49 protein-coding genes, 1 pseudogene and 1 riboswitch (1 of these 51 cut by a window edge) are annotated in these 56,563 nt (G+C 70.5%); of the genes and pseudogenes, 18 read left to right on the forward strand and 32 right to left on the reverse strand.

Annotated features, from left to right (window positions below; translation table 11 throughout):
- The first annotated feature begins 189 nt into the window (after positions 1 to 189).
- The 3 genes and pseudogenes from ABZV38_RS15630 to ABZV38_RS15640 form a co-directional block, all read left to right on the forward strand.
- Positions 190 to 651, forward strand: a complete 462-nt coding sequence (locus ABZV38_RS15630) for a pyridoxamine 5'-phosphate oxidase family protein (protein WP_356327342.1) — start codon at positions 190 to 192, stop codon at positions 649 to 651.
- A 1,277-nt stretch (positions 652 to 1,928) separates the two neighbouring features.
- Positions 1,929 to 2,987 carry a zinc-dependent alcohol dehydrogenase family protein gene (locus ABZV38_RS15635; protein ID WP_356327343.1) on the forward strand — a complete coding sequence of 353 codons (1,059 nt, stop codon included), beginning with the start codon at positions 1,929 to 1,931 and terminating at the stop codon, positions 2,985 to 2,987.
- Positions 2,988 to 3,655: 668 nt separating this feature from the next.
- A pseudogene (locus ABZV38_RS15640) lies at positions 3,656 to 3,847 on the forward strand (chaplin); the annotation flags it as partial.
- Positions 3,848 to 4,696: 849 nt separating this feature from the next.
- On the opposite strand, the gene ABZV38_RS15645 reads toward ABZV38_RS15640, so the two are convergent.
- Both ABZV38_RS15645 and ABZV38_RS15650 read right to left on the reverse strand, forming a co-directional pair.
- Positions 4,697 to 5,851: a PP2C family protein-serine/threonine phosphatase gene (locus ABZV38_RS15645; RefSeq protein ID WP_356327344.1), complete on the reverse strand. Its 1,155-nt coding sequence runs from the start codon at positions 5,849 to 5,851 to the stop codon at positions 4,697 to 4,699.
- 75 nt (positions 5,852 to 5,926) lie between these two features.
- Positions 5,927 to 6,340 (reverse strand): SDR family NAD(P)-dependent oxidoreductase, encoded by a 414-nt coding sequence (locus ABZV38_RS15650; protein WP_356327454.1) that lies wholly within the window; start codon positions 6,338 to 6,340, stop codon positions 5,927 to 5,929.
- Between ABZV38_RS15650 and ABZV38_RS15655 the strand changes: the two genes are divergently transcribed.
- The gene (locus tag ABZV38_RS15655; protein WP_356327345.1) at positions 6,308 to 6,475 is read left to right on the forward strand and encodes a hypothetical protein; all 168 of its coding nucleotides are present in this window, start codon (positions 6,308 to 6,310) and stop codon (positions 6,473 to 6,475) included. The genes ABZV38_RS15650 and ABZV38_RS15655 overlap by 33 nt on opposite strands.
- A gap of 74 nt (positions 6,476 to 6,549) precedes the next feature.
- Here ABZV38_RS15655 and ABZV38_RS15660 read toward each other — a convergent pair whose 3' ends face one another.
- Complete coding sequence (locus ABZV38_RS15660; protein ID WP_356327346.1) at positions 6,550 to 7,308, reverse strand: glucose 1-dehydrogenase; 759 nt, start codon at positions 7,306 to 7,308, stop codon at positions 6,550 to 6,552.
- Between the two features lie 115 nt (positions 7,309 to 7,423).
- A complete protein-coding gene (locus tag ABZV38_RS15665; RefSeq protein WP_356327455.1) occupies positions 7,424 to 7,972 on the reverse strand; it encodes an aldo/keto reductase in 549 nt (182 codons plus the stop codon).
- Between ABZV38_RS15665 and ABZV38_RS15670 the strand changes: the two genes are divergently transcribed.
- From ABZV38_RS15670 to ABZV38_RS15690, 5 genes are all read left to right on the forward strand, one after another.
- Complete coding sequence (locus tag ABZV38_RS15670; protein WP_356327347.1) at positions 7,959 to 8,702, forward strand: helix-turn-helix transcriptional regulator; 744 nt, start codon at positions 7,959 to 7,961, stop codon at positions 8,700 to 8,702. The genes ABZV38_RS15665 and ABZV38_RS15670 overlap by 14 nt on opposite strands.
- 334 nt (positions 8,703 to 9,036) lie before the next feature.
- Positions 9,037 to 10,293 carry a hypothetical protein gene (locus ABZV38_RS15675; protein WP_356327348.1) on the forward strand — a complete coding sequence of 419 codons (1,257 nt, stop codon included), beginning with the start codon at positions 9,037 to 9,039 and terminating at the stop codon, positions 10,291 to 10,293.
- A gap of 643 nt (positions 10,294 to 10,936) precedes the next feature.
- Positions 10,937 to 11,374 (forward strand): hypothetical protein, encoded by a 438-nt coding sequence (locus ABZV38_RS15680; RefSeq protein ID WP_356327349.1) that lies wholly within the window; start codon positions 10,937 to 10,939, stop codon positions 11,372 to 11,374.
- An 81-nt stretch (positions 11,375 to 11,455) separates the two neighbouring features.
- The gene (locus ABZV38_RS15685; protein ID WP_356327350.1) at positions 11,456 to 12,811 is read left to right on the forward strand and encodes a DUF1254 domain-containing protein; all 1,356 of its coding nucleotides are present in this window, start codon (positions 11,456 to 11,458) and stop codon (positions 12,809 to 12,811) included.
- Positions 12,812 to 12,872: 61 nt separating this feature from the next.
- Positions 12,873 to 13,100, forward strand: coding sequence for a DUF2277 domain-containing protein (locus ABZV38_RS15690; RefSeq protein WP_356327351.1), 228 nt, complete (start codon positions 12,873 to 12,875; stop codon positions 13,098 to 13,100).
- On the opposite strand, the gene ABZV38_RS15695 is transcribed toward ABZV38_RS15690, so the two are convergent.
- The 4 genes from ABZV38_RS15695 to ABZV38_RS15710 form a co-directional block, all read right to left on the reverse strand.
- Complete coding sequence (locus tag ABZV38_RS15695; protein ID WP_356327352.1) at positions 13,087 to 13,755, reverse strand: VTT domain-containing protein; 669 nt, start codon at positions 13,753 to 13,755, stop codon at positions 13,087 to 13,089. The genes ABZV38_RS15690 and ABZV38_RS15695 overlap by 14 nt on opposite strands.
- Positions 13,756 to 13,967: 212 nt before the next feature.
- Positions 13,968 to 14,414 (reverse strand): DoxX family protein, encoded by a 447-nt coding sequence (locus ABZV38_RS15700; RefSeq protein ID WP_356327456.1) that lies wholly within the window; start codon positions 14,412 to 14,414, stop codon positions 13,968 to 13,970.
- Positions 14,415 to 14,473: 59 nt separating this feature from the next.
- Positions 14,474 to 16,171 carry an alkaline phosphatase D family protein gene (locus ABZV38_RS15705; RefSeq protein ID WP_356327353.1) on the reverse strand — a complete coding sequence of 566 codons (1,698 nt, stop codon included), beginning with the start codon at positions 16,169 to 16,171 and terminating at the stop codon, positions 14,474 to 14,476.
- A 121-nt stretch (positions 16,172 to 16,292) separates the two neighbouring features.
- Entirely contained in the window at positions 16,293 to 16,937 is a 645-nt protein-coding gene (locus ABZV38_RS15710) for an HNH endonuclease family protein (RefSeq protein ID WP_356327354.1), read from the reverse strand.
- A gap of 221 nt (positions 16,938 to 17,158) precedes the next feature.
- Between ABZV38_RS15710 and ABZV38_RS15715 the strand changes: the two genes are divergently transcribed.
- The gene (locus ABZV38_RS15715) at positions 17,159 to 17,893 is read left to right on the forward strand and encodes an ABC transporter permease (RefSeq protein WP_356327355.1); all 735 of its coding nucleotides are present in this window, start codon (positions 17,159 to 17,161) and stop codon (positions 17,891 to 17,893) included.
- 52 nt (positions 17,894 to 17,945) lie between these two features.
- Here the strand turns inward: ABZV38_RS15715 and ABZV38_RS15720 are convergent, their stop codons facing one another.
- Both ABZV38_RS15720 and ABZV38_RS15725 read right to left on the reverse strand, forming a co-directional pair.
- On the reverse strand, positions 17,946 to 18,608 hold the full coding sequence (locus tag ABZV38_RS15720; protein ID WP_356327356.1) for an HAD-IA family hydrolase: 663 nt from the start codon (positions 18,606 to 18,608) through the stop codon (positions 17,946 to 17,948).
- A 172-nt stretch (positions 18,609 to 18,780) separates the two neighbouring features.
- Complete coding sequence (locus ABZV38_RS15725; protein ID WP_356327357.1) at positions 18,781 to 19,803, reverse strand: peptidoglycan-binding domain-containing protein; 1,023 nt, start codon at positions 19,801 to 19,803, stop codon at positions 18,781 to 18,783.
- Positions 19,804 to 19,922: 119 nt separating this feature from the next.
- Here ABZV38_RS15725 and ABZV38_RS15730 point away from each other — a divergent pair, with 119 nt between their 5' ends.
- Positions 19,923 to 21,965, forward strand: coding sequence for an MDR family MFS transporter (locus ABZV38_RS15730; protein WP_356327358.1), 2,043 nt, complete (start codon positions 19,923 to 19,925; stop codon positions 21,963 to 21,965).
- A 62-nt stretch (positions 21,966 to 22,027) separates the two neighbouring features.
- Here ABZV38_RS15730 and ABZV38_RS15735 read toward each other — a convergent pair whose 3' ends face one another.
- Positions 22,028 to 22,507 (reverse strand): GNAT family N-acetyltransferase, encoded by a 480-nt coding sequence (locus ABZV38_RS15735; protein WP_356327359.1) that lies wholly within the window; start codon positions 22,505 to 22,507, stop codon positions 22,028 to 22,030.
- A 644-nt stretch (positions 22,508 to 23,151) separates the two neighbouring features.
- On the opposite strand from ABZV38_RS15735, the gene ABZV38_RS15740 reads away from it, so the two are divergent.
- A complete protein-coding gene (locus ABZV38_RS15740; RefSeq protein ID WP_356327458.1) occupies positions 23,152 to 25,131 on the forward strand; it encodes a bifunctional glycosyltransferase 87/phosphatase PAP2 family protein in 1,980 nt (659 codons plus the stop codon).
- 156 nt (positions 25,132 to 25,287) lie between these two features.
- On the opposite strand, the gene ABZV38_RS15745 is transcribed toward ABZV38_RS15740, so the two are convergent.
- Positions 25,288 to 26,250: an AEC family transporter gene (locus ABZV38_RS15745; RefSeq protein ID WP_356327360.1), complete on the reverse strand. Its 963-nt coding sequence runs from the start codon at positions 26,248 to 26,250 to the stop codon at positions 25,288 to 25,290.
- Positions 26,251 to 26,378: 128 nt separating this feature from the next.
- Entirely contained in the window at positions 26,379 to 27,656 is a 1,278-nt protein-coding gene (locus ABZV38_RS15750) for a cytochrome P450 (protein ID WP_356327361.1), read from the reverse strand.
- 282 nt (positions 27,657 to 27,938) lie between these two features.
- Here ABZV38_RS15750 and ABZV38_RS15755 point away from each other — a divergent pair, with 282 nt between their 5' ends.
- Positions 27,939 to 29,108 (forward strand): steroid 3-ketoacyl-CoA thiolase, encoded by a 1,170-nt coding sequence (locus ABZV38_RS15755; protein WP_356327362.1) that lies wholly within the window; start codon positions 27,939 to 27,941, stop codon positions 29,106 to 29,108.
- 122 nt (positions 29,109 to 29,230) lie between these two features.
- Here ABZV38_RS15755 and ABZV38_RS15760 read toward each other — a convergent pair whose 3' ends face one another.
- From ABZV38_RS15760 to ABZV38_RS15830, 15 genes are all read right to left on the reverse strand, one after another.
- On the reverse strand, positions 29,231 to 29,659 hold the full coding sequence (locus tag ABZV38_RS15760) for a transglycosylase SLT domain-containing protein (RefSeq protein ID WP_356327363.1): 429 nt from the start codon (positions 29,657 to 29,659) through the stop codon (positions 29,231 to 29,233).
- A gap of 283 nt (positions 29,660 to 29,942) precedes the next feature.
- The gene (locus ABZV38_RS15765) at positions 29,943 to 30,782 is read right to left on the reverse strand and encodes an ECF transporter S component (RefSeq protein WP_356327364.1); all 840 of its coding nucleotides are present in this window, start codon (positions 30,780 to 30,782) and stop codon (positions 29,943 to 29,945) included.
- Positions 30,779 to 32,485 (reverse strand): ATP-binding cassette domain-containing protein, encoded by a 1,707-nt coding sequence (locus ABZV38_RS15770; RefSeq protein ID WP_356327365.1) that lies wholly within the window; start codon positions 32,483 to 32,485, stop codon positions 30,779 to 30,781. Before ABZV38_RS15770 ends, ABZV38_RS15765 begins: the two co-directional genes overlap by 4 nt.
- Positions 32,482 to 33,633: an energy-coupling factor transporter transmembrane protein EcfT gene (locus tag ABZV38_RS15775; protein ID WP_356327366.1), complete on the reverse strand. Its 1,152-nt coding sequence runs from the start codon at positions 33,631 to 33,633 to the stop codon at positions 32,482 to 32,484. The genes ABZV38_RS15770 and ABZV38_RS15775 overlap by 4 nt, the downstream gene beginning before the upstream one ends.
- Positions 33,630 to 34,277 carry an SCO2322 family protein gene (locus ABZV38_RS15780; RefSeq protein ID WP_356327460.1) on the reverse strand — a complete coding sequence of 216 codons (648 nt, stop codon included), beginning with the start codon at positions 34,275 to 34,277 and terminating at the stop codon, positions 33,630 to 33,632. The genes ABZV38_RS15775 and ABZV38_RS15780 overlap by 4 nt, the downstream gene beginning before the upstream one ends.
- Positions 34,278 to 34,318: 41 nt before the next feature.
- Entirely contained in the window at positions 34,319 to 35,584 is a 1,266-nt protein-coding gene (locus tag ABZV38_RS15785; protein WP_356327367.1) for a prenyltransferase/squalene oxidase repeat-containing protein, read from the reverse strand.
- A gap of 109 nt (positions 35,585 to 35,693) precedes the next feature.
- Positions 35,694 to 35,828: riboswitch (cobalamin riboswitch) on the reverse strand.
- Positions 35,829 to 35,920: 92 nt separating this feature from the next.
- On the reverse strand, positions 35,921 to 37,282 hold the full coding sequence (locus tag ABZV38_RS15790) for a phosphomannomutase/phosphoglucomutase (protein WP_356327368.1): 1,362 nt from the start codon (positions 37,280 to 37,282) through the stop codon (positions 35,921 to 35,923).
- Complete coding sequence (locus ABZV38_RS15795) at positions 37,275 to 38,879, reverse strand: glycoside hydrolase family 13 protein (RefSeq protein ID WP_356327369.1); 1,605 nt, start codon at positions 38,877 to 38,879, stop codon at positions 37,275 to 37,277. The genes ABZV38_RS15790 and ABZV38_RS15795 overlap by 8 nt, the downstream gene beginning before the upstream one ends.
- On the reverse strand, positions 38,876 to 40,123 hold the full coding sequence (locus ABZV38_RS15800; protein WP_356327370.1) for a Gfo/Idh/MocA family oxidoreductase: 1,248 nt from the start codon (positions 40,121 to 40,123) through the stop codon (positions 38,876 to 38,878). Before ABZV38_RS15800 ends, ABZV38_RS15795 begins: the two co-directional genes overlap by 4 nt.
- Positions 40,120 to 41,199 (reverse strand): glycosidase, encoded by a 1,080-nt coding sequence (locus tag ABZV38_RS15805; protein ID WP_356327371.1) that lies wholly within the window; start codon positions 41,197 to 41,199, stop codon positions 40,120 to 40,122. Before ABZV38_RS15805 ends, ABZV38_RS15800 begins: the two co-directional genes overlap by 4 nt.
- Before the next feature lie 7 nt (positions 41,200 to 41,206).
- A complete protein-coding gene (locus ABZV38_RS15810) occupies positions 41,207 to 42,070 on the reverse strand; it encodes a carbohydrate ABC transporter permease (protein WP_356327372.1) in 864 nt (287 codons plus the stop codon).
- 4 nt (positions 42,071 to 42,074) lie between these two features.
- A complete protein-coding gene (locus ABZV38_RS15815) occupies positions 42,075 to 42,974 on the reverse strand; it encodes a sugar ABC transporter permease (protein WP_356327373.1) in 900 nt (299 codons plus the stop codon).
- Positions 42,975 to 42,982: 8 nt separating this feature from the next.
- Entirely contained in the window at positions 42,983 to 44,269 is a 1,287-nt protein-coding gene (locus ABZV38_RS15820) for an extracellular solute-binding protein (RefSeq protein WP_356327374.1), read from the reverse strand.
- Between the two features lie 78 nt (positions 44,270 to 44,347).
- Positions 44,348 to 45,367: a LacI family DNA-binding transcriptional regulator gene (locus ABZV38_RS15825; protein WP_356327375.1), complete on the reverse strand. Its 1,020-nt coding sequence runs from the start codon at positions 45,365 to 45,367 to the stop codon at positions 44,348 to 44,350.
- A gap of 225 nt (positions 45,368 to 45,592) precedes the next feature.
- On the reverse strand, positions 45,593 to 46,630 hold the full coding sequence (locus ABZV38_RS15830) for an MBL fold metallo-hydrolase (RefSeq protein WP_356327376.1): 1,038 nt from the start codon (positions 46,628 to 46,630) through the stop codon (positions 45,593 to 45,595).
- Between the two features lie 218 nt (positions 46,631 to 46,848).
- On the opposite strand from ABZV38_RS15830, the gene ABZV38_RS15835 reads away from it, so the two are divergent.
- Positions 46,849 to 48,330 (forward strand): aldehyde dehydrogenase, encoded by a 1,482-nt coding sequence (locus ABZV38_RS15835; protein ID WP_356327377.1) that lies wholly within the window; start codon positions 46,849 to 46,851, stop codon positions 48,328 to 48,330.
- Positions 48,330 to 48,563 (forward strand): ferredoxin, encoded by a 234-nt coding sequence (locus ABZV38_RS15840; RefSeq protein WP_356327378.1) that lies wholly within the window; start codon positions 48,330 to 48,332, stop codon positions 48,561 to 48,563. The genes ABZV38_RS15835 and ABZV38_RS15840 overlap by 1 nt, the downstream gene beginning before the upstream one ends.
- 82 nt (positions 48,564 to 48,645) lie before the next feature.
- On the opposite strand, the gene ABZV38_RS15845 is transcribed toward ABZV38_RS15840, so the two are convergent.
- Positions 48,646 to 50,121 (reverse strand): PHB depolymerase family esterase, encoded by a 1,476-nt coding sequence (locus ABZV38_RS15845; protein WP_356327379.1) that lies wholly within the window; start codon positions 50,119 to 50,121, stop codon positions 48,646 to 48,648.
- A 259-nt stretch (positions 50,122 to 50,380) separates the two neighbouring features.
- On the opposite strand from ABZV38_RS15845, the gene ABZV38_RS15850 reads away from it, so the two are divergent.
- The 3 genes from ABZV38_RS15850 (at position 50,381) to ABZV38_RS15860 (ending at position 53,926) form a co-directional block, all read left to right on the forward strand.
- Positions 50,381 to 50,911, forward strand: coding sequence for an aldo/keto reductase (locus tag ABZV38_RS15850; RefSeq protein ID WP_356327462.1), 531 nt, complete (start codon positions 50,381 to 50,383; stop codon positions 50,909 to 50,911).
- Between the two features lie 158 nt (positions 50,912 to 51,069).
- Positions 51,070 to 51,903 carry a 3-hydroxybutyrate dehydrogenase gene (locus ABZV38_RS15855; protein WP_030926035.1) on the forward strand — a complete coding sequence of 278 codons (834 nt, stop codon included), beginning with the start codon at positions 51,070 to 51,072 and terminating at the stop codon, positions 51,901 to 51,903.
- A 46-nt stretch (positions 51,904 to 51,949) separates the two neighbouring features.
- Positions 51,950 to 53,926: a GAF domain-containing protein gene (locus tag ABZV38_RS15860; RefSeq protein ID WP_356327380.1), complete on the forward strand. Its 1,977-nt coding sequence runs from the start codon at positions 51,950 to 51,952 to the stop codon at positions 53,924 to 53,926.
- Between the two features lie 31 nt (positions 53,927 to 53,957).
- On the opposite strand, the gene ABZV38_RS15865 is transcribed toward ABZV38_RS15860, so the two are convergent.
- The 3 genes in view from ABZV38_RS15865 to ABZV38_RS15875 are tightly spaced (each overlapping or abutting the next) and all read right to left on the reverse strand, a layout consistent with a single transcriptional unit that may run on beyond the window.
- Positions 53,958 to 54,863 carry an alpha/beta hydrolase gene (locus ABZV38_RS15865; protein WP_356327381.1) on the reverse strand — a complete coding sequence of 302 codons (906 nt, stop codon included), beginning with the start codon at positions 54,861 to 54,863 and terminating at the stop codon, positions 53,958 to 53,960.
- On the reverse strand, positions 54,860 to 56,017 hold the full coding sequence (locus tag ABZV38_RS15870; RefSeq protein WP_356327382.1) for a branched-chain amino acid ABC transporter permease: 1,158 nt from the start codon (positions 56,015 to 56,017) through the stop codon (positions 54,860 to 54,862). Before ABZV38_RS15870 ends, ABZV38_RS15865 begins: the two co-directional genes overlap by 4 nt.
- Positions 56,014 to 56,563, reverse strand: the 3' portion of a protein-coding gene (locus ABZV38_RS15875; protein ID WP_356327383.1) for a branched-chain amino acid ABC transporter permease. It continues 338 nt past the right edge of the window; only the last 550 of its 888 coding nucleotides appear in the window; the start codon falls outside the window, past its right edge — the gene reads right to left on this strand; its stop codon occupies positions 56,014 to 56,016. Before ABZV38_RS15875 ends, ABZV38_RS15870 begins: the two co-directional genes overlap by 4 nt.

Below are 56,563 nucleotides of genomic sequence, written 5' to 3' on the forward strand. Positions count from 1 at the left end.
CCGCTCCTACTTCGCGGGCTCCTGCGGCGGGGCACCGCTGACCGTGATACGGCAGTACATCGAGGGCCAGAAGCGCCCTATCTGACCGTCCCCCCCCGAGACGAAGAGAACTCCGGCGCTCCGCGCCTCCGCTCCAAGGATGCGTTTCCCTCCCCGGCTGAAGCCGGGGATACCCACACAAGATCAAGGATGGAGACCACGGGAATCGTTCGCCGCCAGACGGCGGAGCGTATGCGCGACGCTCTGGAGCGGCTCATTACCGAGCGGGATGTATGGGTGTCGACGGCTCACCCTGATCACGGGCCGCACCAGGTGCCGCTGTGGTTCTTGTGGGATGGGCGAGCAGTGTGGATGTGCACCAGCGCCACTTCCGTGACTGCGCGGAACATCCGCAAAGAGCCGCGCGTGCGCCTGGCGCTACCGGACACCTTCGACGTGGTGCTCCTCCAGGGTGAGGCGGAGTGCTTCCCGGACCAAGAGGTGCCCGGAGGCGCAGCGGAGGCGTTCGCCGACAAGTTCGGGTGGGATCCACGCGTGGAAGAGGGTTCCTTTCTGTATGTACGAGTGGTCCCGAGGGCTGTGCACGCTTGGCGCGGCGAGCCGGAACTACGCGGGAGAGTCATCATGCGCGACGGGATGTGGCTGGAATAACGGCCGTCCCTCGCCGACGCGCCTCTCTCGGATCACGATCTACAGCTGGAATACTAGGCAAGTCCTGTTGCCATAGTCGCCTGCCGCCGATTGGTGCCCTGGACGTGAGCAGTCCCGCAATCAATTGAAGCCTCTCGCATCGAACTTTGATGGACGCGTGCCAGATCCGTGCCAGATCGAGCAGTCAGCCACGGTCAATTGGGGTGCGAGGCGGTGCAGGCACGCGCTGACAGGCTTGGCCCTGCTGTACGGCTGCTGACCAGCCAAGACCGTCCTGTGCTCGGCGCCAGGCTTACAAAGCAGGTGTCGGCGGTTCGAAACCGTCCGCGCCCACCAGCCAGAACGCCCCCGCAGCGAGTCGCTGCGGGGGCGTTGGCGGTAGTAGTTGACGGCAGTTCCTCAGGCGCATCGCGTAGCGGTGGGCTGCGTGAGTAGAAACCTTCTCTACGGGTTCAAGGCCCGCGCACGGCGCGGGCGCGCCGCCTCTGCGGCGCGGCCTGCCTTCTGTCTCCGCCCCGGCTGGCCGCGCCCGGCGGGCAGGAAGTGGGGGACACCCTCTGTGGCTGGGGCGGTCGGCTTCACGACTTTAGCCAGCCACTTTGGCGCGAGCCTCGAAGATCACGGCCCCAACGCCGTGCTTTACCGGGCAGCTCAACAGACTGCCCGACGCGCCGGAAGCTTACGGGGCCGTGATCACTCGCGCCAAAGCAGCTCCCGGCCAAAGTCCCTACGCCGACCTCGCTCCTTCGCCTGCGGCAATACGGACTGGCGACCGGGTGGAGCCGTCGGAGGCTGGATTGCAGAGCCTGTCAGTGGCGCTTAGCGTGATGTCGGGGACTCCAGGGGCTCTCGGGTGCGGTGCGTGCGGCGGACTCAGCAGGGCATGCGCCGGGGGCTCAGTCCATCGAGGTGATCAATGATGACTGACAGCACACAGACGCTCATGAAGAATCTCGCCGACACCTTCAGGTATCCGATCCGTTCGCCGATCCTCCACTCTGACCTCAGATCAGTTCGCTGCGGCGAGCGGTCCTGATCACGGACCTCAGTAGGCCGCACGAACCCAGCTCGCTCACATGATCATGCTGAGCGAGTCGGTAAAGGCCTAGAGGGGACCCGCCGCCGATGACACTCTGCGCACGGGCCTGCTCCATCGAGAAAGAAAGGTCCGGAGTCTGGTCGCCGACGAGGATGCCACCACCGGCATTGTTCCTGTCCAGAACGCCCGCCGAGTTCGTCGGGCGCTGAGAGACGAAAGGCCACTCATGCCACAATCCATGCGCGCGCTCGTAGCCGGAAAGGTCGGCGAGCCGGCCGATGTCCTGCGGCTGGAATCCCGGCCTATTCCCACGCCAGAAGCCGGTCAGGCGTTGATCCGTGTGAAGGCGACTCCGATTCACGCCAGTGATCTGCACGTGCTGCGTGGCCGCTACGGTTTCTCCCCCGAGTTTCCCACTGTCGGGGGTCACATGGAATGCGTGGGCCGTATTGAGGCCCTGGGCCCGGATACCGAGGGACTGAAGATCGGCGAGCGCGTGGTGGCCGTTGCTGTCCCGGCGGTACCCGGGCCGCATGTGGCCGGTACTTGGCAGGAATACCTTGTTGCCGATACACGAAGGCTCCTGCCGGTCCCCGATCATCTGAGCGACTCCAGCGCCTGTCAACTCGCCGTCAACCCGTTGACCGCGCTGCTCCTCGTGTCTCGCGAACTCGACGTACAGCCGGGTGAATGGTTGTTGCAGACGGCCGCGGGCTCCACTGTCGGCCGGCTCGTCATTCAGCTGGCCAGGCATCTGGGTATTCGCACGATCAATGTCGTGCGGCGGCGCGATGCCGTTGAGGAGATCAAGGCGCTTGGTGGTGAGGAGGTCATTTGCACTGAGGACGAGGACCTGTTGCAGCGTGTGGCCGAGATTGCAGGATCGGCTGGCGTGCGCAAGGCCATCGACTGTGTCTCGGGCCATGTGGGTGCCCAGGTATCCCAGGCATTGGCTCCGGGAGGAGAGGTCGTGGTCTACGGCGCTCTCTCCACCCATCGGCAGACTGACCCGGCAGCGCTGACGATCCCGCTGCTGGCACGCTCGGTTATCTACGAGACCAAAGCAGTCCGTGGCTTCTGGCTGAACCGCTGGTTCGGCACTGCCTCACCTGCGGATGCGCTGCGCGCGCTGTCCGAGGTTCGCAGTCTCGTCGCTGATGAAGTGCTGAGCATCCCCCAAGGCGAGCCGTTCCCGCTCGAACGCTTCACTGAAGCCATCTCGTTCGCCGAAGCACCCGCACATGGCGCCAAACCGCTCTTCGTCTTCGAGGACGGCCGGGACGAAGACGACAGGTAGGACGCGGCCCGGCCGGTGCCGGCGGCGGTGCGGCTGCGGCGGGGCAAGGCCGCCGACGTCCGCGGTGCCGCCCAGCTCGGGCAAAGCGCACCGCTCGGCCAACTGGACTAGGGGCATCAGGCCAGCGTCCGCGATCAAGTTCGGCTCGGGAACGCGGCAGGACAGCTCAGAGATCGAATCCAGGCTTACAAGGCAGCGGTCAGGGCCGTGCTGTACAGCAGTGAAGTACAGCAACCACGGCGACCGAAGCCGACTCTCACCGCACCTGAGGAGCCGGATGGCCAGCCCGACAGACCTCAGCGACCGCTCCGCTCATAGTTCGCATCGAGGGGCGGAGCCGTGCCACACCTGTGCCCTATCAGGCGGTCAATCACGGTCAACGACGGTTCGCCGATGAATTGGCGGCGAAGAACGACTTCAGCTTCACCGACAGCCTGCCCGACGGCGTGAGTGTGGCCTCGGACGCGAACGCGTCGACGACTTGCGGTAACGGCACGGTCTCCGCGTCGGCGGGGGGCTCGTCCGTGGCTCTGGCAGGCGGCGACCTGGCCGCCGGCACGGAGTCCTGCACGGGCACGGTGAATGTCACCGCCGACGAGGCGGGAACCTACGTCAACGGCCCCGAAGCGATCACCACGGTCGGCCTGAATCCCCCGGCCCCCGCGACGCTGACCGTCGAGGAGGAAGCATCGGAGGCTCCCAACGGCGCCTGGGCCGTCGGCACCGCGACGGGCTCGCCCGGTCTGCTGTCCGGCAACGTCGTACAGGCCCCGGTGGACATCCCCGTCAACGTGTGCGGCAACACGGTGAACGTCATCGGAGTGCTCAATCCTGCGGCGGGCAACGCCTGCGTCAACGGCTAGTCGGCCAGGTCGCTCACCGAGCCGGAACCCGGCGGGTCCCTGCGGACACAGATCGTCCGGCTGACATCACCAGTTGACACCAACGCCGCTGAACGAGGGCAGACAACGGCAACTCTGCCCGCAGTGGCAGACAGCCATAAGGGCCCGTTCCGTGAGGTCGCCTCACGCAGCGATCGAACTTACAAAGCAGATATCGGCGGTTCGAAACCGTCCGCGCCCACCAGTGCAAAAGGCCCCCAACCGATCATGGTTGGGGGCCTTTGGTATCCCGTTCCGATGTCAACGGGCGTGGTCAATCACGGCTGTCCTGGCCACCCGGGTGAACAAGCGGCACAGGTTGCGCGGTTCGATCGGCCGGCCGGTCCGGGTGGCGAAGGCGTAGCCGGTGTCCTTCCACTCACGGCATCGCCGCAGCCAGCACATGCCGGTCACCGGTATCGGGTAGCTGTATCGCGTTGATGAGCGGCTCGTACCTCACAACCAGACAATCCCGGAGCGCCACTTTCCTCGCAGTCCGCGTCCGGTCCTGCTTGTCCGAATCAAGGTCGGGCCTGTTGGCCTTGAGGTTTCGGAACGTCTCATCAAGGATCGTTTCGGTCCACCCTCCAGCCGAAGTCTCTGCGCTGCGAGATCGTGGAGGACAGCGATGCACTGGTTTTTCGCGTGAATGAGGTCACCGTCGCGATCGGCACCGGCCAACGCCGAACCTCAACGGTTGGCCGGCCGACAATCTGCGGGACTGCCTCGGTCCTTCGCTCCGCACCGGCGGGGACGACTGGTATCAGCTGTAAGCCGCTCACGGGCCGGCATTCACCGCTTCCCGATGCCTTCGAAGTGACGGCCCGCTCATACCGCCGGCGCTTTATCCCGCTGGACGACGATCATCGCCATGTCGTCCTCCAGCGGACCTGCCGCGTACGCCTCGAGATCGGCCGTGATCTTCTGCACCAGTGGTCCGGGTGCCTGGTCGGTCCAGGCGGCGGCGCGCTCGGCGAGCGGATAGAAGGTGCCCTGCCCGTCGCGGGTCTCACTGACGCCATCCGTGTAGAGCAGGAGCCGGTCGCCGTAGGCGAACGGGAAGGTCGCCTGGACGTAGGAGTCGTCGGACAGCCCGCCAAGACCGAGGGGCAGAGCGGGGTCGGGCACACTCAGCGCGGTTGCGGTGGAGTTGCGCAGCAGCAGGGGCGGCGGATGCCCGCAGCTGATCACGTGGACCACCGGCTCGTTGTCCGGGATGTCCACCAGCACGGCGGTCACGAAGCGCTCCCCGACGTCCGCCTCGGACCCCGAACATCCCGGACACCCCGAACACTCCGAGAACTCCGCCAGACCCCACCGGACGGCGCCCTCCAGGTATGCGACCAGCTCCGGCAGCGGGGACTGGCGGTGGGCTGCGGCGCGGAAGGCGCCCAGCATGATCGCGGTGTCGCCGATCGAGGCGAGGCCCTTGCCCCGTACGTCCCCGATGACCAGCCGGGTGGAGCCGGAGGCGCGGGCGACGGCGTACAGATCGCCGCCGATGCGGGTGTCGGCCTCGGCGCTGCGGTACTCCGAGGCGATGGATACCGGACCGGCCCGGTCCGGCAGCGGGCGCAGGACGACGCGCTGTGTTGCGTCGGAGACCGAACGCACCCGGAGCAGCTCCAGCTCGTGCCGGTTCCGCAGAAGGGAGAAGAGCACCAAGAGGCCGGAGAGCACCGCGAGGGACGCGAGCTCGACGAGGACGTTCTCGGTGGTCAGGAACCCACGCTCCGCCCCCGCGATGACGAGGGACACCACCGCGAGTCCGCCGATCAGCGCGGTGACCCGCGGGCCCGCGACGGCGGAGGTGACCGCCGGGGCCACGATGAGCAGGTGGGCGAGATGGATGTCCGGCGGCAGGAAGTGGTCGGCCACCGGTACGGCGACAATCAGCACGAGGGGCCCTGCCAACCACAGCGTCGACCGGCGCCAGGCCCGCAGGATCTCGGCCAGTGGTGTCGTAATGGTCGCAGCAGTCACGTCGTTGCTCCGGTGCTTTCTCGCCCTACACCCACAAACGCGTCGCCGACCGTCGCTCATTCCGCCATGCGCCGGTCAGCCGGTCCCGGCTGCCTCCAGCGCTATCGGAGGCTGCTCGGTGATCCGCCTGTGACCAGCAGCGACGTGACGTGGCCCGATACCGCCGAGTCGGCTGAGCCGCTGCCGCTGCCGCTGCCGTCGCCGACGGCGATCAGGTGGCGGAGGTGAGCATGCCGAGGGAGATCTGCCACAGGCGTGCTGCCTTTTGCGGGTCGAGGGCGTAGCGGACCACTCCTCGGCGGATGCCCGGCCGGTGCTGGAGATACGGCCGGGGTTGATGGCGTTGACGCTGACACCGGCGCCGGCCCAGCGCCTGGCGGCCTCGACCGTGAACAGGATTTTGGCCGTCTTGGACTGGCTGTAGGCGGCCCAGGCGTCGTAGGGGTGGCGCTCGAAATGGATGTCGTCGAAGAGGACCTCGCCGTTGATGTGGCCGACCGAGCTGACGACGACGACGACCCGGGCGTCAGCGGCTGCCTCGAGCGCGTGGTGCAGGCAGGTGGCTGCGAGGCCGGGCCGACTGGTAGCGCGGTGGGTCTGCAGCAGGACGCCGAACCACCCTGACCTGCTGGCCAGGGTGGTTCGACCGACGCGCGTCTCTGGTCCCGGATCGTCCCGTTGGTGCGGGCGGCCGACTGTCAGGGCACGGTGTAGCCGCCGTCGACGGGCAGCGCGACGCCGGTGACGAAGCTCGCCTTGTCCGAGCAGAGCCAGACCACGGCGTCAGCGATTTCGCCGGCGTTGGCGATCCGTCCCAGGGGGTGGGCAGCGATGAGCGATTTCAGGGGGTCTTCGTTCGGGTCCATGGACGCGAGCATCGGAGTCTCCACCAGGCCGGGGCACACGGCGTTGATACGGATGCCGTGCGGCGCGACCTCGAGCGCCGAGCTCTTGGTCATGGCGACCTCGGCGGCCTTGGTGGCCGTGTAGCCGGAGAACCCGGGGACACCCACCAGCGCCGCACCGGAGGACATGTTCACGATCGAGCCGGAGCCTTGCGCCACCATGTGCCGGAGCTCGTGCTTCATCGACAGGAACACACCCCGCACATTGAGGGCGATCATGTGGTCGAGCATCTCGGTCGAGTGGTCCTGGGTGAGCTGGAACTCGCCGTCGTAGCCCGCGTTGTTGAGGGCGAGGTCCAGGCGGCCGGTCTCTGCGACAGCAGCCTGGACGGCTTTCTCCACCTGGGATTCGTCTGTCACGTCGGCCACCACGTAGCGGGCCGAGCCGCCCGAGGCCTCGACCAGGCGAACGGTCTCCTTCAGGGTCTCCGCCGTGCGGCCGGCGACCGTCACCAGCGCCCCTTCGGCCGCCAGCGCCAGGGCGCTCGCCCGTCCGATGCCGCTGCCGCCCCTGGTGACGAGCGCCGACTTGCCTGCGAACTGCTGGTTCATTTCTCTTCCTCTCTGTACCTCTGCGTGTGGTGTCTGTGTGAAGTGGTCGGTCAGGCTCGGTGAGGCCGGGCATCCTGCGCGCCGCGGCCGTCACAAGCGGTCCGGACCGGGGAGGTCACCGTCGGCGCAGGCGCTTGTCGACCAGGGCCGGCGGGGTGGCGTTGTAGTTGTCGGCGGCATTGACCTCGGTGCCGGGCGCGACGATCTCGTCGATCCGGTCGAGGATGTCGTCGCTCAGTTCGGTGTCGGCGGCGGCCAGCAGACCGTCCAACTGCTCGCGTGTGCGCGGCCCGATCAGTACCGAGGTGACGGCCGGATGCGATCGCACGAATGCCAGGGCCAGGTGAGTCAGCGGCATGCCGGCTTCCTGCGCCACCTTGTCGAGCTCACGTACGGCTTCGATCTTGGCCTGGTTGGCGGGCAGGCTGAGATCGAACTCGCCTGCCGCGATCCGGGCGCGGACCTTCGTCGTCGGGTCGGCGCCGGACAGCCAGCCGCTGGACAGGGGGGCGTAGGTCAGGACGCCCATGCCGTAGCGCTGTGCGGTGGGCAGAACGGCCTCCTCGATGGTGCGGCTGAGCATCGAGTACCGCGGCTGCTCGGTGAGGAAGCGGCGGTGACCGCCCTTCTCGGCGGCCCACTGTGCCCAGTTGGCCGGAGTCAGCGTTGACTGCTACGTACGGCTGGAACGCGGGCGCAGCGCGAGCGTCTCCGTTTCCGTCCTGGAGGCCGTGGCTCGCGCACTGCAACTGAATGACACCGAGCGTAACCATTTGTTCGCCCTGGCCAAACCCACCCGGCGGCGGCCGCGCGCGACAGCGACGCAGCGTGCCCGCCCCGGGCTGTTGCGAGCCCTGCAGAATGTCGCCGACATCCCGGCCCTGCTTCTGGGGCACCGCCTGGACGTCCTGGCCACCAATCGTCTGGCCCGCGCCTTCTATCTCGATTTCGACGCCCTGCCGGCCGATGAACGGAACATGGCCCGCTACATCTTCCTCAACGACGCGGCCCGCGATCTCTACGTCGACTGGCCCGGGACCGCCCGCGAAATCGTCGGCATGCTGCACCTGTATGCCAGCCACCATCCACATGACCCCCGGCTTGCCCGGCTGGTCGGCGATCTGTCCGTCAGCGACCGGGACTTCCGCCGATGGTGGGCGGACCACGATGTGTACCAGGCTCGGCACGGCTCCAAGCGCTACCACCACCCGCTGGTCGGGGACCTCACCCTTGGCTTCGAAGCCTTCACTCCCATGGGCGACCACGACCAGACGCTCGGCCTGTACACCGTCGAACCCGGATCACCGTCCGAAAATGCCCTGCGCCTGCTCGCCAGTTGGACCGCCGACAACGCGCACATCAGCCCCGGAGAAGCCGCCAAGCACGCGCACTGACACAGCCGTGCCCCTAAGGGCTGTCCCGTAGCGGGGCATTGACTCCCCCCGACACCTGCAGTGGACCCCGGTCACGGCCGGCCGGATTCGGCCCGGTCGGGTGCCGCGGTCACAGCCGCCTGATGTGCTGCGGCTGCCGGGGCGGCCAGCAAGCGGGCCAGTAACCTCCACCCGCAGTGGCGGGCCGAACCGACGGCGTTTGCCTTTCTGGTTCGGCATCAGACCACCGCCCCGAAGCGCGGGCGACTGGTGGTGATCGGCTGGACGGCGTTGGCCGCGACGAAGTCGGGTTCCTTCCCTGGGACGGGGCGAAGCCTGGCCTTAGGATCCGGCAATGCTCGTATCACGTGCCACCAGCAGGCTTGTCCTCGTCGCCGTCATCGCGCTGCTTGCCGGTTGTGGCGCGGAAGGCCCACGAGGGGCGGATCTGCGGCCAAGTGCCTCTCGCACCTCCGCCACGCCCACCCGAGGGGCCTGGGCGTACGAATATGTCTCCGAGGCCGCCCCCGCCGGCAACAAAGTGCTCGACATCGCCGCCGTCTCCGCTCACGAGGCCTGGGCGATCGCGCAGACGTACGCTCCCGGCTCCTTCCACCCCGAGATGCCGCTGCTCCGGTTCGACGGCACGCGGTGGCGGACGTACGAGTTGTCCGCTGACCTCCGTGACGCGCTCGGCGGCGGCAGCCTCAAGTCGGTGACTCTGCACGCCGGCGCGGGTGGCGCCTGGCTGTTCGCGTATGTCAGCCACGGGCCGGGTACGTTCCCCACCCGCCTCGCCGCCCGGTTCGACGGCAGCCGCTGGCTGCCCGTCGCGCTGCCCGAGGGTTCGGACGAGGTTGTGGGGGGACCGCAGGTCGCCGTGCTCGGACCGTCGGATGTCTGGGTGGGCGAGGCTCTGCAGCAGACGGCATGGCACTGGGGCGGGCGCGGCTGGACCGCCACTCGGCTCCCGCTGAAGGTACGGGCCATCACAGCGGACACCGCCGGCGGGGATCTCTGGGTGGCCGGGGACGTTCCCGATCCACAGGCGGAGGAGGGTTCGGATCCGGACCACCCGGAGCCGCGTCGCGTTCAGCCCACGGCCGCGCGGTGGGACGGGCGGCGGTGGCAGGAGGTGCGGATGCCGGACGTCGAGACGTTGCGCAAGGGGGGTACGGGCTTGCAGGCCCTGGTGGATTCGCTCACTGCCCGGGGAGCCGACGACGTGTTGGCGACAGGGGTCGTGTCCGGCCCGTACACCGGGTCCAGGGACGCACCCGTGGACCGTCCTCCCTTCGCTCTGCATTGGGATGGCGAGCGGTGGAGCAAGGAGGATGCGCTGCCGCCAGGGGTGCTCGACGCCAAGTGGATGCGGGGCGCGGACGGAAAGGTGCGCAGGATCACCCGGCCGCCCTACGTCGCCGGGGCCACCGGGAAGACCACCGGGATCGACCGGAAGCAGACGCTCCGGCTGACCGGGATCGTTCGCATCCCGGGGACCGATGAGTTCTGGGGCGTCGGCTCGGTCGGCCTCGAGTCGCTCGGCGACGCGAACTTCAGCCGCGCCGTGGTGGTCCGGTACGCGCCGAAGGGGCGGACGCCTGCCCGGTGAACTCCTCCAACAGGCCCCGAGCGCAGCGAGTTCCCTGTGGCCTCGTGGTGCGTTCGCCGCAGTAGCACTTCGTCCACGCCGCACGGACCCTTCGCGTTCCCCTCATGAACGGCATGTCCTCTGCGGTCAGAGCGGTGCGAGGATCATGAGGACCTCGTCACGGTTGTCGTCGGGTGCGAGGCGGAGGGCCTCGGGCCGGCGGCCGGTCTGGAGCTACACGCGATGGCGTGATCTTCCTGGTGACGCATGGTGGTGTCTCGCCTTCTCGCCGGGGCTGGGAGCCCACGTCCGAGTACATCCGGAGCAGTACCAGTGCCACAGGTGCGGGGCGGCCGGTGTGGCGCGACTGGTGTCGCACCAGAGTGCCCGGTGGTCCAGGCAGTGGGGGCAGTTCGGCGGCTGGTGCACCACGGGGTCCTCCTGCATCGATTGGTGGTCAGCGTGGTACGGCAACCGGTGGTTCGGCGTACTCACTCGCCCTTCCCACCCGTATGGGGGACGCGTGGCGAGAGTGGGGGGACGAGGTCGTTCAGCCGCTCGACACGGCCGTCACCCGAATGGATGCGTACAGGTGGTCGCACGGGAACGTGCCGCGCAGGGTCGGTTCTGTCCGGCTCCATCCCGTTCCGGTCTAGGAGTTTCCATGGCACAGACAGCGCCCACGCCCGGCAGGTCCCGTCCTTCCGGTCCGGGGGACGGCACCAATCCCTGGGCGACCGGTGGGGTCATGTTCGCCGGTGTCCTGCTGATGGTGGACGGCGTCCTGGGGGTGATCAAGGGCATTGCCGGGATCGCTTCCGACGATGTCTACGCGCGCATCAGGAACTACACGTTCAAGTTCGACGTGACGGCCTGGGGATGGATCCATCTCGTTCTCGGCGTGATTCTCATCGTGATCGGCTGGGGCATCCTCAAGGGCGCCAGGTGGGCCCGGGCGCTGGGTATCGCGCTGGCGGCGCTCAGCATGATTGCCAACTTCATGTGGCTGCCGTACGTGCCGATCTGGGCGATCATCTCCATCGCCATCGATACGTTCGTCATCTGGGCCCTGTGCACGGACCGTTCCGAGGCGCTCATCTGAGGGTGGTCGTGACGGCGGTGGTGGCCGTACGGCCTCGGCGCAGGCAGGGAATCGGCTGGTGAGCATGGAGGACGTGCACGTATGGCTGCTGCATCCGAGCCGTCGGAAGAGCTCGTGGCTCTTGCCGCTGAAGCGTATGTCTACGGGTATCCGCTGGTCTTCGACCTGTCGACGGCAGAGGACTTCATGCAGGTGGGCGTCGGCCCCCTGGGGCCCACCCCGTTCAATCGCTTCGCGCACCCGGGCCGATGGGCGGGCCCCGGCACCGACTTCGCCGCGGTCAGCAACGACACGGTCTGCTCGGTCGCCCAGCTCGACCTCTCCGGCGGGCCGATCCGGCTGCATGTCCCCGACACCGACGGGGCGTACTACGTGCTGCAGTTCGCGGACACCTGGACCAACAACTTCGCGTATGTGGGCCGCCGTGCCACCGGTACGGATGAGGGCGACTGGCTCGTCGTGCCGCCGGGCTGGGCGGGCAGTGAGCCCGGCGGGGTGCGTGGGGTGATCGACGCGCCGACCTCTGTCGTCTCCGTCGTCGGGCGCATCGCCTGCGACGGCCCCGACGACGTGGAGCGGGTCCGGGCGCTGCAGAAGCGGTTCACGCTCACGCACTTCGAACCCGGGACGCACCGCACGGGGCTGCCCGCGCCCGACGCCGACGTACCGGAGCAGCTGCGCTTCTTCGAGCAGCTCAGGGTGTGGATGGCGGACTTCCCGCCGGCTGCCGCCGACTGCGCTTACCAGGACCGGTTCCAGCCGCTGGAGCTGCTGGAGGAGGGGCCTTCGCCGTACGTCTCCGCCGATCCCGCCCTCGTACGCGCCCTCGTCGAGGGGATGGAGCGCGGCAAGGCGCGCGTGGTGGCGGCGGCGGATGGGCGGCCGGACACGGCGGACGGCGGGCGCTGGGTGATGGAGCCGCATCTCTTCGACTACAACCTCGACCGGTTCGGGGTGGGAACCATCGACTCGCCGGAGTGGAAGATGGCCGACCGGGAGGCGTCCTACCTGGTCAGGGCTGTAGCGGCACGCATGGCGCCGTGGGGGGTCCACGGGTACGAGGCGGTGTCCGCACACACCTCCCACGACGCCGACGGCCATCGGCTCAGCGGCGCCCACTCCTATGTGCTGCGTTTCGAGCAGCCGCCGCCGGTCGGGGCGTTCTGGTCCGTGACGATGTACGACGCCCCGGACGGCCACCTCGTCGAGAACCCGGCGCACCGGTACGCGCTCGGTGACCGTACGCCCGGGCTGGTGCGCGCGGACGACGGGTCGCTGACCATTCACCTGGGGAAGGAACGCCCCGCGGACTCTGCGGCGGCGGCGAACTGGCTGCCCGCGCCCGACGGGGACTTCCGGCCTGTGCTCAGGCTCTACATGCCGGGGCGTGCGGTGCTCGACGGCACTTATGAGATTCCCGCGGTCGAACGGAGCTGATGCCGGTCCGGGGCACTTGTGTGCCCGGGGCGTTGTCAGTGGGCCGGTACACACTGGAGGCATGTGCCGCAGCATCAAGACCCTTCGCCCGCCCACCATCCCCGAAGAGGCCACCGAGGAGGACATCCGGGCCGCCGCCCTGCAGTTCGTACGCAAGGTGTCCGGCTTCCGGGCTCCGGCCGCGCACAATCAGGAGGTGTTCGACCGGGCCGTCGACGAGATCGCCGAAGCGACCGCCAGACTGCTGGACGGTCTTGAGGTCCGGGGGGCGCCCGTCAGGACCTCGTAGGTGCCGAAGCCGTCGCGGGGGTGGCTGCTGCCGCTGCGGGGCGGTGCATCAGGTACGCGGCCAGCGCGCCGGCCACGAACAGGGCCAGGACCGAGACCGCCGTGCCCAGCCATGTCGCGCCGAGCCACTGGCCGCCGAAGTAGCCGAGGCCCACGCTGTAGCCCGCCCAGGCCACGCCGGCCAGGGCCGACCAGGGCAGGAACTCCTTCACCTCGCGGTGCGCCGCGCCCGCGCCCAGGGAGACGACCGAGCGGCCCGCCGGGGCGAAGCGGGCGATGACGACGAGGGTGCCGCCGCCGCGGCTCAGGGCCGCGCCGAGACGTTCCTGCGCGGTGGTGAGGCGGCGGGAGCGGGCGATGGCGCGGTCCAGCCGGTCGCCGCCGCGCCAGGCCAGGCGGTACGCGACGAGGTCGCCGAGCACCGAGGCGGTGGCCGTGCTCAGGATCAGCGCGAGGAGCGACGGAACCTGGGGGACCTCTCCGGCGGAGCCGGCCGCGCCCGCGACCGAGGTAGTGCCCGCGGCGGCCGCCGTGGCCGCCGTGATCACCAGGACCCCGCTGGGCAGCACGGGCAGGAAGACGTCAAGGAGCACCGAGAGGGCGACCACCGCATAGATCCATGGGCTGCCGGTCAGCGCACCCACACTCTCGAGCACCTTCGCGTACTCCCCGTTCGTTTCAACGCCGCGACGTCGCAGGGGAGCGGCAGGGGCGGCAGGGCCGATTGTCCAGAGTACGCCTGCCGTTTACCTGTACATCACTACGCACGGGGGATGTTGTGTACCTCACGTGTCACATGTGACACGCCTGCCCCACAGGCCTCGTGGGGCCAGTGGGGCAGGCGCGGTAACACGGGACAGGCTGCGGCTCAGGCCGCGACCGCCGGCGCCTGCTCGCGGGTGCGGTCCGCACTGGGCTCCGCGCCACTCCGCCGGGCGAACAGCCGGTCCAGGGCCAGGGAGCCGGGGCCGGTGAAGACCAGCAGCAGGAACACCCAGCAGAAGACCGCGGACGGTTCGCCGCCGTTCTGCAGCGGGAAGAGCGCTTCGGGCTGGTGGACCTTGAAGTACGCGTACGCCATGGAGCCGGAGGCGACGAAGGCGGCGAGACGGGTGCCGAGGTCCAGGAGGATCAGGGTGCCGCCGACGAGCTGGATGAGCGCCGCGTACCAGCCCGGCCAGGTGCCGGCGGGTATGGACCCGCCGCCCATCGCGCCGCCGAGGACGCCGAAGAGCGAGGCGGCGCCGTGGCAGGCGAAGAGCAGGCCGACGACGATCCGGAACAGGCCGAGAGCGTAGGGCTGTGCCCGGTTCAGGCGTGTGCACGCCTACTAGTGCTTGCAAGTTCAACATTTCGTCGCTGGCTGAAATTGACCTACTCGTCGGCGGTCAGTGACTGGTCGAGCACCGTCTCCAGCTGTGCGCCTGTGGCCCTGTCTTTGGCCTGAACCAATGTCAGCGCAGCATTCCGGCCATGCAGCGTCAGCGTCATCAGCTGATTGCCGAACCACGGTCCGCCGGTCTTCTGCCACCGGATCGGTGCCGGGCCCGTCCGTCCGTGCCGTGCCAGCAGTCGGCCGAGCCGCCGCCCCGCCCGGCTCCAGCCGAAACGGAACCCCGCTTTGAGCAGGCCGGGGATCGAGTTGTGCACGGGAGAGCAGGTCAGCTGCAGGATGCGCGCCCCGGGGTCGCCGCCCGGTGCGTCGGCCGGCCATGCGGGCTCCGCGATGTACGCATGGTGCACATCGCCCGACAGCACACAAACCGTCGCCGGGGCGTCCGGACCGCTCCCCGCCTCCCTGATCAGCTCCGTCAGCCGGTGGAAGGAGTCGGGGAAAGCCGCCCAATGCTCCAGGTCGGCGCGGCGCCGCAGATTCTCGCCGAACCGCGCCCACCGCCCATCGGACCCGCCCCGCTCGCCCCGGCACAGCGCGGCGTTCCACTGCTCCGCGTCATGGACGAGCGGGGGCAGCAGCCACGGCAGCGAGGTGCCGATCAGGAGATGGTCGTACGAACCGGGGTCGGCGAGGGTCTCCTCGCGCACCCAGTGCGCCTCCTCGTCGTCGAGCATCGACCGGCGCTCCTCGTCGAGTACGCGGGCCGCTCGGGTGTCCACCATCAGCAGCCGTACTCGGCCGAAGACACGCCGGTAGCTCCACTGGGCGTGCGTGGGGTCGGCGTCCGCCTCGGCAGCGAAGCGGCGCAGCGCCTCGGTGCCGTCCGGGACGGCGCGTACGGCCGCGTAGACCGGGTCGGCGGCCAGCGCGGCAGGGGAGAGGTTGCCGAGGTGCTGATAGACCCAGTACGACGCCAGTCCACTGACGATCCGCTCGTGCCACCAAGGGGTGGAACGGATGGAGGCGAGCCACGCAGCGCTGGTGTTCCAGTCGTCCACCACGTCGTGGTCGTCGAAGATCATGCAGCTGGGGACGGTGGAGAGCAGCCAGCGCACCTCTGGATCGCGCCAGGACTCGTCGTAGAGGTGGGTGTATTCCTCGTAGTCCGCGACCTCCGGGCCCGGGGGCTCTCTGAGGTCCCGGCGCGCGGCGAGGCGGTGGCGGGTCGCCTTTGATGTCTCGTCCGCGTACACCTGGTCGCCGAGGAGGAGCAGTACGTCGGGGCGTATGGCACCGGGGTCGGCGGCGAGCCGGGCGGCAAGGGTGTCGAGTGCGTCGGGGCCGGCGGCGTCCCGCTCGCCGATGGGCGGAGCGGCCCAGCGGCAGGAGCCGAAGGCGATCCGGACGGACGTCGGTTCTGCGTTCTCGTTCGCCGCAGAGGGAGCGGGGGGTGTGGTGATCGTGCTCGGGGGGAAGCGGGAGTCCTTGTGCGGCCAGACCTGCCGGCCGCCGAGCAGCACCTCGTACTCCGTGGTCGAGCCCGGTATCAGGCCTGTCACCACCACCAGCGCGTAGTGGTGACCGGCGATCGCGAACGTCCGGGAAGAGCCCGACGCGCCGTCCGAGCACCGGACTTCGGCCGTGGTCGGCCGGTCGGCCTCGACCCAGACGGTCGCGGTGGAACCCGTCTCCCAGTCGACGTACCGCAGTAGTGGTCCCAGGCGCAGCCCGGCCATGAGGTGCCCTCCTCGCGTCGTTCCGTACGGACGGGGTCCGTGCACGTACGGTACGGAGCCCGTCGCGTACGCGTGGGCTCCGTACCGTACGGAACGGCGGGGGAGGGGTGCGCGGTTCCGCTCAGCAGCCGTTGAGAACCGACTGGAGTGCGCTTTTCTCCGCCGAGTCGACGGTCAGGTTGTAGTAGTGCTTCACGTGCACCCAGGCGCGCGCGTACGTGCAGCGGTACGTGGTGCGCGACGGCAGCCACTCCGCCGGATCCTGGTCGCCCTTGGACTGGTTGACGTTGTCCGTGACCGCGATGAGCTGCGGGCGCGTCAGATCGTTGGCGAAGGACTGGCGCTGGGCGGTGGTCCAGCTGCTCGCGCCGGAGCGCCAGGCCTCGGCGAGCGGGACCATGTGGTCGATGTCCAGATCGGCAGCGGCGGTCCAGGTGGCACCGTCGTACTCCGAGTACCAACTGCCGCTGACGGCCGCGCAGCTGGAGTCCTGCGTCACGTTCGTGCCGTCCCGCTTCAGGACGACCTCACGGGTGTTGCAGGCGCCCGACTGGGTTATCCAGTGCGGGAACAGGTCCCGGCTGTAGCCGGTCGAGGAGCCTTCCGCCGAGACGGTCAGCTGGCTCAGGTACGTACGGGCGGTGGACGCGGCGACCGGCGTGGGCATGGCGGCCTGGGCGGTGGGTGCGGTGAGCAGTCCGGTGGTTGCGGCAAGTGCGGCGGATGCGACGACGAGGCCAATGCGACGCGCGTAGACACCTGACATGCGAACTCCCTTGATGTGGGGGGGGCTTGGACGGGTTACCTGTGGGCCCGGCCATCGTGGCGGCGCCAGGTTTCTGTGGGGTGGGCGCCAGGTAACAGAGTGGCGACATGTGCACGTCACATCAAGGGTTGCGACGAAAAGGGCTGATGTACTGGCAGTTCGGTGGTGTGAGAGCCCGATTCGTGCCGGATGCCGGGGCGGGCCCGTCCTATGGTTGCCGTGTGCTGCTTCCGGTCAACATCACGCTCGGGGTCGTCCTCGCCCTGCTGCTCGCGGCGGCCGCCGTCGTCGTCGCCGTGGCCACGCTCGGCCGGTCGCGCGAGATCGTCCTGGCCGGGCTGCGGGCCGCGGTCCAACTCGCCGCCGTCTCCTTGCTCATCGGCTGGGTGGTCCGCTCGTTGCCGGCGCTGCTCGGCTTCGTGGCGCTGATGTATGCGGTCGCGGTACGGACCGCGGGGCGCCGGATCACCAGGAATCGCACCTGGTGGTGGGCGGCCCTGCCGATCGCTGTCGGCGTCGCGCCGGTGATCGCCGCCCTGCTGCTCACCGGGCTCCTGCCGGTCCGCGGCATCGCGCTGATCCCGGTCACGGGCATCCTCATCGGAGGTGCGCTCACCGCGACCGTGCTCGGCGGGCGGCGTGCGCTCGACGAACTGGCCATGCGGCGCGGGGAGGTGGAGGCGGGGATGGCGCTCGGGCTGCTCGACCGTGACGCGCGGCTGGAGATCGCCCGGCCCGCGACATCGGAGGCGCTGCTGCCGGGGCTGGACCAGACGCGGACGGTGGGGCTCGTCACGCTGCCCGGGGCGTTCGTGGGCATGCTGCTGGGCGGCGCCTCACCGGTTCAGGCGGGGGCCGTGCAACTGTTCGTACTGATCGCGCTGATGGCCGTACAGGCAGTGGCCGTCGCGACGGTCCTCGAACTCGTGGCGCGCGGACGGATGTACCGGGACTGAGCCCCCGGGGAAGGCGCAGGGAGGGCGCCCTCGGCTGATCGGCCGGACGCCCCTAGGGGGCGCTGATGTGCAGGCGGATCGAGCCGTCGGCCGACGCTTCCACGCGGATCTGCGTCAGATCCTCGACGTGTGCGTCCGGCGCCAGTGCTGCTGCGCGCGGGCCGATGCCCACGACGCGCATGCCGGCCGCCCGGCCCGCCGCGATGCCGGCCTCCGAGTCCTCGAAGACGATGCAGTCCGCCGGGGCGAAGCCCAGTTCGGCCGCACCCTTGAGGAAGCCCTCGGGATCGGGCTTGCTGGCGCCGACACATTCCGCCGTGACGCGGATGCTCGGCATCCGCAGTCCGGCTGCCGTCATCCGGGCCCGGGCCAGCGCCTCGTCCGCCGAGGTCACCAGGGCGTGCGGGAGTGCGGCGATCGCCTCCAGGAAGGCGGGGGCGCCGCCGATCGGGACCACGCCGTCGGTGTCGGCGGTCTCCTCGGCGAGCATCACGCGGTTGTCCGCGTAGTTCTGCTCCATCGGACGGTGGGGGAGAAGGACTGCCATCGTGGCGTATCCCTGGCGCCCGTGGACCACCTTGAGTGCGGCCTCGGGGTCCAGGCCCTCCCGCAGTGCCCATCGCCGCCAGCAGCGCTCCACCACGGCGTCGGAGTTCACGAGTGTGCCGTCCATGTCGAGCAGGAGGGCACGTGCGGTGAGGACGGTGGCCGGCATCGGCGGTCTCCAGGACGGGGAACGAGGGCAACGCGGGGTGACGCGAACAGGCAGGTGAAGAGAACAAGCAGCCCCGCCCGCCGGTCAGGGAGTGCGGGCGAGGGCTACTTTGTTCCATCACGATACAAAAACCTGCCCAGGAAAGCGAATCCCTCGTGGCGCATCTCTTTCGTCAGGACCGGCCGTGGCCCGTCGTCTCCGCCTCCAGCGCGCGCCGGGTGTTCGGTCCGTAGACGCCGGCCGGATCGCCCTCGATGGACTTGTACGACTGATAGACGCTTACGGCGTGCTCGACCTGGCCCGTGTAGTCGCCGTCGTCGGGCCCCCGGTACAGCCACACCTCCTGCAGCCGCCGTTGCAGCTCGGCCACTGCGGGGCCGTGATCACCCGGCTGCAACGTGCGACCGTGCGGCTTCACGGTCGAGGGGGCCGACGACGTCCCGGCGGACTCCTCGGCGGAGGCCGGCGCCGACGGTGCGGCCGGACGCGACGAGGCGGCGGACGGGGCGGGCGAGGCACTCGCCGACGGCGAGGCGGAGGCGGATGCGGACGGTGAAGCGGAGGCCGACAGAGAGGCGGACGGAGCCGCGGACGCCGACGTCGATGCATCGGGCGAGGCGGACGCCTCGGGGGCGGTCGACACCACGGTGCTCGGCAGAGCCTGTTCGCGGTCTGCGTTCCCGTTCCCGTCCCCGCTGAACAGTCCGCCGGCGAATGCCGCGGTGCCCACCACCGTGACCACGGCAGCGCCCACGACGAGCGGCGCGAACGGGCGGCGACGGCGTGGCTGCACCGGATCCGCCCGGCCCACGGCGTCCATGGTGTCCGTGGCATCCATGGTGTCGTAGCCGGGCTCGGCCGCTCCGGCGTGCTCCGGCCGTGGAGGCGGCGGACCCGTCATCGCCTCCCGGTCGAGGAACAGCGGCATCGTCATGGCCGCGTCGCTCCCCGACGGGGTGTCGGCCGCCATTTCGTCGGCCACCGTCGCGTCGCCCCCCAGCGTCACGTACGGCCGGATCCGCAGTGGATCGAAGTCCTCCGCCGCCGCTGTCTCCGCCTGAGCGGCGGCCCGTCGCGCCGCCCGCTCCGCGCACCCGCAGCCGGACCCGGCGGAGGGTCTCCCCTCCGGTGTCCCGTCCGGTCCCTTTGCCGATCTGTTGTCAGTGCCGCACTCCGGGCAGATCTGTCCTGTCATCGTGGGTCCCCTCCCCTTGAACTGCCTGCGATTATGCAGCCCGCCGCGGTGACGCCCCAACAGGCCATAACCGTCCGCTGCAGCCAGGATGGGGATGTAGCGGACCCGAGGAGAGTTTTATGGCCAACCAGCTGAGCCCCCCGGCCCTGGCCCCCGGCGAAGGCCGCTCCCAGCGGGCCGTCCTTGTCGCCATCGGTGCCCTGCTCCTCGGCATGCTGCTCGCCGCACTCGATCAGACCATCGTCTCCACCGCCCTGCCGACCATCGTCAGTGAGCTCGGCGGACTGGAGCACCTGTCGTGGGTGGTTACTGCCTATCTGCTCGCGTCGACCGCCGCGACCCCGCTCTGGGGCAAGCTCGGCGACCAGTACGGGCGCAAGAAGCTCTTCCAGATCGCCATCGTCATCTTCCTCATCGGCTCCGCACTGTGCGGTATGGCCCAGAACATGCCGCAGCTGATCGGCTTCCGCGCTCTCCAGGGCCTGGGCGGCGGCGGTCTGATAGTGCTCTCGATGGCGATCGTCGGTGACCTCGTCGCCCCACGCGAACGCGGCAAGTACCAGGGCCTGTTCGGTGCGGTCTTCGGTATGACGAGCGTCCTCGGACCGCTGCTCGGCGGTTTCTTCACCGAGCACCTCAGCTGGCGCTGGGTGTTCTACATCAATCTGCCGATCGGCGTCGTCGCGCTGCTCGTCATCGCCGCCGTGCTGCACATCCCGGTCCGCGCGACCAAGCACACCATCGACTACCTGGGCACCTTCCTCATCGCGACCGTGGCCACCTGTCTGGTCCTCGTCGCCTCACTGGGCGGCACCACCTGGGCCTGGGGCTCGGCGCAGATCATCGGGCTCGCCGTCCTCAGCGTGCTGCTGCTGATCGCCTTCGTGTACGTCGAGCGGCGCGCCGCCGAACCCGTACTGCCGCTGAAGCTGTTCCGGATCCGGACGTTCAGCCTTGTCGCCGTCATCAGCTTCGTCATCGGTTTCGCGATGTTCGGTGCGATGACCTATCTGCCGACGTTCCTGCAGGTGGTGCACAACATCACGCCGACGCTGTCCGGTGTGCACCTGCTGCCGATGGTCCTCGGTCTGCTCCTCACATCGACCCTGTCCGGCCAGATCGTCAGCCGTACCGGCCGCTGGAAGGTCTTCCCGATCCTGGGCACCGGCATCACCGCGATCGGCCTGATGCTCCTGCACCGGCTCACGGAGTTCAGCAGCACCTGGCAGATGAGCGTCTACTTCTTCGTCTTCGGCGCCGGGCTCGGTCTGGTGATGCAGGTCCTCGTCCTGGTCGTGCAGAACGCCGTCACATACGAGGACCTCGGCGTCGCCACCTCCGGGGCGACGTTCTTCCGCTCCATCGGCGCCTCGTTCGGTGTCGCCATCTTCGGCACGATCTTCACCAGCCGGCTCACCGACAAACTCGGCGCGGCGCTCTCCGGCATCGCCCTGCCACCCGGCGTCGACGCCGGCCGGCTGGCCGCCGACCCGCGTGCCCTCTCCCAACTGCCGCCCGCACTGCGCCCCCCGGTGCTCCATGCGTTCTCGACCTCGATCACCGATGTCTTCGCGTACGCCGCCCCCGTCGTCCTGGTCGCCTTCGTCTTCGCCTGGTTCCTCAAGGAGGACAAGCTGCGCGGCTCGGTGACGGCCCCCGACAGCACCGAGACCCTGGCGTCGAACCCGGTCGAGCGTTCCTCGTACGACGAATGCGCACGGGCCCTGTCGGTGCTCGCCACCCGCGAAGGGCGGCGCGATGTCTATACGAAGATCACCGAGCGTGCGGGGTACGACCTGCTGCCCGCGGCGAGCTGGATGCTGCTGCGCATCAAGCGGCACGGCGCCGTCGAACCCGGGCTGCTCGCCGACACCATCCCGGTGCCGCTGCGCGTGGTCAGCGACGCGGCACGGCAGCTCGAGGAGCGAGGTCTGGCCCGGCGCGAGGGGGTGCAGCTGGTCCTCAGCGACAAGGGCTCGGAGGTCGTGGCGAAGCTCGCGCAGGCCCGCGAGGAATCGCTGGCCGAGCTGTTGGGCGACTGGTGGGGGCCGGAACGGCCGAGCGACCTGCGCAAACTCGTGGCGGAGCTGACCGCCGAGACGTGCGGATCGAGCGCGGAGCAGCCGCACGGCCCGGAGCCGAAACGGGACCACGCGGTCTGAGCCGGGCGGCCCGGCCGGCGCGGCCCGACCAGGCCGCCCGATCCGGACAGCCTCGCCACGGCCTACAGCTCCTTGGCGAACCAGTGCTCCGCGTACGGGTTCCGGTGGTGGAACGCCGGGATTTCTGCGTAGCCGTGCTTGGCGTACAGCCCGCGCGCCTCCACCAGGTCGTTGCGGGTGTCGAGCCGGATCTGCCGTACGCCGAACGCACGCGCCGCGCTCTCGACGGCCGCCAGCAGCAGCCCGCCGCCGCCCGTGCCGCGGAACTCCGGGCGTACGAACACCCGGGTCAGCTCCGCCACGTCCGTGTCGGACAGGAGCAGCCCGGCGCAGGCCCCCGGCTTCCCGTCGAACCTGCCGACGACGAACTCACCGGTCGGCGGGGTGAGTCGGTCGACACCGTCGTCGGCGAGCCCCTCGTCGATCTCCTCGGCGGTCGCGGGCCGCTTCCAGTAGCGGCTGGCGACCTCGTCGTAGTAGTCGCGGCGCAGCGCGCTGGAATCGGGGGAGTCGAAGCGTTCCGGGGCAACGGTCCAGGTCATGCGGGTGATTGTGACTTGTGCATGATTGGAATCCAAACGGATTGACCGGCGGATCGGCCTACACGGATCGACCGACGGACCGGCCGGTGCCGGATCCCCGCACCGCGCTTCACTCTGCGCACGACTGTTCGTGAACCCACTCTTGCTCGGCTCCATCCGGTGAGCGGCCAGCACGTACAGGCGCCGCATGCGTACGCCGGGCTGATCAACGATCCCAGCTGGAGCGAGAGCAGCACCCACAGCAGCGACAGCGCGCGGATCCCCCCACCCCCTGGGCTTCCCCCATGCGTACCACATGCCCCGTGCTCCTCCCCCGAGACCGAGACCGCGACCGCGACCGAGACCGTCGTGACCGTGTGTCCGTCGATCACGGGGACAGAGGTATGGGCGAAGGATCCGGTTCCGGCCGCTGTGTCCGGGGCCGATCCACGATCCGAGCATTCTTTCGGACAAAAGCGGGATGACAGCCAGGCGAAGAGGGGGTTGATTGTGTCTACCTCATAGCGCAATGCGAAGGTTTCACAGCACGTCCTGGGACGAGGACGGCGGATGAGCAGTGGGAGGGTCGGCGCAGCGTGGCGAATGCGGATCACAGTGTGCGCGGAAACGCGGCGACGGGGGCGAGGACCGGGGCAGCCCGGGCTGTGCTCTGGCTGGTTGTCGCCTTGCTGGCAGGACGGCAGATGGCGGTGGTGCTGCGGCAACCGCCCGGCGAACGGCTCACCGATCTGGAGACCTGGATCGGCGAGAACGGCGTCCTGCATGTGACGGGATCCCTCTACGACAGCGACCGGTTCACCGGCACCCCCTTTGCCGGGCTGGTACTGAAGCCGCTGACCCGGACAGCCGAACAGAGCCTCGGCGTCGCCTGGACCTTCGGTTCGCTGCTGCTCGTCGCCGCACTCGGCCTCGTCGCGGCCCGCGCCCTGCCCGGGCCCGTCTCCCGTCGCACCGCCCTGCTGGCCGCCCCCGTCGCCATCAGCCTGCTGATGCTGTCCCTGCCGGTCCGGAACGCCCTCCACCTCGGCCAGACCAGCATCCTGCCGGTCCTGCTGGTGCTCCTCGGCTGTTTCGTGGCCCGGGGCGAACGCGCGTCCGGCGTACTCATCGGGATCGCGGCCGCACTCCAGCCGACCGTGCTGCTCTTCGCCGCCCTGCTCTGGCTGACAGGCCGCCGCCGGGCCGCGGTGACCGGTGGCACCGCGTTCGCCGCCTGCACGGCGCTGGCCTGGGCCGCGATGCCGCACGACTCATGGACGTACTGGGTGCACCATGTCGCAGGCGCCGGGCTCGGTGACGGCGCGGACAGCCTCGCCAACCAGTCCCTGCACGGTGCGCTGCTCCGCTTCGGCCTGACGGGCCCCCTCGAGATCGGGCTGTTCCTGCTGCTGGCCGCTGCCGTCTGCTACGTCGGGCTGCGGCGCGCCGTGCGGTATGCGAACGACGGCCAGCTGCTCCTCGCCGTCGCCGTGACCGGCTGCGTCGCCGTCGCCGTCTCGCCGACCGCCTGGCAGCACCAGCTGCTGTGGGTGCTCCTCGCCGTGGTCGGGCGGGCCGGTGAGCGGGCCTCCGACCGGCTGGTGTGGCCGGCCATCGTGGTGCTCGTGATCACGCTGCCCGGCAAGATACTTCTGCCGAACATCCCGGTTGCCTTCCCGGTGCGGGACAACGTGCTCCTCCTCGCGGCGCTGGGCGCGGCCTGCGCCGCACCGTTCCTGCTGCGCACCTCGCCGTACTGGCAGCGGCCGATTCCCACGGACTGCGCCGCCCCGGTGCCGGCCCGCTGGAGCCGCGTACCGCTGCTGCCGTTCTGGCGGCGGGTGCTCAGCCGTCCCAACCTGCTGCTCGAACTCCTGCTGATCCGGGTCGTCTACTCGGCGTACGCGCAGGTCAGGCTTGCGGCGACGGCCGGCCGCGGCACCGCCGAGGCGCACGGCCGGCAGATCCACTCGCTCGAGAAGTGGCTGCACATCGACGTCGAGCACTGGGCCAACCACGCGGTCGTCCACATCGGCTGGCTGAAGAGCTTCTTCGACTACTACTACTCGACCTTCCACTTCATCGTGCCGCTGACCATCCTCGGTGTGCTGTACGTACGACGCCCCGCGGACTACCGGTGGGCCCGCTCCACCCTCGGCTTCGCCACCCTGGTCGCGCTGCTCGGCTTCTGGCTCTACCCGCTGGCGCCGCCGCGGCTGATGCCGGGTCTCGGCTTCATCGACACGGTCCACGGTGTCCAGGACTTCGCGAAGCCGGACTACGGGACGCTCACCTCGATGACCAACCAGTACGCGGCAATGCCCTCGCTGCATTTCGGCTGGTCGCTCTGGTGCGGCGTCATGGTGGTGATGCTGGCCCCGAAGCTGTGGATGAAGGCGCTCGGACTGCTGCATCCGCTGTTCACGGTCTCGGCGATCGTCGCCACGGCCAACCACTGGGTGCTCGACGCCGTGGGCGGGGCGCTGGTCATCGGGCTCGGCTTCGTGCTCACGCACGTCCTCGCGGGACCGCGGAAACTGCAGCCGGTGATGGCGGGGGCGGCCGGGGCGGAACGGAATCCGCCTGCGGCGGATCGGGCCGTTTCCCCGGAGGCGACCGGCGAGACGGTGGGCAGCAAGACCTGAGTGGCCACGGGCCTTGCGTGTGCCGAAGGGGTGCCGGGACGACCTGTATCGTCCGGCACCCCTTCGGCGTGGATCGCCGCCTACCCAGCATCCGCCTGTCCCGGGTGGCCCGCCACTCGAACAGCTCACCCCTCACTCGAACAGCCCAAGAGGCGGTCAGTGGGACGGCCCGAGCGCCCAGGTGGCGAAGGACAGTGTGGCCATGGAAGCGACCGTGGAGGCGACGACGGAGTTGCGGGCCAGCCTGGTGTCCAGGCCGTACTGGCGGGCGTAGATGAAGGCGTTCTGGGCCGTCGGCAGAGCGGAGCACACCACCACGGCCAGCAGCTGATGGGGCGGCAGCCGCAGCAGCGGGCCGCCGACGAGGAACGCGATCAGCGGCTGGACCAGCGTCTTCAGTACGACGGCGACTCCGACCTCCGCACGCTCCCCGGAATCCGGCCTTCTCTCTGATGGTGCGTCGGCCGCCGGGCGTCCGTTCAGCGACAGGCCGAGGGTGATCAGGGCCGTGGGCACGGCAGCCACGCCGAGCAGATCGCAGGAGTGTGTGAGGGTGGTCGGCAGTCGCAGCCCGGTCGCGGAGACGGCGACGCCGACCATCGAGGCCATGATGATCGGGTTGCGGACCGGCATGGTCAGCATCCGCCGGAGCGTGACGCCCTTTCCGGAGCCGGCCCCCGTCCCCGTGTCCAGGAGGGTCAGGATCACAGGGGAGACCAGCAGCACCTGGAACAGGATGATCTGGGCGACGAACGACGCGTCGCCCAGCACCTGAACCGCTACCGGGATGCCGAGATTGGCGGAGTTCACGTAGCCGGACGCCATGCCGCTGATCGCCTGGTCGGCGGTCTTGCGGCCGAAGAGGCGCCGGGCCAGCACGAAGCCGAGAGCGCTGACGAGTGCCGTGCCCGTACCGAAGGCCACCATCGAGGAGTTGGCGAAGGCCTGCAGCCGTGCGCCGGAGACCATGGTGAACAGAGCCGCGGGCATGGCCACATGGAAGACGAACCGGCCGAGCACGACTTCCGCCTGCTCTCCGAGGAGGCCGCTGCGACCGACCAGGTAACCGATGCCGGTGAGCGTCCAGATGGGGGCGAAGCCGGAGATCAGGGCGTGCATGGACGCCATGATCCTCGTACGCCCTTGCGCCTCCCGGGGCGGGGTGCGGGCAGGCCGTGACGTGCGGACGGGCGGCGGGGGCCGAGGCGTAGGGGGAAAGCCCCCGCCGCCCGAAATCCACGAACCGATCAGCCGGCGGGCGTACCGGCCTTGTCCGCCGTGCCGGCCGTGCTGACCTGGAGTTGCTTGATCCCGTTGAGCCAGGCGGAGCGCAGCCGCCGCGGGTCGCCGACCAGCCGCAGGTCCGGCAGCACGTCCGCGATCGCATTGAAGATCAGGTTGATCTCCATGACGGCGAGGGACTTGCCGAGACAGAAGTGCGGTCCGCCGCCACCGAAGCCGAGATGGGGGTTGGGGTCCCGGGCGATGGAGAAGGTCTCCGGGCTCTCGAAGACCTCGGGGTCGTTGTTGGCGGAGGAGTAGAACAGCCCGACCCTGTCGCCCTTCTTGATCCGTTGCCCGCCCAGTTCGACGTCCTGGGTGGCGGTCCGCTGGAAGGAGACCACGGGGGTGGCCCAGCGCACGATCTCCTCGGCGGTCGTCTCCGGGCGCTCGCGCTTGTACAGCTCCCATTCGCCGGGGTGGGTCAGGAAGGCATGCATGCCGTGGCTGATGGCGTTACGGGTGGTCTCGTTGCCGGCGACGGCGAGCAGGATCACGAAGAAGCCGAACTCGTCGGAGGAGAGGTTGCCTTCGCCCTCGGCGGCGACCAGCTGGGAGACGATGTCCTTGGCCGGGCACTCCTTGCGCTCCGCCGCCAGGTTCATCGCGTACGAGACGATCTCCATGGCCGCCTCGGTGCCGACCTCTTCGGTGATCGCGTACTCGGGGTCGTCGTACGCGGCCATCTTGTTGGACCAGTCGAAGATCTTGGAACGGTCCTCCTGCGGCACGCCGATGAGCTCGGCGATGGCCTGGAGCGGCAGTTCGACGGCGATATTGGTGACGAAGTCGAAGGAGCCGTCGTCGGCGGCGGCGGTCAGCGCCGTCTCGACGATCGAGCGGGCGCGGCTGCGCAGGGCCTGCTCCAGGGACCGGATCGCGCGGGGAGTGAAGCCGCGCTGGACGATCTGGCGGACCCGGGTGTGCTCGGGCGGGTCCATGTTCAGCATGATCAGCTTCTGGACCTCGATCTGGTCGCGGCTGATCGTCTCGTTGAAGCGGATGACTGCCGTGTTGGTGTGGGACGAGAACAGTTCAGGGTGTGTGGAGACGTACTTGACGTCCGCATGCCGGGTGACCACCCAGTAGCCCTCGTCGTCGAAACCGGAGATACCGGCCGGCTGGGTGCACCACCAGACCGGGGCGGTCTCCCGCATCCGGGCGAACTCCGGGTACGGGATGCGGGATTGGAGCAGATCGGGATCGGTGAAGTCGAACCCTTCGGGCAGATGAGGGCAGGGCATCGGCAACTCCAGGTCGGTCCGAGGGCCGCTCGAGCCATGTCTGACGACCCATCAGAAGTTGCCGGAAAGGTAGTAACGAGTTCTACGACTCGCAAGGGTCATGGCTGGATCTGTTGCGTGAAGACTCGGTGTGCCGGGCGGGAAGCGGGCGCAAGGTGCGTGCACGGCTCTTGCGTACCGGGGGTAAGCCTCATAAGACTGCTTGCAGAACTAGAACGCGTACTAGTTCCTTCCGTGGGCGCCGGGACGCCCCCTGCGGAAGTGCGAGGAGAGGACGAGCTCATGGCCGCGGAACCCGTCATCGTCGAAGCCGTACGCACCCCCATCGGCAAGCGCGGAGGCGCGCTCGCCAATCTGCACCCCGCCTATCTGCTGGGCGAGACCTACCGTGAACTCCTCGGCCGCACCGGCATCCATGCCGACTGCGTCGAACAGATCGTCGGCGGTACGGTCACCCACGCCGGCGAACAGTCCATGAACCCGGCGCGCAACGCCTGGCTCACCGTGGGACTCCCGTACGAGACCGCCGCCACCACCGTGGACTGCCAGTGCGGCTCCTCGCAGCAGGCCTCCCACATGGTCGCCAATATGGTCGCCGCCGGAGTGATCGACATCGGCATCAGCTGTGGTGTCGAGGCCATGTCGCGCGTACCGCTGGGCAGCGGCTCCAAGCACGGTCCCGGGAAGCCCTGGCCGGACGAGTGGAACGTCGACCTGCCCAACCAGTTCGAGGCCGCCGAGCGCATCGCCCGCAAGCGGGGCCTCACCCGGGAGAACGTCGACTCGCTCGGGCTGATCTCGCAGGAGCGGGCAGCCGTGGCCTGGGCCGAGGAGCGCTTCAAACGGGAGACGTACGCGGTCCAGGTGCCGACCACCGAGGAGGAACAGGCGGCGGGGCAGGGCATGTGGCGCCTTGTCGACCGCGACGAAGGGCTGCGGGACACCACCATGGAGGGGCTCGCCCGGCTCAAGCCGGTCATGCCGACCGCCGTCCACACCGCGGGCAACTCCTCGCAGATTTCCGACGGCGCCTGCGCGATCATGTGGGCGTCCAAGCGGATGGCGCGCGCGCTCAAGCTCAAGCCGCGCGCCCGGATCGTCGCCCAGGCGCTGGTCGGCTCCGACCCGCACTTCCACCTCGACGGGCCGATCGACGCGACCCGTGCGGTGCTCGGCAAGGCCGGGATGTCGCTGAGGGACATCGACCTCGTCGAGATCAACGAGGCGTTCGCTTCGGTGGTGCTGAGCTGGACGCAGGTCTTCGACCAGGATCTGGAGAAGGTCAACGTCAACGGCGGGGCCATCGCGCTCGGCCACCCGGTGGGTGCCACCGGGGCCCGGCTGATCACCACGGCGCTGCACGAACTGGAACGCAGGGACAAGGAGTTCGCGCTCATCACCATGTGCGCGGGCGGGGCGCTGGCCACCGGCACGATCATCCAGCGGCTCTGAGAACCACCCCCGGCCGGGGTGTTGCCACCTCTGCCCCAGGCCGGGGCCACACCGTCCGGACAGGGCGAATGCCCCGACCGGAACCCGGTCGGGGCATTCGTGTGAAGCTGCTTGCCACCGGCTTAGTACCAGTGGTTGGCCTGCCAGAACGTCCAGGCGGCGCACGGGCTGCCGTAGCGGGAGTTCATGTAGTCCAGGCCCCACTTGATCTGGGTCGAGGGGTTGGTCTTCCAGTCGGCACCGGCCGTGGCCATCTTCGAGGCGGGCAGTGCCTGGACCAGGCCGTAGGCGCCCGAAGAGGCGTTGGTGGCGCTGGGGTTCCAGCCGCTCTCGCGCGACACGATGTTGCTGAAGCACTTGAACTGCGCCTCGTTGCCGATCATCGCTCGCGCCGTGCCCTGTACGCCGGTGGCGACGGACGTCGGTGCGGCCATGGCCGGGGTGACGCCGAGGGCCAGACCGGTGGCGCCGAGGACCGCGGCGGCTCCGGCGACGGCAGCCTTACGGCGAGCGGTGCGGGGCTGGGCGAGGATGTTACGGGCGAACGGCACAGGGGAACCTAACCGTTGGGGACGGGGGAGTCGCGGACCGGGCCCAACAGTGCGGGAACCGGTGCTCATTGACCGCGTTCCGTTCCGGTGAACGCTGCGGTGCTCGGCGACGTGACAAGTGTTAGCCGCGGGGTTCAACCATGGCAATGACCCCCGATACGGTCTTGCCTCGCACTCGGGGCCAAAGGTCCCGAACCTGCTCAAAAGGTTCCATAGCAGGTCGGAGGGGGTGAAGCGGGTTCTATGGACGGGTGGAAACGCTACTACTCCCCGTAGTGGAGGACTAAGGTCCTGTGGGCGCCTTCACGCCTTCGGGACCCTCGAATGTGACCTGGGCCTCGAAGGCCGCGCGGCGCGTGGCCCGGCGCAGCGCCTTCAGCAGCGTGGAGCCGATGGTGAGGGTCAGGGCCATGGTCAGCACGGCCCGGCCCAGGTCCCAGCCCAGCGAGGTGGCCAGGCAGTACGCCAGGAAGCGGGCCAGATTCTCGGGCAGCGGGTCACCGGGGTGGAACGCGATGCCGGAGCCGAGGCCCGGCACGATCGTCCAGCCGTACAGGTTCATCACCGTGCCGTAGGCGAACGCCGCCACTCCGCCGTACGCCGCGAGCATCAGCAGCTCGGTCCGCCCGCGCAGCCGGTCCGGGCCCGGCAGCAGGCCGGCGCCCATCGTGAACCAGCCCATCGACAGCATCTGGAACGGCATCCACGGGCCCACCCCGCCGGTGAGCAGGGCGGACGCGAACATCGTCACCGAGCCGAGCACGAAGCCGAAGCCGGGGCCGAGCACCCGGCCGCTCAGCACCATCAGGAAGAACATCGGCTCCAGGCCCGCCGTACCGGCGCCGAGCGGGCGCAGCGCGGCCCCGACTGCGGCGAGCACACCCAGCATCGCCACGGCCTTCGCGTCCAGGCCGGAGTCCGCGATGGTGGCGACGACCACACCGACCAGGAGCGGAAGCAGCACGGCGAACAGCCACGGCGCGTCCTGGGAGTGGGCGAGACCGGAGTCCGCGTCCGCGAGCAGCGGCCAGCCGATGGCGACGACACCGATCGCGCCGATGAGGAGGAGTGCGGCGATCGCACGGGGGCCCAATCGTACGGGACGGTTTCGGCGGTCGCTCATGCGCCGGCCTCCAGTGCCCCGCGCACCTGCGTCACGGTCAGCCACTCCTGCGGGGCGAGGATCTTCGCGGTCTGCGGTGCGAACGCCGGCGACGAGACCACCACCTGCCGGGTCGGCCCGTCCGCGACGATCTCCCCGTCCGCGAGGATCACCACCCGGTGGGCCAGCTCGGCGGCGAGCTCCACGTCGTGCGTGGCCAGGACGATCGTATGGCCGCCGGCCGCCAGGCCGCGCAGCACACCTATCAGGCGGGCCTTCGCCGCGTAGTCCAGCCCGCGGGTCGGCTCGTCCAGCAGCAGGAGCGGGGGCCGCGCGGTCAGCACGACGGCCAGCGCCAGGGCGAGCCGCTGCCCCTCGGAGAGATCGCGGGGGTGGGCGCCGTCCGGCACATCGGGCAGCAGCTCGCAGACCAGGGTCCGGCAGCTGCCCGCTGCCGCGCCCGCGTCGGTGTCGGCCGCCGCGCACTCGGCGGCGACCGTGTCCGCGTACAGCAGATCGCGCGGTTCCTGCGGTACGAGCCCGACCCGGCGCACCATGTCGCGCGGATGTGTACGGTGCGGGACCCGGCCGCCGACGAGGACGGTGCCGGTCGTGGGCTCGACCATGCCGACGAGGGCGGCGAGCAGCGTGGACTTGCCCGCGCCGTTGCGGCCCATCAGGGCGACGGTCTCGCCCGGTGCGACGGAGAACGTCACCCGGCGCAATGCCTCGACACGTCCGCGCCGCACCCCCAGGCCCTCGACCCGGGTGGTCGCTTCCACCACAGCTTCCGGAGCGGATGGCGGAGGGGACGCGCGCCGGCGCCCGAACAGACCACGGCGTACAGGAGCGGCTGCGGGCAGCGGCGCCGGGGCGGGTGGCGCCGACGGAGCGGACGGCGGCTCGGCCGAGGCCAGCCGCTCCCGCAGATCCGCCGCCCGGCGCCGCGCATCGCGTACCGACAGCGGCAGCGGCTCCCAGCCCGCCAGCCGGCCCAGGGCGACCACCGGCGGGTGGACCGGGGAGACCGCCATGATGCCGGCGGGCGCGCCCATCACGGGCGGGGCGCCCGGCGACGGCAGCAGGACGACCCGGTCCGCGTACTGGACGACGCGTTCCAGACGGTGCTCCGCCATCAGGACCGTCGTGCCCAGATCGTGCACCAGCCGCTGGAGCACCGCGAGGACCTCCTCGGCCGCCGCCGGGTCCAGTGCGGACGTCGGTTCGTCGAGGACCAGGACCTTGGGGTGCGGGGTCAGCACCGAGCCGATCGCGACCCGTTGCTGCTGGCCGCCGGAGAGCGTGGCGATCGGCCGGTCGCGCAGCCCGGCGAGGCCCAGCAGGTCGAGGGTCTCCTCGACCCGCCGCCGCATCACGTCGGGGGCAAGTCCCAGCGACTCCATGCCGTACGCCAGCTCGTCCTCGACGGTGTCGGTGACGAAGTGGGAGAGCGGGTCCTGCCCCACCGTGCCCACCAGATCGGCGAGTTCGCGCGGTTTGTGGGTACGGGTGTCGCGGCCGTCGACCAGCACCCTGCCGCGCAGCGTGCCGCCCGTGAAGTGCGGTACGAGACCGGAGACGGCGCCCAGCAGCGTCGACTTGCCGACCCCCGACGGGCCGACGAGCAGTACCAACTCGCCTTCAGGAACGGTCAGATCTACTCCGGACAGGGTCGGGCGCGCCGCCCCCTCGTACTGCACCGAGACCTGCTCGAACCGGATCACTGGCTCTCCTCGGAATTCGTGACGGCCACTACGGGCGGCGTGGGCGCCACCACCGCGGGCAGCAGCCCGATCAGCACCGCCGCCGCGGGCCACAGCGGGAACACCGGAGCCACCAGCGGTACGACTCCGGGGTGCAGCGCCTGCGTATCGGCACTGCCCGCCCAGATCATCGCGGCCGCGACCACCGCACCGGACCCCGCCACCAGCCAGGCCCTCGCCCCCCACCGGTCGGGCCGGTAGCGGGTGCGGACCGAACGGGCACCGCCGAGCCGCAGCCCGGCCAACGCGGCGGCGAGACCGACGAGCAGCAGCGGCAGCCCGTACACCGCGCCCTGCGAGGCCAGCAGACCGTACGTGCCGGCGCAGACCCCCAGCAGTCCGCCGAGCGTGAGGACGTTCGTGGTGTGCCGGACGGCCGGCGGGACCTGGGCCGTACGCCCGTATCCGCGCGCGTCCATCGACGCCGCCACCGCCACCGACCGCTCCAGCGCACCCTCCAGCACCGGCAGTCCGATCTGCAGGACGGCCTTGATGCCACCGGTCGGGCGGCCCCGCAGCCGCCGTGCGGTGCGCAGCCGCACCACATCGGCGACCATGTTCGGCGCGAACGTCATCGCGACGACGACCGCGACCCCCGCCTCGTACAGCGCACCCGGCAGCGACTTCAGCAGCCGGGCCGGGTTGGCGAGCGAGTTCGCCGCGCCGATGCAGATCAGCAGGGTGGCCAGCTTCGCCCCGTCGTACAGCGCGAACAGCAACTGTTCGGCGGTGACCCGGCCGCCGATCCTGACGCCCTGCGCCCAGTCGGGCAGCGGGACTTCGGGAAGGGTGAACACCGTGTGCGTACCGGGGATCGGTGAGCCGAGGAAGACGGAGAACAGCAGCCGCACGCCGACGACGAACAGTCCGATCCTGATGAACGCCCCGTACGAACGGGCCCACGGCGCATCCGTCCGGCGCGCCGCCACGACGTAACCGGCCACCCCCACCAGCAGCCCGAGCAGCAGCGGATTGCTGGTCCGGGAGGCGGCTGTGGCCAGCCCGAGCGCCCACAGCCACCAGGCCCCGGCGGGCAGGGCGTTGCTGCGGGTCGCCTCGGGGGCGCGCAGGGCACGGCCCGGCCGGGCCGTGCGGGGAGAGGCGGTCATCCGCGGCGGCGGCGGGCCTGCACGACTGCGGCGATGCCGAGCAGAAGGACGGCGGCGACACCGGCGAGCACTCCGGCGGACGGACCGCCGCTGCCGCTCCCCGGGTGAGCCGAGGCGGACGGGCTCGCGGGCGCCTGCGACGCATCGTCGGCGTGCCCGCTGCCGGAGATCTGTTCACCGCAGCCGGACGCCGGATAGCCGGAGATCGCGCAGAGCAGAGCGTTGCTGTCGTAGCGCAGCGGCTTGGCCACCGAGGCGAGCGCCTCCGCGGTGCTCGCGTCGGTGGCGACCTGTGCGCATGCGGTGCGCGGTGCGGGCGGCGTCTCCCCGTCCGGGGCGTCCGACGCCGTGCCGGCGTCGATGACGAGCGCGACCCGCTTGGTGCCGTCCTTGGCGGGGGTGTCCGCGCAGATCGCCGCGAAGCCGGGGGCGCGGCGCGGTTTCGCCGAGTCCTGGGAGTCCTCGCTCACCGAGAACCGGAAACCCTGCACCGCACCGTCGTCGGGCCGGACCAGCGACGGGCCCTGGGTGGCGTACGCCCAGGCCGTCCCCTTGCCCTCCCAGAACGACCAGTAGCGGTAGCCGGCCGCGTGGGCGGTGCCCGCGCCGAGCACGGTCAGGACGGTGCCGAGAACGAGCAGCAGGGCGCCCGCTGTCCGTCCCCCGAATCGATTCCCCGCTCGGTTCACAGCTGCGGGGTCTTCCGGCGGCTGCTGATGAGGAAGCCGACGCCGGCACCGGCGGCGAGACCGATACCGACGAGCCACCAGACCCCGAGACCGGCGTCGTCGCTGGTGCCGTCCTGGGCCGCGTAGTCGCTCGTGGCCGGCGAGGGCGTGTGGATGGAGGCCGGCGCGGGTCCCGTCGCGTTCAGCCGCTCGACCAGGTCGACACCGCCGAAGTCGCGGGCGTCGGCGCCGGTCGTGTGCGCGGCCACGACCAACTGGGCGTAGGCGGCGGGGCCGTTCTCCACCGCCCAGGGAACGGCGTTCTTCTTCAGCCAGCCGAGCGCGTCGGCCGCCTTGTCCTGGTGGCCGGCGGCGGCCAGGGCGACGACCGCGTCCGCGGTGTTGCCGAAGTCGGGCTGCTCGGTGGTGTCGGTGGCGCCCGGCATCGGCGGCTGGTTCAGGTGGCCGGTCTTCGCGAGGGCGCCCGCGAGATAGTGGGCACCGTTCTGGGCGGCCTGCTCGGGCTTGACGACGGCGCCCTTGTGGCAAGTGGGTGCCTTGTCCTCGGACGTGGAGTTGTTCCAGGCGGCCAGCCCCTTGCCCATCGAACCGAGCACGCCTGCCGCGGTGGCATCGGCGTTGGCGACGAGCTTCCCGGCCTTGTCGGGCTGGTACGCGAACGCGCCGCCGTCCTTGCCGCCGCACGGGATCGCCAGCTCGAGCAGTGCGTCGTACGGTGTGTGGCCGCCCTTGGTCGTCACATCGCCGAGCCGCTGGCCCTGCTTGGCCAGTGCGCCGATCACGATCGAGGTGGAGTTGGCGTCGCTGGGCGAGCCCGGGTTGTAACCCCAGCCGCCGTCCTCGTTCTGAACGGACTTCAGCCAGTCGACCCCGTTGTCGACGATGTCGCCGTGCCCGCCGACCTCGGCCAGCGCCTGGACCGCGGCGGCGGTGGCATTGGTGTCCGTCATGGTCTTCGCGTCGCACGGCTTGCTGACATCTGCGCGGTACGAGGCGTAGGCGCCGCTGTCGCACTGCTGGGCGGTCAGCCACTCCACCGACGCGGCCGCGGGCGTGACCCCTTCGAGCCGCTGGGCGATGAAGGCCAGCGACTGCCTCCAGACCCCGTCGTACGTCGGGTCCTTGGTGCCGTACAGCCCGGACGGCAGCGTGACGGACGGGGTGGGCGACGGAGACGGCGCCGCCACCGCGGCCGGGGCAGCGGCCGCACAGAGCACGGTGGCGGTGGCGGCGAGCGTTGCTGCGGTGCGGCGAACGGTCATGGTGGGCTGGGCCTCTCCTGCGGTGGGAACCGGGCACAGGCACACTCAGGCACCAGGCTCCGGCCCCGTATGCCTCGACGGTGCCGGTCACCGGGGGATCCGGTGACGCGAGCCGGTCACGACCGCGGACAGGGCATTCCGACTCACCGCTGTGTCAGCGGCTCACGGTTGCGTGGTCAGTGCCGGATTTGCACCGGCTTCCCCCTGAACGGGCATGATGACGACTCGCCCACTCTACCGGGACGTAGCCCGCCCCTTCCGGGTGGAGGGGGCGCCCGGGCCAGCGATGTACGTCACCCGTGCGGGCCGGGAGGGGCGGAGCGGTGGGAGAGGAGATCAGTCCCTGATGACCGCCAGAGCCTCATCACGCACCCTGGCCATGGTGGCCTCGTCCCGGGCTTCGACGTTCAGGCGGAGAAGCGGCTCGGTGTTGGAGGGGCGGACGTTGAACCACCAGTCCGCTGCCGTGACGGTCAGGCCGTCGAGTCCGTCGAGGGTGATTCCCTCACGGCCGGTGTAGGCAGCGGTGAGCGCGGCGAGGCGGCCGGCCCGGTCGGTAACCGTGGAGTTGATCTCGCCGGAAGCGGCATAGCGGTCGTACCCCGCGACCAGTGCGGACAGCGGACCGTCCTGCCCACCGAGCGCCGCCAGCACATGCAGGGCGGCAAGCATGCCGGTGTCGGCGTTCCAGAAGTCCTGGAAGTAGTAGTGCGCCGAATGCTCGCCCCCGAAGATCGCCCCGGTCCGGGCCATCTCCGCCTTGATGAAGGAGTGCCCGACGCGCGTACGCACCGGGGTGCCGCCGTGCTCACGGACCACCTCCGGCACCGACCACGAGGTGATCAGATTGTGGATGACCACACCCGAGCCGCCGTGGCGGGCCAGCTCCCGGACAGCCACCAGCGCGGTGATCGCCGACGGGGAGACCGGATCGCCGTGCTCGTCGACGACGAAACAGCGGTCCGCGTCTCCGTCGAACGCGATACCGAGGTCGGCGCCCTCGTCACGCACCCGCTGCTGCAGGTCGACGATGTTGGCCGGATTCAGCGGGTTCGCCTCGTGGTGGGGGAAAGTCCCGTCCAGCTCGAAGTACATCGGGACCAGATCCAGCGGGAGGCCCGCGAAGACCGTGGGCACGGTGTGCCCGCCCATTCCGTTGCCCGCATCCACCACCACCTTCAGCGGCCGGATCGACGTCACGTCCACCAGAGAGAGCAGGTAGGCGGCGTAGTCCTGCAGGGTCTCCCGTTCACCGACCGCGCCCGGCACCGCGACCGGCTCCGGTGCGCCCGACTCCTGCCATGCCTCCACCAGCTCACGGATCCGGGACAGGCCGGTGTCCTGGCCCACCGGCGTCGCGCCCGCACGGCACATCTTGATGCCGTTGTACCGGGCCGGGTTGTGCGAGGCCGTGAACATCGCTCCCGGCAGATCCAGCGCCCCCGACGCGTAGTACAGCTGATCCGTCGAGCACAGCCCGATCAGTGTGACCGCCGCGCCACGGTTCGACGCGCCCCGCGCGAAGGCGGCCGCGAGCCCGGGCGACGAGGGCCGCATGTCATGCCCGATCACGATCGCTTCTGCGCCCACGACCTGTACGAAGGCCGCCCCGAACAGCTCCGCCAGCGACTCGTCCCACTGGTCGGGAACCACCCCTCGTACGTCGTATGCCTTGACGAGCTGTGACAGATCAGCCATGGGAGTGACCGCTTTCTTCCTTGGTGGTGAGCCAGACGGCAGCGTCCGGCGGGAGAGTGCGCCCGTGCAGGGGGGCGCTGCTCAGTACGGGGCGGCCGGGCAGACCGAGGGTGTCGAGTGGCAGCGGATCGGGTCCGAGATTCACTACGCACCCCAACTCGCCCCGCCGGAAAGCGAGGCAGCGGTCGCCGGGAGCGGTGTACCAGCGCAGGGTTGCGTGGGCCTCGGCCGGGTGCTCGCGCCGCAGAAGCAGCGCGGCGCGGTAGAGCGCGAGGGTGGAGTGCGGGTCGGCCAGCTGGGCCTCCACCGTGTGGAGGGCCCAGCCCTCCGGCTGGGGAAGCCAGCAGTCGTCCGGGGCGGCAGTGGTGAAGCCGTAGGGTGGCCGGCTGCCGGACCAGGGAATCGGGGCGCGGGCGCCGTCGCGTCCCCGGTCGGTGTGACCGGAGCGTTCCCAGAGCGGGTCGCGTATGCGGTCGTCGGGGACAGCGGCCTGGGGCAGGCCGAGTTCCTCGCCCTGATAGAGGTAGGCGGCTCCGGGGAGGGCCAGCATCAGCAGGGCTGCGGAGCGGGCCCGCAGCTCGGATCCGTAGCGGGTGACGGGGCGTACCGCGTCATGGCTGGAGAGAACCCAGGTGACGGGTGCGTCCACGGAAGCGGTGGCCGCGAGGGACTCGTCGATGACGCCGCGCAGCGCCTGTGCCTCCCAAGGCGCTTCCAGGAAGGCGAAGTTGAAGGCCTGCTGCATTTCGTCCGGACGTATGTACCGGGCGAGGCGTTCCGGTGCGAAGACGGCGGACTCGGCCACCAGCACACGGCCCGTCGGGGCGACGGCACCCGGCGGGGCCGGGTGGGCGCTGAGAAGGGCGCGCCACTCGCGGTAGAGAGGGTGCAGCTCCTCCTGGTCGTAGTAGGGCATGAGGTGGTTACGGAGCGGGTCCTGGTGCTGGCCGGGACCCGCGTCGGGCAGGCCCTCGGCCTTGAAGAGGGCGTGGGCCACGTCCACGCGGAAGCCGTCCACGCCCTGGTCCAGCCAGAACCGCAGGACGTCGGCGAAGTCGGAACGCACCTGCGGGTTGCGCCAGTTGAGGTCCGGCTGTTCGGGGGCGTGCAGGTGGAGGTACCAGTCGCCGTCGGAGATACGGGTCCAGGCCGGACCTCCGAACGCCGACTGCCAGTCGTTCGGGGGCAGCGCGCCGTCCGGTCCCTGCCCGCGGCGGAAGAGGTAGCGGTCGCGGGCCGCGGAGCCCGGTCCCCCCGACAGCGCCTCCTGGAACCACGGGTGCGCGTCGGAGGTGTGGTTGGGGACCAGGTCGACGATGACCTTCAGGCCGAGTCCGTGGGCGTGCCGGGTGAGCGTGCCGAAGTCGTCGAGCGTGCCGAGGTCCGGCGCGATACCCGTGTAGTCGGCGATGTCGTAGCCGCCGTCGGCCAGGGGGGACGGGTAGCAGGGGGTGATCCATACCGCGTCGGCGCCCAGGTCCCTGAGGTGACCGAGGCGTTCGGTCACGCCCGGCAGGTCCCCGGTCCCGTCGCCGTTCGAGTCGGCGAAGGACCGGGGGTAGACCTCGTAGCACACGGCGTGCCGCCACCAGGTCATGCGGCGCCTCCCTCGGAGAGGGCGACGGCCGGCCCGGGAACAGGGGCGGGCCGCGCGGGAAGGACGACCTTCTGCTCCGTGCCGGACTCGGCTGCGAGCGTCGCTGCCCGGGCCACGGCCACGGCGGTCAGTCCCGCGTAGGCATCCGCGACCGGTGCGCCGCCTTCGGCGGCGCTGTGCAGCAGGTCGGCAATGGCGGCCCGCACGCTCTCCGCGTACACATACGGCTTGCAGGGCTCGCCGCCGAGGTCGATCACGGCCTCGACGCGGTGCGGGACGGTGCGTTCCGTACCCCTGCCGCGGGCAGGGGCGGCGTCGCCCGCATCACGGTGCACGGTGACCGTGATGCGCTCGCCGCCGTGCGGACGAGATCCCGGAACGGCCAGCAACTGGCGAGACCTGTCCGGGAGTTGCTCCCAGCGCGCGGCTTCCTGATCGTCCGCCCAGGCCGTGACGGTGGCGTACGTCGGGATCCACCCGGTGATGCGGGTCTCGGCGAAGCCGTGGTCCAGGCGCATCAGCTGGCGTTCGCAGCGGTGGGCGTGAGTGAAGGAGTGCAGATGGGTGGCGAGCACTCCGCCCGGGTGTACGGCGTCCGCGATCACCATGTCGACGGGGCCGCCGGGGCGGCGTACCGCGGTCGCACGGACCGATTCGGGCTCGCTGCCCAGCAGCGCACGGGCCGCGTCGAAGAAGTGGACGCCGTGCTCGACGAAGATGCCGCCGCTGTGCTCCGGGTCCCAGAACCAGTGGTCGGGGCCGAGGTCCTGGTCGGCTGCGTCGTTCTCGAAGAGGAAGCGGCGGGGCGGGTCCAGCAGGCCTTCGGCGATGAGCTGCTGGACGGCGCGCAGCAGGGGGTTGTAACGCAGCACGTGGTCGACGACGAGCGTGCCGGCCGAGCGGTCCGCCTGGTCGCGCACCCGGGCGGCGTCCTCGGTGGTGGTGGCGAGCGGCTTCTCGCAGAAGACGTGCTTGCCGGCGCGCAGGGCGGCGATGGCCATCTCCGCGTGGGTGGCCGGCGGGGTGGCGATGGCAATGATGTCCACGCCTTCGGTGCCGAGCAGGGCGTCGAGCCCGTCCAGGACGGCGACGCCGTGACGGTCGCCGAGCGGCGTCGCGCGCGACGGCTCGGGGTCGGCGACGGCAGCGATGTGCAGACCGGCCAGGCCGGCCACGGCGTCCAGGACATACGCCCCGAACGATCCGCAGCCGACCAGCCCGAGGCCGAGGGACGGCACCGTCACGAGGTGCGCTCCAGGAGGGCGACTCCGATGTGCGCGTCGGCCATGCCGTAGAAGACGTACAGCTTGCCGTCGACCTCCTCGATGGCGGTGGGGAAGACGACGTTCGGGACGGTGCCGGAGCGCTCCTCCTCCGTCTCGGGTGCCATCAGCGGCTGGTCGGAGCGTGCGATGACCTGCGACGGGTCGGCCGGGTCGAGGATCATCGCGCCGGCGGCGTAGGACACCTTCTGGTTCTGCGCGAAGGGGTCGTCGATGGAGCCGGACACACCGTGGTGAATGAGCAGCCAGCCCTCTTCCACGCGGATCGGCGCCGGACCGCCACCGATCTTCAGCGACTCCCAGGGGTACTCGGAGAGGGCCACCAGACGGTGCTGCCGCGGACGGGTGAGGGCGCGGATGTCCTGCTCGACCTCGGCGACCGGAACGTACGAGATCCAGATTCCGGGCCGCTCGTCGGTGACTCCCGCCGGGAGGTGGACGCCCTCGCCGGGGCGGAACCAGCCGAGGTCCCACATGGGGCGGTGCAGCATCGCGTACGCCGGCTCGCCGTCCGGGCCCGGGACCGGCTCGGGGAAGTGGACGACGTCCTTGTTCGGGAAGAGGTTCAGGTCGGTGTCGAGGTCCGGCTGGTACGCGAACTGGATGGGGCCGAGCCGGGTCCAGTCGGTGAGGTTGTCCGAGACGGCGAGAGCCGGCTTGGGGCCGAGCGGGCCGTAGGCGACGTACGACATGACGTGCTTGCCGAGGGAGGGGATCCACGTGACGCGGGGGTCCTCGACACCGGCGTTGTTCTTGCCCCGCTCCCAGCCCTCGTCGGGGGCGAGGACCACGCCGCGGCGCTCGACGCCGGAGGGGACCCCGTCGGTGAAGGTGACTTCCGCGAGGCCGACGCGGGAGACATTGCCGTCGGCCACCAGGCGCGGCAGCAGATGCAGCCTGCCGTCGGGGGTGCGGCCGGAGGCGGGGTTGAGGACGCCCTCGACCTCCGTGGACTCGCCCGGCAGCGGCGACATCACGAGGCCCTTGCGGACCAGACGGAAGGGAATGTGGGCGGGGGTGGGGGTGGGGGTGCTCATGAGCGGTTCAGCCCTTTGTTCCGGAGTCGATTTCGGTGGAGGTGAAGTGGCGCTGGAAGAGGAGGAACAGCGCCACGGCGGGGGCGGCCAGCACACAGGCGCCGGCCATCAGTGCGCCGGTCGGGTTGGCGACCGTGCCTTGAAGGTTGCTGAGGAAGCTGGCCAGGGAGACGGCCAGCGGCTGCATATCGGTGTTCTTGGTGACGAGGAAGGGCCAGAGGAATTCGTTCCAGGGGCCGATGAAGGTCAACAGGATGCCGCTGAGCAGTGCGGGCCGGGCCATCGGAATGGCGATCCGGACGAGGATCTGCAGTTCTCCGGCGCCGTCGATGCGGGCCGCCTCGAAGAGCGAGGCCGGCATCTGGAGGAAGAACTGGCGGAAGAGGAAGACCGCGGTCGAGTTGATCGCGAACGGCAGGATCATGCCGAGGTAGTTGTCGCCGAGGCCGTAGTCGCGGACGACCAGGACGTACAGCGGCAGCATCAGCAGCTGGAACGGGATCATCTGGACCAGCAGCAGGGTGCCGAAGAGGGCGCCGCGGCCGCGGAAGTGCAGCTGGGCGAGGGCGTATCCGGCAAGCAGTCCGAAGACCAGGGTGCACAGCAGTACGCCGCCGGTCATGATGCCCGAGTTCAGCAGCGAACGGCCCAGCGAGATGGCGCTGTTGATGGCCGAGTAGTTGCCGCCGGTGAGGTCACCGGGGATGGCGGAGGAGAGGTCGCCGACGGTGGTCTTCCGGAGCGACCCGACCACCATGTAGTAGAAGGGGAAGAGGAAGGCGACGGCGCCGGTCAGGAGGATCGCGAGCCGGACGGGACGGCCCAGCCGATTCCAGAGCCGCGGGGCCGCGGTGGCGGTGGGTGTGCTCATGGCGTCAGTTGCCCCTCTCGGTGAGCTTGCGAGCGAGCAGCGAGACGGCGAGCACGACGGCCACCAGAACGACGCCGAGCGCAGCGGCGAAGTCGGGGTGCCCCTGCTCGATGCCCTTCTGGTACATGATCAGCACCGGGGAGGTGGAGGCGTGGTCGGGGCCGCCTCCACCGGTGAGCAGATAGGGCTCGCTGAAGAGGTTGGCGCCGGTGATGATCGCGTAGATGACGACGAGGGTCGTCGCGGGGCGGACGCCCGGCACGGTGACGGAGAAGAACTGGCGGATGCGGCCCGCCCCGTCGACGGATGCGGCCTCGTAGAGCTCCTTGCCGACGTTCTGCAGTGCGGCGAGATAGAGCATCACGAAGAATCCGAGCTGTTTCCAGGTGACGAAGAAGGCGATCACCGGCATCGCGAAGTTCGAGTTGACCAGCCAGGACGGCTCTGGGGCCAGACCGCCGAGCAGGTTGTTGATCAGTCCGTCGCCACCGAACAGGAACTGCCAGACCGCGACCAGAGCGACGCTCGCGGTGACGTACGGCACGTAGTAGGCGGCCCGGAAGAAGGACCGGAACGGCAGCTTGGAGTTGAGTGCCGAGGCAAGGACCAGGGAGAGGCCCACGGTCAGCGGCACATTGATGACCAGGAAGACCAGGATGTTGAGGAAGGCGCGCCCCACCACCGGATCCGTGAACACCGCCTGGTAGTTGTCCAGTCCCACCCAGGGGGCGGCGGCGTCGGCACCGGGGGCGGTGAAGTAGAAGCGGTGGAAGGAGATCCACACCGTGTAGACGAGCGGGACCGCGAACACAGCGAAGATGAACAGGACATACGGGGTGACGAAGAGCGCGCCTATCCGGGAAGTGCTGCGCCGGGCAGGGCCCTTGGTGTGCAGGAGAGTCATGGCAGGCCTCAGTACTCGGCGAGGATCTTGGCGATCCTGACGTCGGCATCGTGCAGGGCGGTTTCGGTGGACTGACGGCCGAAGATCACTGATTTCGTCCAGGCGTCGCGGAACGCCTGCCACATGTCGATCGACCCGGGCACATTGGGGACCTCGACGACGCGTTCTGCCTGGTCGGCGAAGGCCTTGTAGGACGGGTTCTCGGCGAAGAAGCCGGGATAGGCGGAGATCAGGTTCTCCCGCATCGGCATCTGGCCGGTGGCGGCGAGGAACTTGCCGTCCTGCTCCTTGGACGTGGCGAACTTCATCACGTCCCAGGCGGTGGCACGGTTCTCGCAGGAACTGAACATGCCGATGGACTTCTGGTCGCTGAAGGTGTGGACCTCGCTCGCGGGCCGGCCGTCGGAGGTCGGGACCGGGACGACGCCCCAGTCCAGGCTGTCCTTGTAGGCCGCGACGGCCCAGGGGCCGACCGTCGACATCGCGGTCTTCTGCTCGCCGAGCGCGTCGCCCGGGTAGGACTCCTGCGGGGCGAGCTTCTCCGTGTACAGCTGCCGCCAGAAGTGGGCGACCCTGCGGCCCGCTGCCGTGTCGAACTGCGGTTTGCCGTCCTTGACCAGCTGCTTGCCGCCGCTCTCGGCGATGAAGGCCGGGTAGAAGTCGAACCACGACTGGAAGAACTCGCTGCTCGGGGCGGGCCAGATCGCGGCCTTGGCGGCGCCGCTCCTGACGATCTTCCGGGAGGTCTCCAGGAACTCGTCATACGTCGCGAGCCGGGGGTGCTCCGGGTCGAGGCCGGCCTTCTTGAAGATCTTCTTGTTGTAGAGGATCATCCCAGGGTTGCTCTTCCACGGCATCTGGTAGTACGAGCCGTCCGCGGAGCGGTACTGGGCGGCCAGCGAGCCGCTGCGCCCGTCGATGTACTTCTTGCCGTCGGGGAAGTCGCTCAGTGAGACCAGTCCGACCTGCTTCTCGAACTGCGGTACGGACGCCGGCGGTGTGTTGAACACCAGACAGGCAGTACTCCCCGCAATGATCGAGGCGCTGATCGCCTCCTCAGAGGTCTTGCCCGCCGGAATGTTCCGCGCCGTGATCTTCTGATCGGGGTGCTGACCGTTCCAGTTGGCGACCATCTTCTTGCCCCACTCGACCTCTTGGGCATTGTTGGACAGCCAGACGGTGATCGGACCGCGCGACGCGGCAGCGGTGGCCGTGTCGGGCCCCGACCGGGCGCAGGCCGTTGCCGTGGCCGACAACGCGAGTACGAGCAGCGCGTACGCCGTTCTCCTCAGCATGAGTGTCTCCGAACTGTGCGTGCCCGGCTTCGCTGCCGGGCGGATACCCCGCCACTTCTTGGACCGGACCGGTCGCGCCTAGTCGCGCGGGGCGGGACCGATCGAGCCTCGTGGCAGGAATTCGGCGGGCGGCAGCTCCACATCGGGGGCGTTGCCGTCGGCGATCACCGCGTCGAGTGCGCGGGCGGCCGCTGCTCCCCAGCCCTGTGCGTCCACGCGGGCGGAGGTGAGGGGCGGGTGGGTGTACCGGGCAAGCAACGTGTCGTCGTAGCCCACGATGGACAGCCGGTCGGGGACCGGGACTCCGAGCTCCTGGGCCACGGCCAGGCCGGCGGTGGCCGCCAGGTCGTTGCCGTAGACGATCGCGGTGGGCGGCTCGTCGAGTGCCAACAGCTCGCGGGTGGCCGCGGCGCCGCCGTCGGCGGTGAATCCGCCGGCGCGCAACGGACCTTCGGGCAGACCGAGTTCGCGGAGGGTGTCTGCCCAGGCGGCGCGGCGCCGCTGTGCGTGCCGGTACTCCTGGGGGCCCTCCACATGGGCGATCCGGCGGTGGCCCAGCTCGGCCAGGCGCCGGATCGCGGTGACGAACGCCGGCCGGTCGTCGAGCTCGACCGCGCACAGCCCGTCCGCCCAGCCGCGGCGGCCCACGGTGACGGCGGGCAGGCGGAGTGCGGTCAGCAGGGCCGGGCGCGGGTCGTCCTGACGGACGTCGGTCAGCAGGACACCGTCGACGCGACGGTCGGCCGCGAGGCGCTCGTACACGCTGCGTTCCTTGTCGGCCGGGGTGACATGCAGGACCAGGCCGTCGCCGCGCTCGGCGAGGACGGACTCCACGCCGGCGATGAAGGCCGGGAAGAAGGGGTCTGCGCCGATGAGTCCCGGCTCGCGGGTCACCACCAGACCGACGGCACCCGCTTTGCCGAGCGACAGGGCCCGCGCCGGACGGCTCGGCGCCCAGCCGAGCTCCTCGGCGGCGGCCAGGATGCGCGCCTTGGTCTCCTTGGCCAGACCGGGGCGGTTGTTGAGCGCGAAGGACACCGAACTGCGGGAGACGCCTGCGCGCCGCGCGACATCAGCGATGGTGGGCCGCTGCCCCATGACGCCTCCTCGAGGGAAGTCCGACCGGCAGCGGGTGAGCCCGTACTAAACCGGTTTAAGTGATCCAGTGAGCGTCACTAAACCGGTTTGAATGAGGGAAGTCAATACCCCACGGACGTGCAAAACCGCACGCGGGACGGGTCGCCTGCAGAGGCTCTGCACGGTCCGCCAGTGGTGCTGAGCGCCCCGATGGGTGCCGAAAAGGGGCGCCGGTGGGCGCACCCGTCACACTGCGATGTACGTCACGGGGGCGCTCCCCGTCACCACTTCCGCGCGCCCCAGCTTCACCAGCCGGCGGACATGGGCCTCGGCCTCGGAGACCGCGATGTTCCGTGAGCCGTGCGGGATCTGTTCCCACGGCCGGTTCCACTCCATCCGCTCGGCCAGCTGCCATGGCGTCAGCGGGGTGGCGAGCAGTGCGAGCAGGCGGGTCAGCCGCTCCTCGTGGTGGTCGAGGAGTTCCTGTACGCGCCCGGCGGCGTCCGGGAACGCGTGCTGGTGGGCGGGCAGCACCTCGGCGACCCCCAGCCGGCCGATGCGTTCCAGCGAGTCGAGGTAGTCGCCCAGCGGGTCGGTGGCCGTCGCATCGTCCGGGTCCTCGTACAGGCCGATGTGCGGGCTGATCCCGGGCAGCAGATGGTCGCCGGAGAAGAGCCGGCCGTGGCCGGGGAGACGGGCCGGGTGATCCTCCTCGAGGTGGAGGCAGACGTGGCCGGGGGTGTGGCCGGGCGTCCAGACCGCCCGGAGCCGGCGGCCTGCCAGGTCGAGCAGCTCTCCGGGGACGATCTCGCGGTCCGGGAGGGCGGCGCGCAGGCCGGGCAGGGTGCGCATCCGCCCGCTGGTGCGGGCGGCGCGCAGCGGGGCGATGTGGTCCTCGGGGGCGCCGACCGCGGTGAGTTTCGCCGCCAGGTAGGCCAGCCAGGTGCCCGGTTCGGACTCGCGGGTGCGGCGCACGATCGCGGTGTCCGCGGCATGCATCGCGATCCAGGCCCCGGACGCTGCGCGGACCTGACCGGAGAGGCCGTGGTGATCGGGGTGGTGGTGGGTGATGACCACGCCATGGATGTCGGTGATGCCGACACCGATGGCGGTGAGGCCTGCGACCAGGGTGTCCCAGGCCTCCGGGTCGTCCCAGCCGGTGTCGATCAGGGCCGGGCCGCGGTCGGTGTCCAGGACGTGCACCAGGGTGTGGCCGAGCGGGTTGTCCGGGATGGGGACCTTGATGGACCACACGCCGCCGCCGTGGTCGGTCACCTGTGCCATGAGGTCCCCATCTCTCGTCCCGGCGTACGGCTTGCTGCGCCGCACCCACTGTAACGAGAACTCGTTCCAGTAGTAGCCCCGGTCGACTATTCGCCGGAGGCCGATCGCTGTCGGGGCCGTGGACTCCTGGAACTGGAACTGGTATCAGTTCTGACACAGAGTCAGGTATGAAGTCAGGTGCGGAGTCGGTACGTGCCGGGTCGCGGGAGGCAGCAGCCATGACCGAGCTTGTCGAACACGGAAAACTGTTCATCGGCGGGGAGTTGGTCGATCCGCTCGGCCGGGACGTCATCGAGGTGATATCGCCCCACACCGAGCAGGTCATCGGCCGGGTGCCGCACGCCTGCGAGGCGGATGTGGACCGGGCCGTCGCCGCCGCCCGCCGGGCCTTCGACGAAGGGCCCTGGCCGCGGACGTCCCTCGACGAGCGGATCCAGGTGATCACACGGATCAAGGACGCGTTCGCCGTGCGGTACGAGGAGATCGCCCGCGTCATCAGCTCCGAGAACGGAACCCCGTACAGCTCCAGTGTGATGGTGCAGGCGCTCGCCGCGATGATGGTGTGGGACGCGGCGATCACCGTCGCCCGCACCTTCCCGTACGAGGAGCGCCGCGACGGCGTCCTCGGCCCGCTGCTGGTGCGCCGGGAGCCGGTCGGCGTCGTCGCGGCCGTCGTGCCGTGGAATGTCCCGCAGTTCACCGCCGCCGCCAAACTCGCGCCCGCGCTGCTGGCCGGCTGCACGGCCGTCCTCAAGGTCTCGCCCGAATCGCCCCTGGACGCCTACATCCTGGCCGAGATCGCCGCCGAGGCCGGACTCCCCGAAGGCGTGCTGTCGATCCTTCCGGCGGACCGCGAGGTCAGTGAGTACCTGGTCGGGCATCCGGGCGTCGACAAGGTGTCGTTCACCGGCTCCGTCGCAGCCGGCCGCCGGGTCATGGAGGTAGCTTCCCGGGGCCTCACCCGGGTCACCCTGGAGCTGGGCGGCAAGTCCGCCGCCGTCATCCTCCCGGACGCCGATCTCGGCGTGGCCGTCGCGGGCATCGTCCCGTTCGCCTGGATGATCAACGGCCAGGCGTGTGTCGCCCAGACCCGCATTCTCGTCCCGCACTCCCGCTACGACGAGATCGCCGAGGCGTTCGCCGCCGCGGCGGGTGCGCTGAAGGTCGGCGACCCGCTCGACCCCGCCACCGAACTCGGCCCACTGGTCGCGCGGCGTCAGCAGCAGCGCTCCCTCGACTACATCCGGATCGGCCAGGAGGAAGGCGCCAAGATCCTTACGGGCGGCGGCCGTCCGGCCTCCCAGGAGCGCGGCTGGTATGTGGAGCCGACCCTCTTCGGCTCCGTCGACAACTCCATGCGCATCGCCCGCGAGGAGATCTTCGGCCCGGTCATCTGTCTGCTGCCGTACGGCGACGAGACGGAGGCGGTGCAGATCGCCAACGACTCGGAGTACGGGCTCAGCGGCAGCGTCTGGACTGCCGACACCGAGCGCGGCATCGATATCGCCCGCCGCGTCAGGACCGGCACGTACAGCGTCAACACGTTCAGTCTCGACATGCTCGGACCGTTCGGCGGCTACAAGAATTCCGGTCTGGGACGGGAGTTCGGACCCGAGGGGTACGGCGAGTACTTCGAGCACAAGATGATTCATCTGCCCGCCGGGTACCAGCCCGCGCAGCCCGGACCGCAGGAGGCGTGATGGGGGACCGCTGGCGTGTGGAGGTCGACCGGAGCGTCTGCATCGGCTCCGGGATGTGTGTGAACCACGCTCCGGACGGCTTCCGGCTGGACTCCGCCCGGCAGTCGCACCCGGACGCCCCGGAGACCGACGCCAACGAGCAGGTGCTCGCGGCGGCGGAGGGGTGTCCCGTCGAGGCGATCACGCTGACGCTGCTCGACTCGGGCGAGGTGGTGTTCCCGCCGGAGGACTGAGGCCTCCGTCCTCCGGCGGGAACGTGAGCGCGAGGTGCGGCCCGACGCGGGACCGTCGGGCCGCACCGCCGACGGCCGGGTGCTACGGCGTGCAGCCGGTGTCGGCGATCACGAAGTAGCCCGCCGGTGACTCCCTCAGGGTGTGTGTGACGAACACGTTGTACAGACCCATGTTCTGCTCCGAGCCGTTGGCGTACACATAGCCGCCCGTCGTGTGCGCCCTGCCCGCCGCCACCTGGGCGTAATTGGTCGCCGTGTAGCAGGCGCCGCCGCCCGTCCCGCCGGTCGTGGTCGCCGTCACCGCGGCCGAGACGGTACCGGCCGTGCCCGATCCGTCGACGGCCGCCACCGTGTAGCGGTACGCGGTCCCGGCGGACAGCCCCGTGTCGGTGAACGCCGTCGACGTGGGCCGGCCGACCTCGGTGCCGTTGCGGTAGACGGCGTACGAGGAGGCCTCCGGGACCGCGCTCCAGGACAGCGAGGCGCTGGTGCCCGTGACGCCGGTGACCGTCAGACCGGAGGGGGCCGGGAGGGGGTTCTCGCCGCCGCCGGGTGCGCCCTGGTCCAGCCCCCAGAAGATGCCGGTGTAGTACGACGAGCAGATCGAGTTCAGGAAGTACGCGGCCGTGGACCCGCACCGATCGGTTCCCGAGCCGGGGGAGACGGCCAGGCCGTGGCCCATGCCGGAGATCGAGTACGTCTCCACCGCGGGCTTCCCGGAGGCGTCGTTGTAGATGCTCCGGGTGGTGTTGCCGGGGAGGGTGTCGGTGCTGGACGGGGTCTGGCCGATGCCCCACACATTGGTCCACTGGTCACGCAGCGCGGTGGCGTTGGCGGGGTACACCGTGTAGTCGGACGTGCCCTGCCAGATGGCGACCCGCGGCCAGGGGCCGGTGTAGCCGGGGTAGCCGGCGCGGACCTTGTCGCCCCACTGGGCGGGGGTGAGCTTCTGCGGGCCCGTCTGGCAGCCGGAGGCGGCGGCCTGGCTGGTGGCGCACTGGGCGGGCAGGCCGGACGCCACGGAACCGCCCGCGAACACGTCCGGGTAGGCCGCCAGCAGATCGGCGGTCATCCCGCCGCCCGCCGACAGTCCGGTCACGTACACCCGGCGCCCGTCGGAGCCGTACTGCTGCTTCGCGTGCTCCACCATCTGCACGATGGAGGCGGCCTCGCCCTTGCCCCGGGTGTCCTCGGCCGGATCGAACCAGCCGAAGCAGGAGAGCGAGTTGTTGGCGGACGTGGTCTGCGGGAAGACCACGGCGAACTTCCACAGGTCGGCGTATTTCGGCCAGCCCGAGTTGGTGTAGTAGTCGTTGGCCGTCTGCGTACAGCCGTGCAGGGCGATCACCAGGGGTGCGCCCGCAGGCAGATCGGCGGGGGCGTACTCGTACATCTGCAGGTTGCCGGGGTTCGTGCCGAAGCCGGTGACCTGCTGCAGGCCGCCGGCGGCAGCGGCGGGCAGGGCGGCGCCCACGGTACTCAGCGTCGCCGCGACGACGCCGAGGACAACCGTGGACGCGACGCGCCGTAGCAGGCGTCGCAGGATCGATGGGCGCACGGGGGGCCTCCCTGTTCGGAACGTGCGGGCGTGCGGACATGCGGACTGCTGCCGGAACCTACGAGTCCGGGCCGCCCCGGCCCATGGGGCGGACTGACATCCCTCGGGCCCCGCTGTGTGCGGCGCGGCTCTTGCGCCGCGAGCGGCCACGGGGAGCGGAGATGGACATCGAGCGCGCTCGAAGATGCAGACTCCCGGTCAGCAACGCCCGAACCCGCGACGGGCTGTTGGGCGGGAGACCACCATGCGCTAACGCACGATCGGCACGGACCCGAAGACCCGACGCGAGGTGAGCGTGCTCAGTCTCGGCGCCATGCTGATGGGCACGATCACGGACGAAGCGACATCGTTCGCCATCCTCGACCGGTATGCCGAGGCAGGCGGCACCTTCATCGACACGTCGAACAACTACGCGTTCTGGGTCGACGGCAGTCAGGGCGGGGAGAGCGAGCAGCTGCTCGGCCACTGGCGCCGGAGCCGCGGTGTCGGCGACGGGATCGTCATCTCCTACTCGCCGCTGCTGGCCGGCGCCTACGTCCGGGCGGACAAGCCGCTCGGTCCGGAGTTCGACCACCCGGGCACGCGGGCGCGGCAGGCGGCGCTGCGGGCGGTGGCCGAGGAGACCGGGGCGACCGTCAACCAGGTGGTCCTGGCCTGGCTCATCGGCGGCGAGGTCCCGGTCGTCCCGCTGGTCGGCGCCTCCTCGGTGGCGCAGCTGGACGAGAGCCTGGCCGCGGTGGACCTGGCGCTGACGGCGCAGCAGCGGGCGACGCTGGACGCCGCCCACTGAGTGCCTGTCGTCGGACCCAGGGGCCGACCCGGGCCGACGACGGACACCGACGGTCGCGGCACCGCCCCGCACCATGTACGCCGCCACCATGGCGACGTACGACGGTGTGTGCACCGACCCCGTGTGACGTGGGCTTCGACCTCCTTACGGTGACGACCATGGAGACTCCCCAGAGCCCGGTCCACGGGCCCGCGCCGCTCACCGTCCCCCCGCCCCGCGCCGCCGCTCCGTCGCCGTCGCCCGCAGATCCGTTCCTGGCCGGGCGCACCGCTCTGGTGACCGGTGCGGCGAGCGGCATCGGGCAGGCCTGCGCCGAGGCACTCGCCGCGGCGGGTGCCCATGTGTACGTGGTGGACAAGGCCGCCGACGCTGCCAAGAGCCTGGCGGAGCGGATCGGCGGAACGGCCTGGGTGGTCGACCTGTCCGTACCCGAGGCGGTCGACACTCTGCCGGACGACGCCGACCTGGTGGTCAACAACGCGGGGCTGCAGCACGTCGCTCCCGTGCACGAGTTTCCGCCGGACCGCTTCGCGCTGATCCACCGCGTCATGGTGGAAGCACCGTTTCGCATCTTGCGCCGCACCCTGCCCGGCATGTACGAACGCGGCTGGGGGCGCGTCGTCAACATTTCGTCCGTCCACGGGCTGCGCGCCAGCCCCTACAAATCGGCGTACGTATCGGCCAAGCACGCACTGGAAGGACTCAGCAAGGTGGTCGCTCTCGAAGCAGCACCGCACGGGGTGACCAGCAACTGCGTCAACCCCGGCTACGTGCGCACCCCGCTCGTCGAGAACCAGATCGCCGACCAGGCCCGTACGCACGGCATCTCGGAGGAGGAAGTGGTGGGCAAGGTGATGCTGGAACGCAGCGCCATCAAGCGGCTCATCGAACCCCGGGAGGTCGCCGAGGCGGTGCTGTGGCTGTGCGGACCGCACACCGGGCACATCACCGGCACCTCGCTCGCGATGGACGGCGGCTGGACCGCTCACTGACACTCTCCAGGTACACCTCGAATCCCCCGACGAACGATGGCCGCCCATGTCTGCACCGCCCCCCTCCGCCGCGCCCCACCTGCGACGCCTCCTCGACCTGCTGACCGAGGACGCTCCCGCCGAGGCGCTGGGAGCCGTCTCCTCCGAGGCGCGGGCCGCCGGTGTGCCCGCGGGCGATCTCGCCGAGGTGGAGCGGGCCACCGCCACCGCGCTGCGGATCAGGGGTGCCCTGCGCCAGCACCGGCGCCGTGAGCTCCAGCTCACCGCGCTCTTCGACACCGCGGGCGATCTGGCGGCCTCCCGCGATCTGGACGACGTGCTGAAGGCGATCGTCCGGCGGGCCAGGATGCTGCTCGGCACGGACACGGCGTATCTCACCCTCCCCGACGAGGAGGCGGGCGACACCTATATGCGGGTGACCGACGGTTCGGTGTCGGTCCTCTTCCAGCGGCTGCGACTGGAGCTCGGCGAAGGGCTCGGTGGTCTGGTCGCCCAGACCGCGAGCCCGTACGCGACCCCCGACTACCGCACCGACAACCGCTTCCGCCACACCCGCAACATCAACGCCGGCGTCCTGGACGAGGGACTCGTCGCCATTCTGGGCGTGCCCCTGCTCCTCGGCTCCAGCCGCGGCGGCACGGGGAAAGTCATCGGAGTCCTCTTCGCCGCCGACCGCGCGCCGCGCGTCTTCAGCCCCGACGAGGTCGCCCTGCTCTGCTCGCTCGCCGCACACGCCGCGATCGCGATCGACACCGCCCGCGCTCTTGCCGACACCCGCTCGGCCCTCGACGAACTCGCCGGCGCCAACGCCGAGCTGGCCGAGGCCAACGCCGCGGTGCGGGAGCACTCGGCCGCCATGCAGCGGGCCGAGGAGGCGCACGACCGGCTGACCGACCTGGTGCTGCGCGGCGGTGACGTCAAGGACGTCGCGACGGCCGTCGCGGGGCTGCTGGACTCCCCGCTCACCATTCACGACCCGGGCGGGCGACCGCTGGCGGCCGTCCGGCCCGACGGCACCGGCCTCGCCGCCGACAGCATGGACGCCGGGTGGCTGGCCGAGACCGCCGAGGAGTCCCGCACCGGAGCGCGCGCCGTGCACCGCGACGGCCGGTGGATCTGCGCCGTACTTGCCGGGCAGGAACTCCTGGCCCAACTGGTTCTGCACCAGCGCGGCCGGCTCGACGACTCCGACCGGCGGCTCTTCGAACGCGCCGCCGTGGTCACCGGTCTCCTTCTCCTGCTGCGGCGCACGGTCGCCGAGACCGAGAACCGGATACGCGGCGAGCTGATCACCGACCTGCTCACCGACGTGGAACGCGACCCGGCCGGACTCGCCGAGCGCGGCCGCCGCCTGGGCATCGACCTGGACCGCCCGCATCTGCTGCTGGTGGCCGAGGCGAGCGCCCGGGAGAAGCTGTGCGCAGCCGCTCTGCGCTACCTGTTCGGCGGGGACATCCACGGGGTGAGCGCCGAACACGCGGGCACGGTGGTGCTGTTGGTCGCGTGCGGCGACGAGGATGCGGGCGCCGGTGACGCGGCGCGGGCGGCGGCGGCCCAGCTCGGCCAGCTCGTCCAGGCCCCCGTCACCGTTGCCGCCACCGGGCCGGCCCGCGGCCCGCGCGAGCTGGCCGCCGCCTACCGGGAGGCCGCCCGCTGCCTGCGTGCGATGCGGGTGCTGGGGCGTACGGGTGAGGGCGTGTGCGTCGACGAACTCGGCTTCCTCGGCGTGGTGCTGGGCAACGCGCAGGATGTAGACGGCTTCGTCAACGCGACGCTGGGTCCGCTGCTGCGGTACGACGCCCAGCGTGGCACCCATCTCGTGCGCACGCTGAGCGCGTACTTCGGTGCCGGTGGCAGCCTCATTCGCGCCAAGGACGAGCTTCACGTGCACGTCAATACCGTGGTGCAGCGGTTGGAGCGGATCCAGGTGCTGCTGGGGCGGGACTGGAACGAGCCGGACCGGGCGCTGGAGCTTCAGCTGGCGCTGCGGTTGAACTTGTTGGCGGGTGGGCAGGAGCGGTAGCCGGCCCGGGTGGCCGGCTACCGCGTTGTCCTCAATCGCCGGACGGGCTCGGCCGGGTCGACAGCGCCATCATTCGTGTGGCGATCTCCCGGCCGCCCTTGTCCCCGGTGAGCACCGTGTAGTGGTTGACGTCCGGCACCGCCACCGGCTCCACCCACGTGTCCCCGAGACCGGCCGCCGCCAGTCGCTTCTCGTCGTACAGTCCCTGCTCCTCGTCCATCAGGCCGCGCGCCGCCCACAGCAGCGTCGCCGGCACGGGCAACTTCCTTACGGCCGACAGCACTTCGTCGTCGAAGAGGCCGATCCCGTCCGTGCGCACCGCCTCGGTCCGGCAGGTGGAGTGCATCGTCGGCTCGTCGCCCGCCAGGTCGCGCTGGATGTACGCATCGACCTCCGGCGACCAGGCGTCCCCGGCGAACGCGGGGTGCGCCTGCCAGAACGCCCGGTAGGCGGCGCGGTCGGGGAACGTCATCGACAGCCGGTCCATGGCCGGGCCGATCACCGCCGTCATGAGTTCGTCCGGGGACAGATGGGTGGGGGCCGGGAAGCCGACGCCGCCGTCGACGAGCAGCAGCGGACCGAACCGGTCCGGATGCCGTACGGCGGCCAGGGCCGCGACGAACGCGCCCATCGAGTGACCGGCCAGCACCACCCGGTCCAGGCCGAGCGCCCCGGTCAGCGCGGCGACGTCATCGGCGTGCGCCGCGATCCCGTACGGTCCCGGCAGCCCGGCGCTCGCCGCCCGGCCGCGCAGATCCGGAGCGATCAGCGTGACCCGTCCGGCCAGCAGCCCGGCGACCGTGCCCCAGGAGAGCGCGTTGGCCGTGATGCCGTGCAGGGCCACGACCACCGGCGCACCGGGCTCCCGGGCCGGCCAGCGCAGCGCCGCCAGCTCGCCCCCGGCAACCGGGACACGTATCTCTTCGTACGGGGTCATGAGCGCCGGTTCTCCTTCCGGGCGGCTGCGCCCTCTCTGATTGCGCCTCTGGGTGCACGGAGTGCGGAGCCCAGCCGGGACGGCAGCCGTGCCAGCCCGCCCGGCAGCAGATGTACCACGGCCACGAACAGCACACCGAGGAGGAACAGCGGCTGGGAGAGCGGCACCCGCAGCACCGCCGGCAGGTCGGCGACCGCACCCGAGCCGGCGAGATCGCCGAGCCGGTGATCGGCCCATGTGTACAGGATTCCGCCGACCATCGGCCCCCAGCGGGTACCCGACCCGCCCAGCACCACCATCACCAGCAGCGACAGTGTGAAGTCCGATGTCGTCGTCTGGGGTGTGGAGCCGCCGGTGAGCAGCAGATGGACGAGTCCGCCGAGCGCGGCCAGCGCACCGGCCAGGACGAAGGCCGTCAGCTTGAAGCCGTACGGCTTCAGCCCCAGCACCTCCACCCGGCGCTCGTTCTCCTTGATGCCCTCCCAGACCCGCCCGGTCGGGGAGCGGACCGCCCAGTGGACAACGGCCAGGGTGAGCACCAGATAGCCGAGCGCGACCCAGTACAGGTTGGCCGTGTGCTCGATGCCCACGAACCCGGACGGCAGCAGCTCGGCGGGCGCGGCCCGGCCCTCCTCGCCACCGGTGAAGCCGCCGGGGTTGCGGGAGACCAGGATCGAGCCCGCCTGGGCGAAGGCCAGCGTCACCATGGAGAAGCCGATGCCGGTGACCCGCAGGCTCACCGACCCCAGCACCAGTGCGAGCGCGATCCCGAAGCAGACGCCGACCAGGGCCGAGACGGCGAGCGGCAGACCGGCCTCCAGCATGATCGTGTTGGTGGCGTAGCTGCCCGCGGCGAAGTACAGCGCATGCCCGAAGGAGAGCAGCCCGGTACGGCCGAGCAGCAGGTCGTAACCGGTGGCCAGGGCGCCGAACAGCAGGCAGGTGGCGAGGAGTTGCAGGCTTCCCGCACTACCGACGGGGCCGTCGAGCAGGCCCGGCAGCGGCAGCGCGCTGTACGGCACGACGATCAGCACCGCCAGCACGGCGGCCGGCCACCAGCGCAGCAGCCGGGCCGTGCCGGCGCCGGCCGGCGCGTCGGACGGCGCCGCCGGTGTTCCGCTCGTGCGGTCGGGTGTCCCGGTCACGGTGCTCACGCGAGCCTCCCGGTCAGTCCGCGCGGCCGTACGAGCAGCAGCGCGGCGAGCAGGACGACGACGGCCAGGTCGCCGAGGCCCGCTGCGGTGTAGTAGTTGGCGAACTGCTGGACCAGGCCGATCACGACGGACGCCACGGCGGCGCCGGTCACCGAACCCATGCCGCCGGTGACCACCACGACGAACGCGAAGATCAGCAGCGAGGTGCCCTGCCGGGGGTCGACCGAGCCGAAGTACAGCCCGCCGAGCGCCCCGCCGAGTGCGGCGGCCGAGCCGCCGATCGCGAAGACGAGGGTGAACGCCTTCCGTACGTCGATGCCGAGCGCGGCCACCATCGCCCGGTCCTCGACCCCCGCCCGTACGACCAGTCCGTGCCGGGTCCGCCCGAGGAAGAGCCGCAGCGCGACCAGCACCACAACCGCGGCCGCGACCAGCACCAGGCGGTTGACCGGAACTTCCGCGCCCAGCAGGGAGAAGGTGCCGGACAGTGCCTCGGGCCCGGGGAAGGGCCGCGCGTCCGAGCCCCAGATGCCCGACAGCAGCGCC

The organism is Streptomyces sp. NPDC005181 (assembly GCF_040608395.1).
Lineage (GTDB): Bacteria > Actinomycetota > Actinomycetes > Streptomycetales > Streptomycetaceae > Streptomyces.

Bases quoted from the DNA above. Each gene is read 5' to 3' on its own strand.
- ABZV38_RS15630 (WP_356327342.1), top strand. From the start codon at position 190: ATGGAGACCACGGGAATCGTTCGCCGCCAGACGGCGGAGCGTATGCGC.
- ABZV38_RS15635 (WP_356327343.1), top strand. From the start codon at position 1,929: ATGCGCGCGCTCGTAGCCGGAAAGGTCGGCGAGCCGGCCGATGTCCTG.
- ABZV38_RS15655 (WP_356327345.1), top strand. From the start codon at position 6,308: ATGGATGTCGTCGAAGAGGACCTCGCCGTTGATGTGGCCGACCGAGCT.
- ABZV38_RS15660 (WP_356327346.1), bottom strand. From the start codon at position 7,308: ATGAACCAGCAGTTCGCAGGCAAGTCGGCGCTCGTCACCAGGGGCGGC.
- ABZV38_RS15675 (WP_356327348.1), top strand. From the start codon at position 9,037: ATGCTCGTATCACGTGCCACCAGCAGGCTTGTCCTCGTCGCCGTCATC.
- ABZV38_RS15680 (WP_356327349.1), top strand. From the start codon at position 10,937: ATGGCACAGACAGCGCCCACGCCCGGCAGGTCCCGTCCTTCCGGTCCG.
- ABZV38_RS15685 (WP_356327350.1), top strand. From the start codon at position 11,456: ATGGCTGCTGCATCCGAGCCGTCGGAAGAGCTCGTGGCTCTTGCCGCT.
- ABZV38_RS15690 (WP_356327351.1), top strand. From the start codon at position 12,873: ATGTGCCGCAGCATCAAGACCCTTCGCCCGCCCACCATCCCCGAAGAG.
- ABZV38_RS15705 (WP_356327353.1), bottom strand. From the start codon at position 16,171: ATGGCCGGGCTGCGCCTGGGACCACTACTGCGGTACGTCGACTGGGAG.
- ABZV38_RS15710 (WP_356327354.1), bottom strand. From the start codon at position 16,937: ATGTCAGGTGTCTACGCGCGTCGCATTGGCCTCGTCGTCGCATCCGCC.
- ABZV38_RS15720 (WP_356327356.1), bottom strand. From the start codon at position 18,608: ATGCCGGCCACCGTCCTCACCGCACGTGCCCTCCTGCTCGACATGGAC.
- ABZV38_RS15725 (WP_356327357.1), bottom strand. From the start codon at position 19,803: ATGACAGGACAGATCTGCCCGGAGTGCGGCACTGACAACAGATCGGCA.
- ABZV38_RS15730 (WP_356327358.1), top strand. From the start codon at position 19,923: ATGGCCAACCAGCTGAGCCCCCCGGCCCTGGCCCCCGGCGAAGGCCGC.
- ABZV38_RS15735 (WP_356327359.1), bottom strand. From the start codon at position 22,507: ATGACCTGGACCGTTGCCCCGGAACGCTTCGACTCCCCCGATTCCAGC.
- ABZV38_RS15745 (WP_356327360.1), bottom strand. From the start codon at position 26,250: ATGCACGCCCTGATCTCCGGCTTCGCCCCCATCTGGACGCTCACCGGC.
- ABZV38_RS15750 (WP_356327361.1), bottom strand. From the start codon at position 27,656: ATGCCCTGCCCTCATCTGCCCGAAGGGTTCGACTTCACCGATCCCGAT.
- ABZV38_RS15755 (WP_356327362.1), top strand. From the start codon at position 27,939: ATGGCCGCGGAACCCGTCATCGTCGAAGCCGTACGCACCCCCATCGGC.
- ABZV38_RS15765 (WP_356327364.1), bottom strand. From the start codon at position 30,782: ATGAGCGACCGCCGAAACCGTCCCGTACGATTGGGCCCCCGTGCGATC.
- ABZV38_RS15775 (WP_356327366.1), bottom strand. From the start codon at position 33,633: ATGACCGCCTCTCCCCGCACGGCCCGGCCGGGCCGTGCCCTGCGCGCC.
- ABZV38_RS15785 (WP_356327367.1), bottom strand. From the start codon at position 35,584: ATGACCGTTCGCCGCACCGCAGCAACGCTCGCCGCCACCGCCACCGTG.
- ABZV38_RS15790 (WP_356327368.1), bottom strand. From the start codon at position 37,282: ATGGCTGATCTGTCACAGCTCGTCAAGGCATACGACGTACGAGGGGTG.
- ABZV38_RS15795 (WP_356327369.1), bottom strand. From the start codon at position 38,879: ATGACCTGGTGGCGGCACGCCGTGTGCTACGAGGTCTACCCCCGGTCC.
- ABZV38_RS15805 (WP_356327371.1), bottom strand. From the start codon at position 41,199: ATGAGCACCCCCACCCCCACCCCCGCCCACATTCCCTTCCGTCTGGTC.
- ABZV38_RS15810 (WP_356327372.1), bottom strand. From the start codon at position 42,070: ATGAGCACACCCACCGCCACCGCGGCCCCGCGGCTCTGGAATCGGCTG.
- ABZV38_RS15815 (WP_356327373.1), bottom strand. From the start codon at position 42,974: ATGACTCTCCTGCACACCAAGGGCCCTGCCCGGCGCAGCACTTCCCGG.
- ABZV38_RS15820 (WP_356327374.1), bottom strand. From the start codon at position 44,269: ATGCTGAGGAGAACGGCGTACGCGCTGCTCGTACTCGCGTTGTCGGCC.
- ABZV38_RS15825 (WP_356327375.1), bottom strand. From the start codon at position 45,367: ATGGGGCAGCGGCCCACCATCGCTGATGTCGCGCGGCGCGCAGGCGTC.
- ABZV38_RS15830 (WP_356327376.1), bottom strand. From the start codon at position 46,630: ATGGCACAGGTGACCGACCACGGCGGCGGCGTGTGGTCCATCAAGGTC.
- ABZV38_RS15835 (WP_356327377.1), top strand. From the start codon at position 46,849: ATGACCGAGCTTGTCGAACACGGAAAACTGTTCATCGGCGGGGAGTTG.
- ABZV38_RS15840 (WP_356327378.1), top strand. From the start codon at position 48,330: ATGGGGGACCGCTGGCGTGTGGAGGTCGACCGGAGCGTCTGCATCGGC.
- ABZV38_RS15855 (WP_030926035.1), top strand. From the start codon at position 51,070: ATGGAGACTCCCCAGAGCCCGGTCCACGGGCCCGCGCCGCTCACCGTC.
- ABZV38_RS15860 (WP_356327380.1), top strand. From the start codon at position 51,950: ATGTCTGCACCGCCCCCCTCCGCCGCGCCCCACCTGCGACGCCTCCTC.
- ABZV38_RS15865 (WP_356327381.1), bottom strand. From the start codon at position 54,863: ATGACCCCGTACGAAGAGATACGTGTCCCGGTTGCCGGGGGCGAGCTG.